The sequence below is a fragment of the Ruminococcus sp. zg-924 genome (assembly GCF_024433635.1).
GTDB lineage: Bacteria > Bacillota > Clostridia > Oscillospirales > Acutalibacteraceae > UBA7067.
The window spans coordinates 57,672-115,342 of the sequence record NZ_WNJZ01000002.1 but is presented as its reverse complement, the minus strand read 5'-3'; the positions used below and the strand labels follow the sequence as shown (position 1 = coordinate 115,342).

General features: G+C 36.7%; 49 protein-coding genes and 2 pseudogenes (1 of these 51 only partly in view). 15 read left to right on the top strand and 36 right to left on the bottom strand.

Annotated features, from left to right (window positions below):
* The 5 genes from GMA13_RS01705 to GMA13_RS01685 form a co-directional block, all read left to right on the top strand.
* Positions 1-2,373 carry the final stretch of an AAA family ATPase gene (locus GMA13_RS01705; RefSeq protein ID WP_255882465.1) on the top strand. It extends 4,920 nt beyond the left edge of the window, so only the last 2,373 of its 7,293 coding nucleotides appear in the window; the start codon falls outside the window, past its left edge; the stop codon is at positions 2,371-2,373.
* A gap of 182 nt (positions 2,374-2,555) precedes the next feature.
* Entirely contained in the window at positions 2,556-3,029 is a 474-nt protein-coding gene (locus GMA13_RS01700; RefSeq protein ID WP_255882464.1) for a hypothetical protein, read from the top strand.
* A 2-nt stretch (positions 3,030-3,031) separates the two neighbouring features.
* Positions 3,032-3,835, top strand: a complete 804-nt coding sequence (locus GMA13_RS01695; RefSeq protein ID WP_255882463.1) for a hypothetical protein — start codon at positions 3,032-3,034, stop codon at positions 3,833-3,835.
* 341 nt (positions 3,836-4,176) lie between these two features.
* Positions 4,177-4,617 carry a hypothetical protein gene (locus tag GMA13_RS01690; RefSeq protein ID WP_255882462.1) on the top strand — a complete coding sequence of 147 codons (441 nt, stop codon included), beginning with the start codon at positions 4,177-4,179 and terminating at the stop codon, positions 4,615-4,617.
* A gap of 2 nt (positions 4,618-4,619) precedes the next feature.
* Positions 4,620-5,474 (top strand): nucleotidyl transferase AbiEii/AbiGii toxin family protein, encoded by an 855-nt coding sequence (locus tag GMA13_RS01685; protein ID WP_255882461.1) that lies wholly within the window; start codon positions 4,620-4,622, stop codon positions 5,472-5,474.
* A 45-nt stretch (positions 5,475-5,519) separates the two neighbouring features.
* Here GMA13_RS01685 and GMA13_RS01680 read toward each other — a convergent pair whose 3' ends face one another.
* The 12 genes and pseudogenes from GMA13_RS01680 to GMA13_RS01625 all read right to left on the bottom strand — a co-directional run bounded on the left by GMA13_RS01680 (position 5,520) and on the right by GMA13_RS01625 (position 12,173).
* On the bottom strand, positions 5,520-6,053 hold the full coding sequence (locus tag GMA13_RS01680) for a hypothetical protein (RefSeq protein ID WP_255882459.1): 534 nt from the start codon (positions 6,051-6,053) through the stop codon (positions 5,520-5,522).
* A gap of 335 nt (positions 6,054-6,388) precedes the next feature.
* Complete coding sequence (locus GMA13_RS01675; protein WP_255882458.1) at positions 6,389-6,517, bottom strand: hypothetical protein; 129 nt, start codon at positions 6,515-6,517, stop codon at positions 6,389-6,391.
* Between the two features lie 383 nt (positions 6,518-6,900).
* Positions 6,901-7,164: a hypothetical protein gene (locus tag GMA13_RS01670; protein WP_255882457.1), complete on the bottom strand. Its 264-nt coding sequence runs from the start codon at positions 7,162-7,164 to the stop codon at positions 6,901-6,903.
* Between the two features lie 14 nt (positions 7,165-7,178).
* Complete coding sequence (locus GMA13_RS01665) at positions 7,179-7,493, bottom strand: hypothetical protein (protein WP_255882456.1); 315 nt, start codon at positions 7,491-7,493, stop codon at positions 7,179-7,181.
* A gap of 69 nt (positions 7,494-7,562) precedes the next feature.
* Positions 7,563-7,769, bottom strand: coding sequence for a hypothetical protein (locus GMA13_RS01660; RefSeq protein ID WP_255910288.1), 207 nt, complete (start codon positions 7,767-7,769; stop codon positions 7,563-7,565).
* A gap of 140 nt (positions 7,770-7,909) precedes the next feature.
* A complete protein-coding gene (locus tag GMA13_RS01655) occupies positions 7,910-8,377 on the bottom strand; it encodes a hypothetical protein (protein WP_255882454.1) in 468 nt (155 codons plus the stop codon).
* On the bottom strand, positions 8,374-9,102 hold the full coding sequence (locus GMA13_RS01650) for a hypothetical protein (protein WP_255882453.1): 729 nt from the start codon (positions 9,100-9,102) through the stop codon (positions 8,374-8,376). Before GMA13_RS01650 ends, GMA13_RS01655 begins: the two co-directional genes overlap by 4 nt.
* Before the next feature lie 2 nt (positions 9,103-9,104).
* Positions 9,105-10,067 carry a ParB N-terminal domain-containing protein gene (locus tag GMA13_RS01645; protein ID WP_255882452.1) on the bottom strand — a complete coding sequence of 321 codons (963 nt, stop codon included), beginning with the start codon at positions 10,065-10,067 and terminating at the stop codon, positions 9,105-9,107.
* 20 nt (positions 10,068-10,087) lie between these two features.
* Positions 10,088-10,870 carry a ParA family protein gene (locus GMA13_RS01640; RefSeq protein WP_255882451.1) on the bottom strand — a complete coding sequence of 261 codons (783 nt, stop codon included), beginning with the start codon at positions 10,868-10,870 and terminating at the stop codon, positions 10,088-10,090.
* Positions 10,871-10,887: 17 nt separating this feature from the next.
* Positions 10,888-11,325, bottom strand: a pseudogene (gene vapD / locus GMA13_RS01635) (VapD family protein); the annotation flags it as partial.
* Positions 11,326-11,363: 38 nt separating this feature from the next.
* Positions 11,364-11,705: a hypothetical protein gene (locus GMA13_RS01630; protein ID WP_255882449.1), complete on the bottom strand. Its 342-nt coding sequence runs from the start codon at positions 11,703-11,705 to the stop codon at positions 11,364-11,366.
* Between the two features lie 33 nt (positions 11,706-11,738).
* Positions 11,739-12,173, bottom strand: a complete 435-nt coding sequence (locus tag GMA13_RS01625; protein WP_255882448.1) for a single-stranded DNA-binding protein — start codon at positions 12,171-12,173, stop codon at positions 11,739-11,741.
* Between the two features lie 219 nt (positions 12,174-12,392).
* Here GMA13_RS01625 and GMA13_RS01620 point away from each other — a divergent pair, with 219 nt between their 5' ends.
* Positions 12,393-12,863: a hypothetical protein gene (locus tag GMA13_RS01620; protein ID WP_255910284.1), complete on the top strand. Its 471-nt coding sequence runs from the start codon at positions 12,393-12,395 to the stop codon at positions 12,861-12,863.
* Here GMA13_RS01620 and GMA13_RS01615 read toward each other — a convergent pair.
* Positions 12,860-14,227, bottom strand: coding sequence for a relaxase/mobilization nuclease domain-containing protein (locus GMA13_RS01615; protein ID WP_255882446.1), 1,368 nt, complete (start codon positions 14,225-14,227; stop codon positions 12,860-12,862). The genes GMA13_RS01620 and GMA13_RS01615 overlap by 4 nt on opposite strands.
* Positions 14,176-14,511 (bottom strand): plasmid mobilization relaxosome protein MobC, encoded by a 336-nt coding sequence (mobC, locus tag GMA13_RS01610; protein WP_255882445.1) that lies wholly within the window; start codon positions 14,509-14,511, stop codon positions 14,176-14,178. The genes GMA13_RS01615 and mobC overlap by 52 nt, the downstream gene beginning before the upstream one ends.
* Positions 14,512-14,816: 305 nt before the next feature.
* Here mobC and GMA13_RS01605 point away from each other — a divergent pair, with 305 nt between their 5' ends.
* Together GMA13_RS01605 and GMA13_RS01600 are read left to right on the top strand one after the other, a co-directional pair.
* Positions 14,817-15,224, top strand: a complete 408-nt coding sequence (locus GMA13_RS01605) for a hypothetical protein (protein ID WP_255882444.1) — start codon at positions 14,817-14,819, stop codon at positions 15,222-15,224.
* A gap of 202 nt (positions 15,225-15,426) precedes the next feature.
* A complete protein-coding gene (locus GMA13_RS01600) occupies positions 15,427-17,019 on the top strand; it encodes a recombinase family protein (RefSeq protein WP_255882443.1) in 1,593 nt (530 codons plus the stop codon).
* Positions 17,020-17,039: 20 nt separating this feature from the next.
* Here the strand turns inward: GMA13_RS01600 and GMA13_RS01595 are convergent, their stop codons facing one another.
* Positions 17,040-17,930: a leucine-rich repeat domain-containing protein gene (locus GMA13_RS01595; RefSeq protein ID WP_255882442.1), complete on the bottom strand. Its 891-nt coding sequence runs from the start codon at positions 17,928-17,930 to the stop codon at positions 17,040-17,042.
* A 321-nt stretch (positions 17,931-18,251) separates the two neighbouring features.
* On the opposite strand from GMA13_RS01595, the gene GMA13_RS01590 reads away from it, so the two are divergent.
* Positions 18,252-18,776: a GNAT family N-acetyltransferase gene (locus GMA13_RS01590; protein WP_255882441.1), complete on the top strand. Its 525-nt coding sequence runs from the start codon at positions 18,252-18,254 to the stop codon at positions 18,774-18,776.
* 917 nt (positions 18,777-19,693) lie between these two features.
* Here GMA13_RS01590 and GMA13_RS01585 read toward each other — a convergent pair.
* From GMA13_RS01585 to GMA13_RS01560, 6 genes are all read right to left on the bottom strand, one after another.
* Positions 19,694-20,719, bottom strand: coding sequence for a class C sortase (locus tag GMA13_RS01585; protein WP_255882440.1), 1,026 nt, complete (start codon positions 20,717-20,719; stop codon positions 19,694-19,696).
* A complete protein-coding gene (locus tag GMA13_RS01580; RefSeq protein ID WP_255882439.1) occupies positions 20,712-21,572 on the bottom strand; it encodes a class C sortase in 861 nt (286 codons plus the stop codon). Before GMA13_RS01580 ends, GMA13_RS01585 begins: the two co-directional genes overlap by 8 nt.
* Positions 21,573-21,606: 34 nt before the next feature.
* Positions 21,607-22,470: a class C sortase gene (locus GMA13_RS01575; protein ID WP_255882438.1), complete on the bottom strand. Its 864-nt coding sequence runs from the start codon at positions 22,468-22,470 to the stop codon at positions 21,607-21,609.
* A 141-nt stretch (positions 22,471-22,611) separates the two neighbouring features.
* Entirely contained in the window at positions 22,612-24,408 is a 1,797-nt protein-coding gene (locus GMA13_RS01570) for a SpaH/EbpB family LPXTG-anchored major pilin (protein ID WP_255882437.1), read from the bottom strand.
* Between the two features lie 82 nt (positions 24,409-24,490).
* Positions 24,491-32,263, bottom strand: coding sequence for a SpaA isopeptide-forming pilin-related protein (locus GMA13_RS01565; RefSeq protein ID WP_255882436.1), 7,773 nt, complete (start codon positions 32,261-32,263; stop codon positions 24,491-24,493).
* A 453-nt stretch (positions 32,264-32,716) separates the two neighbouring features.
* On the bottom strand, positions 32,717-34,180 hold the full coding sequence (locus tag GMA13_RS01560) for a LuxR C-terminal-related transcriptional regulator (RefSeq protein ID WP_255882435.1): 1,464 nt from the start codon (positions 34,178-34,180) through the stop codon (positions 32,717-32,719).
* A 300-nt stretch (positions 34,181-34,480) separates the two neighbouring features.
* Between GMA13_RS01560 and GMA13_RS01555 the strand changes: the two genes are divergently transcribed.
* Both GMA13_RS01555 and tnpA read left to right on the top strand, forming a co-directional pair.
* Positions 34,481-34,843 carry a helix-turn-helix domain-containing protein gene (locus tag GMA13_RS01555; protein ID WP_255882434.1) on the top strand — a complete coding sequence of 121 codons (363 nt, stop codon included), beginning with the start codon at positions 34,481-34,483 and terminating at the stop codon, positions 34,841-34,843.
* A 652-nt stretch (positions 34,844-35,495) separates the two neighbouring features.
* Positions 35,496-35,923 (top strand): annotated as a pseudogene (tnpA, locus tag GMA13_RS01550) (IS200/IS605 family transposase).
* 240 nt (positions 35,924-36,163) lie between these two features.
* On the opposite strand, the gene GMA13_RS01545 reads toward tnpA, so the two are convergent.
* From GMA13_RS01545 to GMA13_RS01485, 13 genes are all read right to left on the bottom strand, one after another.
* Positions 36,164-36,457: a hypothetical protein gene (locus GMA13_RS01545; RefSeq protein WP_255910277.1), complete on the bottom strand. Its 294-nt coding sequence runs from the start codon at positions 36,455-36,457 to the stop codon at positions 36,164-36,166.
* Positions 36,408-36,650, bottom strand: a complete 243-nt coding sequence (locus GMA13_RS01540) for an RHS repeat-associated core domain-containing protein (RefSeq protein WP_255882432.1) — start codon at positions 36,648-36,650, stop codon at positions 36,408-36,410. Before GMA13_RS01540 ends, GMA13_RS01545 begins: the two co-directional genes overlap by 50 nt.
* Positions 36,651-36,655: 5 nt before the next feature.
* On the bottom strand, positions 36,656-37,171 hold the full coding sequence (locus tag GMA13_RS01535) for a hypothetical protein (RefSeq protein ID WP_255882431.1): 516 nt from the start codon (positions 37,169-37,171) through the stop codon (positions 36,656-36,658).
* Positions 37,161-37,829: an RHS repeat-associated core domain-containing protein gene (locus tag GMA13_RS01530; RefSeq protein WP_255882430.1), complete on the bottom strand. Its 669-nt coding sequence runs from the start codon at positions 37,827-37,829 to the stop codon at positions 37,161-37,163. Before GMA13_RS01530 ends, GMA13_RS01535 begins: the two co-directional genes overlap by 11 nt.
* A 48-nt stretch (positions 37,830-37,877) precedes the next feature.
* Positions 37,878-38,267 carry a DUF5071 domain-containing protein gene (locus tag GMA13_RS01525; RefSeq protein ID WP_255882429.1) on the bottom strand — a complete coding sequence of 130 codons (390 nt, stop codon included), beginning with the start codon at positions 38,265-38,267 and terminating at the stop codon, positions 37,878-37,880.
* 159 nt (positions 38,268-38,426) lie between these two features.
* Positions 38,427-39,308 carry an RHS repeat-associated core domain-containing protein gene (locus GMA13_RS01520; RefSeq protein WP_255882428.1) on the bottom strand — a complete coding sequence of 294 codons (882 nt, stop codon included), beginning with the start codon at positions 39,306-39,308 and terminating at the stop codon, positions 38,427-38,429.
* Positions 39,292-40,566 carry a pitrilysin family protein gene (locus GMA13_RS01515; protein ID WP_255882427.1) on the bottom strand — a complete coding sequence of 425 codons (1,275 nt, stop codon included), beginning with the start codon at positions 40,564-40,566 and terminating at the stop codon, positions 39,292-39,294. Before GMA13_RS01515 ends, GMA13_RS01520 begins: the two co-directional genes overlap by 17 nt.
* A gap of 37 nt (positions 40,567-40,603) precedes the next feature.
* Positions 40,604-41,266 (bottom strand): RHS repeat-associated core domain-containing protein, encoded by a 663-nt coding sequence (locus tag GMA13_RS01510; RefSeq protein WP_255882426.1) that lies wholly within the window; start codon positions 41,264-41,266, stop codon positions 40,604-40,606.
* Positions 41,235-41,867, bottom strand: a complete 633-nt coding sequence (locus tag GMA13_RS01505) for a hypothetical protein (protein WP_255882425.1) — start codon at positions 41,865-41,867, stop codon at positions 41,235-41,237. Before GMA13_RS01505 ends, GMA13_RS01510 begins: the two co-directional genes overlap by 32 nt.
* 20 nt (positions 41,868-41,887) lie before the next feature.
* Positions 41,888-42,862, bottom strand: coding sequence for an RHS repeat-associated core domain-containing protein (locus GMA13_RS01500; RefSeq protein ID WP_255882424.1), 975 nt, complete (start codon positions 42,860-42,862; stop codon positions 41,888-41,890).
* Positions 42,828-43,325 (bottom strand): hypothetical protein, encoded by a 498-nt coding sequence (locus tag GMA13_RS01495; RefSeq protein WP_255882423.1) that lies wholly within the window; start codon positions 43,323-43,325, stop codon positions 42,828-42,830. The genes GMA13_RS01500 and GMA13_RS01495 overlap by 35 nt, the downstream gene beginning before the upstream one ends.
* A 72-nt stretch (positions 43,326-43,397) precedes the next feature.
* Positions 43,398-43,631 carry a hypothetical protein gene (locus GMA13_RS01490; protein ID WP_255882422.1) on the bottom strand — a complete coding sequence of 78 codons (234 nt, stop codon included), beginning with the start codon at positions 43,629-43,631 and terminating at the stop codon, positions 43,398-43,400.
* A gap of 82 nt (positions 43,632-43,713) precedes the next feature.
* Positions 43,714-44,190, bottom strand: a complete 477-nt coding sequence (locus tag GMA13_RS01485) for a hypothetical protein (RefSeq protein WP_255882421.1) — start codon at positions 44,188-44,190, stop codon at positions 43,714-43,716.
* Positions 44,191-44,867: 677 nt separating this feature from the next.
* Here GMA13_RS01485 and GMA13_RS01480 point away from each other — a divergent pair.
* The 4 genes from GMA13_RS01480 to GMA13_RS01465 are packed head-to-tail and all read left to right on the top strand — an operon-like array spanning position 44,868 to position 55,618.
* On the top strand, positions 44,868-46,823 hold the full coding sequence (locus tag GMA13_RS01480) for a SpoIIE family protein phosphatase (RefSeq protein ID WP_255882420.1): 1,956 nt from the start codon (positions 44,868-44,870) through the stop codon (positions 46,821-46,823).
* A gap of 2 nt (positions 46,824-46,825) precedes the next feature.
* Positions 46,826-47,128 (top strand): STAS domain-containing protein, encoded by a 303-nt coding sequence (locus GMA13_RS01475; protein WP_255882419.1) that lies wholly within the window; start codon positions 46,826-46,828, stop codon positions 47,126-47,128.
* A gap of 24 nt (positions 47,129-47,152) precedes the next feature.
* On the top strand, positions 47,153-53,836 hold the full coding sequence (locus tag GMA13_RS01470) for a non-ribosomal peptide synthetase (protein ID WP_255882418.1): 6,684 nt from the start codon (positions 47,153-47,155) through the stop codon (positions 53,834-53,836).
* Between the two features lie 36 nt (positions 53,837-53,872).
* Positions 53,873-55,618, top strand: a complete 1,746-nt coding sequence (locus tag GMA13_RS01465) for an MATE family efflux transporter (RefSeq protein WP_255882417.1) — start codon at positions 53,873-53,875, stop codon at positions 55,616-55,618.
* Between the two features lie 291 nt (positions 55,619-55,909).
* On the opposite strand, the gene GMA13_RS01460 is transcribed toward GMA13_RS01465, so the two are convergent.
* The gene (locus tag GMA13_RS01460) at positions 55,910-56,320 is read right to left on the bottom strand and encodes a peptide deformylase (RefSeq protein WP_255882416.1); all 411 of its coding nucleotides are present in this window, start codon (positions 56,318-56,320) and stop codon (positions 55,910-55,912) included.
* 195 nt (positions 56,321-56,515) lie between these two features.
* Positions 56,516-57,589 carry a S66 peptidase family protein gene (locus tag GMA13_RS01455; RefSeq protein ID WP_255882415.1) on the bottom strand — a complete coding sequence of 358 codons (1,074 nt, stop codon included), beginning with the start codon at positions 57,587-57,589 and terminating at the stop codon, positions 56,516-56,518.
* Between the last annotated feature and the right edge of the window lie 82 nt (positions 57,590-57,671).

Below are 57,671 nucleotides of genomic sequence, written 5' to 3'. Positions count from 1 at the left end.
TTTACAAAGGCTAACAGAAAGCAATTAATGTCAAAAATTGCAACGGGCAATTACGATGCAGTCATTATCGGTCATTCTCAGCTTAAGAATCTTCCGTTATCTCCTGAAATACAAAAGAAAATCTATCAAGAGCAGATTGACGATATTATTGCCGGAATAGCTGAACTGAAAGAGAGTAACGGCAGTAGCTTTCAGGTCAAGGCGATGGAAAGGACAAGGAAATCTCTTCAAAGCAAGCTTGACAGCCTTGATACACAGAACCGTGACAATACGGTTTACTTTGATGAATTGGGTATAGACAAGCTGTTCGTTGATGAGGCTCACGAGTTTAAAAATCTCTTTTCTGCTACAAAGCTTCAAAACATCTCAGGTATTTCCTCCAGAGCTTCACAACGAGCTACTGACCTTTTCGCAAAATGCCGTTATCTTGACGAGAAAACCGGCGGTAAAGGCGTGGTATTTGCCACAGGCACTCCGGTATCGAACAGCATTACCGAAATGCATACTATGATGAGATATTTGCAATATGATTTTCTTGCTTCACATAACAATATGCAAAACTTTGATAATTGGGTTTCTACCTTCGGAAAAATCAAGGTTGATTATGAGCTGGCTCCTGCCGGCAATAAATTTAAGGAACGCTCCCGTGTAGCTGAATACTCTAATATGCCTGAGCTTATGTCAATATTCAAGCAGATTGCCGACATAAGACCGGCTGACACCTTGCATTTGGCTGTGCCGGAGTGCAGCTTACACATTGTCAATACCAAGCCGACAGAATTACAGCAATCGCTTGTCGCCGAGCTGTCTGCTCGTGCTGATGATATCAACGCAGGAAAGGTTGACCCAAGCGTTGACAATATGCTCAAAATCACCGGCGATGGCAGGAAGGTAGGATTGGATCCTCGTCTTATCAACCCTGACTTTGAGGACAATCCCGAAACAAAGCTTAATAGATGCGTAGCAAATGTATTGGATATTTACAATGAAACAGCTCCGAGTAAGCTTACTCAGCTTATCTTTTGTGATTTAGGCGTTCCGAAGAAGGATAAATTTCTTTCTGATTCGGATTCTGCTGATGATACTCTGAGCGTTTCAGAAATTGATTCTCTTGAGGAGTCAGGTGCTTTTTCTGTGTATCAGGATATTAAGGATAAGCTAATCGCTTCGGGCGTTCCGGAAAAAGAAATTGCCTTTATCCACGATGCACACACGGAGGCTCAGAAAGCCGAGCTGTTTTACAAGGTGCGAAACGGCGATGTGAGAATACTTTTAGGCTCAACCGCTAAAATGGGAACAGGAACAAATGTCCAAAACAGACTTGTTGCTCTACACGATTTGGATGTTCCGTGGCGGCCGTCAGACCTTGAGCAGCGCAGAGGACGAATGGTCAGACAGGGCAATATCAACAAGCACGTTGACCTTTACCGTTATGTTACGGAAGGAACCTTTGACGCATATTCGTATCAGCTTCTTGAAAAAAAGCAGAGATTCATCGGTCAGATTATGACATCTAAGACACCGGCACGAAGATGCACGGACATAGACCAAGAGGCGTTGACTTATTCTGAAATTAAGGCGCTGTGTACCGGTGATGAGAGAATAAAGGAAAAACTGACTCTTGAAAACAGAGTTAAGGAGCTTGAGGTATATCGAAAGGATTATATCAATAACAAGTATGAGCTTGAGGATAAGGTAGCTGCGTATCCGGCTGAAAGTAAAAAGATAAAAACTAAGATTGAGCATATCTGTCGGGATATAGAAATGCTCAAAAATGTTCCCCGTGATAAAGACAATTCAATTATTTTCAGCATTAAGATAGGCGATAAAACTTATACCGAGCGTACCGATGCAGCTAAGGCGTTGGCAGTTGCCTGTAAATGTGTTAAAGGTGACAGCAACCGAGGCAAGACGTTCAGAATTGGCGAAATGTACGGCTTTCCGATTGAGCTTAAGCTTTATAAGTTTTTTGATTCAATTTCAGCGACCTTAGTTGGTAACGAACGCTATACAGTGACATTCTCCGACACGATGCTCGGTAATCTGAGAAAGCTTGAAAACGGTTTAGCACACCTGCCAAAGCTTCTTGAAGAGGAAAAATTTGAGCTTAACAAGCTTAATTTTGATTTTAAATCTGCGCAGGAGCTGCTCAAAAAGCCTTTTGAGTTTGAAGAAGAATATCAGGAAAAAACGCTCCACCTTGAGCGTGTTACCGAGGAACTAAATACCGAGGCAAGAGAGCTTATAAAAAGCGGCGTTCCAAAGGAACGGACAAAACTGTTTGGAAAAAAGTCAATCTTATCTCAAAGCAAGTCCGCTTCAAAGGACACTCAGAATAAGTGCTTAAATAATTCAAAAAAAAGAAGGTTATAGCCTCTGATTAAGCTCTGCAAGCGGCGTGAAGCGCATTTTGTAGTTGGACGAAAAGTTACTCGTCATTAATTAAAAATGCGTTTCTGCCGCAATCTGAGCAAAATTTGAGGCAAAAGGGCGAAACATATGATAAGTGTAAAAAGAAACAAAGACATAGTATTAAATTGAAAAGGAGTATTTCGATGAAATACAGATATATTTATGATTATTTATTTATTCCAAGTGAAGAAATCACAGTCGGTGATAAGGTAATAACGGACTTGATGATATATGTTAAGTTCAAAGTGTATCACAACGGTGAAGAAGTTTTCTTTGTTAATGACAAGGGTATGTCCCTTGTAATTGACGGTCATAGTGACAGAGAACATCGAAAAATCAGTATAGAACATATTATTCGCTGTGTATATAACAGGGAGTCTATGTTTGAATTTCTACCAACTTCTACTTTGAGGTATGCCGAGAGCAATGGTTACAAAATTTCGTATGAAATTGATAGCTACGGCTGGAGAGTTAAGGTTAATGATTGTGTTTCAGACTGCGAGGATATTTCAAAGGAGCAGTTTGAAGAGATATTCAGAAAACATATTGATTTGTTTGACAACTCCAATAACTACCCTGCGCAATTCACTAGTTATGGTACTGAGGAGGTGAAGTAAATATGGATTCTATGTTTCATAACAACAGGACTATTGACGACAGATATGAAGATTTAGAACATTGTCTTGATGTTGTACATAAAAAAGACATCGAGGCAATTTCAGAAATGTACGGTCTTAGCGAAAAGGAAATGAGAGATAAGTATATTCTTTATCTTGATTTCGAGTATTTATATCCGTTTTATTGTGATTTAGTTTCGGCAGAGCTGACATTAACATTAAATGACGGCAGCAAGTACACTTTACCGGCATATAAAGTGCGCCGACCTTTTCCTAATAAAAATTGGAATATTTTAAGTATGAGAAATAAAAGGAAAATTTCAAGCAGAGCTATTCCTCTTGTTTTCGACAGCTTTGATGAGCTGAACAGAATATCCCATATCAGTTGCGTGTGGAATTTTTCTGCACGGGGGTTATTTGAGTTTGCTTCCATTATTTCTTATGACACTGTATTTCTTCCCAAAACTAAGGAGTCGGATAATATTTATTGCATCGTAAGTTACGATATACCTGTTCTTTACAGATTGCGTGAGACTGATGGCAATAACGCAGATGATGAAAAAGCCACTCTGATGTGTAACTATGACACGGTAGCGTGTATAACTAACGCAGGTGAAGTACAAACTTCATCAGCTGATGTATCTGATTTATTGCGGATATGCACAAGACTTCTTCAGCTATCGGAAACATCAGAGGCTATTGCCGAATTAACTCAAAATAACATTTGCGCTTACGATTTTTGCGATGCGAAAATTGATGTCAAACCTGTTTCGGAATCGTGGCTGTTGAGAATTTATTATAACTAATAAAGCACCAAATTAAAATCACATTAAAAGCCTTTCAGAGCAGTTCTGAGAGGCTTTTACCTCGTGCCAATACAGAGTTATGCTATTCAATACAACGCTCTTTTATGCTGTATTTAAAGCAATTTTGCTTGACAGATAAATTTTCGGCGTTATGGTTGACATAATTTGCACTCGTTTGTATAATATAAATAGAGATAAGCTTAGTCTTATCATATAGGAGCTTTCGCTTCTGTAAAAAGCGGTGTACCCTACCATTAAGTGGGAACTAAAAAAGTTGGGGGTTGGGCTATTCTCAACCCCCTTGTTGTATAAGGCAAATTCTGGTAAAGGAGGACGACTTAATGCAATCGAAAACAAGTAGCGAGTATATTTCAAACAGAGCTTGGCTTAGAGATATTATCGGCGGCGAAAACCTGATTTTGCGTGGTGTGTCCGCCTTAGAGTATTTGGAGATGTTTGTCGGCTATGTAGGCGAAAAGGATATCGAAGTTTATGCGCTGAAAAAAGGCACATATGACAATATAGATTATTGCATTGTAGATTCCTTTGAAAGTATAGATTTTATAAGATATGGTAACACAATGTGCACTTCGTTGAATCAAACAATCAATGATATGCTTAAGAACTATGAGGATACTGATGAGTTAGCACTTACTGAAGCCTTGAGTAATTATTATTATGCTAATGATGAGAGCTTTGACGGATTAGTAATAACTTCTGAAAATGAAGAACACTTTGAAGCGTTAAAATTGTCAGCTGTTGGATATTACTGTGGAGGATAAAAATGACGGAACACGAAAAACTAATGTATACTATTTTAGGACAACTTTCCAAAATAGATATTCCTATTGTTTTTAAGGGTGGCTTAATTACAAGCTTAATATTAGAGGAACAAGGATTTACGGATATTCAAAGAGCAACAAAAGATATAGATGCAAACTGGATATCCACTCCGCCATCAATGTCAGCTTTGGTCGATACAATTAATAATGCATTAGGAGAATTACGGGAATATTATATTGCTGAATCAAGCAGAGAATATGGTGATGGCAAATCTGCAGGAATAAGCATAAGGGAAAAGGACAGTGGCGATAAAATAATCACTATGGATATAGATATAAAGCCATTAATCGGAAGCAAAATATACTATTTAGGCGAAACAAGCATAAAAGGGGTTTTACCTAGCGAAATTCTTGCAGATAAAATATGTGCTATTTCAACTGATGCAGTATTCAAACATAGAGCAAAAGATATTATTGATATTTATTCCCTCTCTCATTGCACTAAAGTTAGCACCAAAGAAATATATGAAATATGCGATAAAGCCAATCGCAAGATAAAATCCTTTGATGCTTTTTTTAGCAGAAAAGCTGATATTGAACACGCATACAATAAGCTTCGTGGAATTGGCGGAAAACCTCCATTTTCAGATGTTTACGCATATCTGAGTGTTTTTGTAGAGCCTTTTGTAAGTAAAGACACTTCAGATAGGCTTTGGGATGTGTCAAGTTCATCTTGGGAAAAACAATCTTGCAGTTTTTTATCCCGAAATATGATAAAAGATAACGCTAAGAAGATCAGCGAGAAGTCGGCAGCTTCGCAGCCGCCGCAGCATAAGAAAAAAGAACACGATTTATAAAACATCGCCCACGGAATTAAAATCCCGTGGGTGTTTAATAATAGGTTAGTGTTTTATTATTATTCTTACTTTGCACTTTTTTCTTGAATCATTCACAGCTTTCTCAGCTTCTTTTTGCCTTTCATCTATTACTTCCGAAATATACTTAATTTTAAGGTTATAGTAAAAACGTTTCGTGTTTTTAATAGATATATCGGATTCTTTGTGAAAATATGTATATAATACTACTATAATAAATACAATCGTACATAATGTTGCAATATTTATCAACATATCCAGTCCGTATTCGACAGATAATACATCAGCAGAAATTAATGTTGAGATAGTTGAAAAAAATAATGCAATTAATGAAAGAAATATACTAAGCACTTTACTTGATGCTTCGTAAATTAAACTTTGTTCTTTTAATCTTTCAATTTTATATTTTAGATATAATAGTTCATTGTCTAATGCTTCCGATGAATAAGCTCTGTACTTTTCTAACAGCTTTTTCTTTAGTCTAACATATGTTTCTTCTTCAAGGTTGTCTGTAATATCACCACCAATGACTTTAATTAGTTTTCTATCCAGTTTATACACTATATAAAACCTCATTTCTTCTTTTTTAATATGAATGTCGGAACAGCAAAACAGATTACGACAACTGCAACAGCGATAACGCACAGCACAATGAGTGAAACATTATTTGCAAATTACAGTCGGTTTACTGTCATCAAATTCAATGACCGCACCGCAGCTTTTACATTTTAATTCAAGCAAAGGCATAATTATCGCACCTTTCTACAAATTCCAATTCCATTTTAATATATATAAATAATATTGTCAAACAATATTTACAGTTATTAAAGTGGCGCTTATTCTCATAATATAAAAACCTGCGTACTCTGTTTTTCAGTGATACGCAGGTTTATTCTTTATGTAGCAATTTTTTCTATGCGTTTAGCAATAATATTCAAATACTCGTCAAGCTCAATTGCGGAGTCAGTCTGATTGACTATTGCTTGTAAGCAGTCTTTATAACCACATTTATCGCCGAGGCGCATCGTAATATACTCCGCCTTGCTTAGCTTTGCCTTGAATGTGCGTGAATAGTTTTTTGCGTTTTTTATAAAGCTGACATGTTCATTTCATTCCCTCGTTTCATTGATTTTCTAAATTAATAGCCGGAATTGTGAGTCTTTGCTTGAATGAGATTTCTCAAAACACTAAAATAAAAACAGTGATAAGCATTCAAAAGCAATACCTAATACAAAGCATACAAAGAAATAAATTCTATAGCACCTAGCTGCCCTTCTGCAATTATAAATACCAATGGCATCACCAATCTCATCTGCAGCATAATACATTTCCATCCAATTAAGTAATTTATGTAATAACCAAAGCGATAACGCAAAGAATATAAGACTAATAATTCCGAATAATATTCTCATATCCCATTTCTCCTCTTTTCGTTTGATGGGGTGTCCCGGCAAGCTGTGCATTTGGCATTGCCGTTATGCTCAAGATTAGGGCATTCACAACAAATCCTGTTATCGCAGTCGCCGTGCAAGCTGCGGTAATAATCACAGCTCGTTTGTAACTCTTCGCCAAAGAGTGTGCATATAGAGTTTTCACAACCGTCCAACGCATTAAATTGACAGTTCTCGCAGTAGTCGCCGTCTGGGATATTAACGGTTATTTGTATTTTCATTTCTGCTCACACTCCTAAAACAAGCTGACAAGCTGATAATGATAAATTGTTTTCGTATCTCCTTCTTTGCTATAAAGCTGTTGTCCTTTTTCTGCTTTTTCTGCGTTCTTTTTTGTGACATAATTAATAGCTTCTTCTTCAGTGTCGCATACAGCGATATATACCGGTTCAACAGTTGTAACTGACCGCAACTCGCAGACATCAAAATCATATTCAGAAGATATTATGACATTCTGCAGCTGGCACTCCGTGAAGAAAATCAAGTATTTCCCATCAAAGTCCTTAAAGTTAATTCTGTAAACACTTATGTTGTTTAATTCCTTTATCATTTTGATTCGCCCCCATTAAATAAAATAACAGCCATAAAAATTCTCTCTTCACCGTCATATAATCGATTTTCAGTCACCCGGCATAAAACTCCCGTCAACACCGTACTCGGTATATTCTATGGCTTGTCTGCCTTCTGTTTTAATAATTTTCTTTTCTTGTTCTCTTATGTAATTGAGCATATTTCCGTCTAAAACATCTAGATTTGTATTTGATATTCCGTCTTTAAAAGTTCTTATAAATGAAAGCCGATAGCTTTCGTCCATAAGCTTATTCATTACTATGTCGCTTTTTATTATTACACACGGCATCCTGAGTACCGGACAACGGATGGGAAATTTGTGATGTAATTTCAGTTTTGTCGATACACAGCCGATACATTTATTTGTGTGTTTTTGCATTTGAACTACCTCTTTATTCACACATAAAGCATTACCGGGAAGATTTCCTCCTGTGCGGCACTCTGCAAACCGGCAAGGAGCTTTCTGTATTTTATTTGGTCATTGTTTTTGATTGTGAGCTGAACATCATTGTTTTTTTCTGCCCAAAGAGCAGTCTGAGCATCAACAGCCGTATTTGCTTTACGGAGAAGAGTGCGAACATTCTTATATAATGTTCCTGAATTGAGCATATCTTGCAGCAAATCTGTTCGGTTGCGCATCAGATGATTAACATATAAGCTCTCATCAGATGTAAATGTTCTCATCGAAAATGCCCCTGTTCTTTCGTTGAAGTGAAAATAGTGGTACATTTTCTCGGAATCATTGAGGACTTCAACAACAGCATATCTCGGAATATTTATATTATTATTTGAATCGTAAATCATCTCGTAGCTAGTGACATTTGAATGATTTGTAATACATTCTAAAACCTGAAGCGTTGTCATTTTATATTCTTCCTTTCTTGTCTTTTTATTACAACAATTGCTATAACTCCGGCGACTATAAGCAATCCTACGATTAACAGTATTACTGTCTGTGTTATGTTGTCGCCGTTATTCTCTTGAATTGTTAATTGTGTTTCTTCCGGTAATGTTTCAGTCGGATTTGAATAATTTCCGCTTGTATTGCTTGTGATACTCGCCGATGAACTGCTGGTTGACGGAGCGCTGACATTTTTATCGTTTTCCGGGAAGTAGCGGTCGTACATTTTTTCAATCTTTCCGTTATCGTCTTTACAGATATACACCTTACGTGTTTCGTCATAGGTGTATTTGAGTTTTTCGTCTGGATTATCCGTATTGTATTCAACATAGCCGTCCTCAGTTGGTTCTATTCTGATTTCGCTGTATTTCTGCTTTCCGTATTCATCAAAATCACTCATAACATCGCTTATGCTTGTATCATTATTTAAAGGCTCATAGTCCTTAAGGTAATCTACAAGCTCACTGCGAACGATTGACATCATAAGAGGGTCGCCACGATTAGCAAAGGTTGACCAGTAGTATTCGTACCACACCTCGTTAAATATTTCTTCGTCTGACATATATGCAACCTTGTCAGAGGAGTAATATCCATAATGCCCAGCTTCAACAGCCGTAACCGACATAGCTGACAATGTCACAATCGCACACATTATATTTGCCGATATAATCAATCTGAACCTTTTCATTTTTAGTCCTCACTTTCATTTTGTTGTCTGAAGTACATCTGTAACGCCGTTTCGATAATGTCCGATATTTCCTCCGCAGACTTCTGTGTGAAATACCGTTCAAAGGTATCTGTATTAATTTTTATACTCTTTTCTGAGCTTTTCTTCTTTTCTTTGCCCTTAAGTATATTCACAATTATTTGTCTTGTGTTGGGATGATTCGGCTCAGCTCCTTCAAGAGCCGCTCTTAATTGCTTTGCCTGTGCTTCGCTGATTTTGTAAATTATTTCGCAAGTATCAGGTGCAGGATTAAATGTGTTGAGCTTATATAGGGTTTCTTGTACTCCCTCGTCAAGATAAGAAATCTCAACTGCCGCTCTGATTGAGACAGCCTTTTTATCCACCAAATCCTGTAGTGGCTTCACAAGCTTGCTTATCCTTATCAGACGAGCAACTGTATTACGGCTGAGTCCGTATTCCTCACCGAGTTGTTCCCTTGAGTTTGACTTTTGCCCCTGTGGTGCAGAAGTGTCCTTTTCACCTGATAATACACGAAGCTCGTTGATTATATCGTTTCTTTTGCCCTGTGAAAACATTTCGCTGTAGCGAATTGCTATAACTTTAGCTTGTTCGGAAATTTTTAAATCATTGAAGCCACGCTGAATCAGATTGCTCTCTGTTACATATATCTCAGCTTCTTCATTAGTGAGATTTTCTTTAATGATTGCCGGAATATATTCAAGTCCTGCAATTTTTGAGCAGTTCCAACGATTATGACCGATAAGTATTTCGTATTTATCTCCAAACGGTCTGCACATTATCGGAGTGATCACACCGTTCTGCTTAATGCTCTCTACCATATCATCTCTGCGCTCGCCGTCATAGAGTGTAAATTGATGATTTTGGTAAGGGACAAGCATATCCAATGGGATTTGTTTTACCTGATTTTCCTGCGATAGCATTGCCCAAAAGTTGAATTCTGACATTTCTGCTCACTCCTCTTATTTTATATGTAAGATTGTATAAGCTCGTTTGCCAACGCCTTGTATTCATCGCCGAGCTTGCTCTTACTGAACAAGCATAGGCTTTTGTGTTTGTTGGTGCTTTCAACTGCCTGTGTAGCACGGTGGATGACAGTTGTAAAGAGCTTATTGCCGTATTCTTTTTTGAGGTCTTCTATGACACGCTTGCTGACATTGGTATTATCGACCATTGTTGCAAGGACACCGATTGTTTCAAGCTCTGAATTGATTGTTGACTGTATTTGCGCAATTATGTTTGTAAGAGCTGTCAGTCCGTCAAAGGCAAAGTCCTGAGTCTGAACCGGGATTATTACGCCATCACTCGCAGTCAGAGCGTTCATCAGCAGTACTCCGAGAGACGGATTACAGTCAATAATCACATAATCGTAGCTTTTGATAGTGTCATTATTGAGAATACGCTTAAGCAGAGTTTCACGGGATAACACTCCGGCGAGGTATAAATCTGCATTTGCAAGATTGATATCAGACGGTATGTATTCAATATTGTTTATATGGCTGTATCTGATGCAGCCCTCAATATTTATACGCTCACCCATACCTATCTGTCCCTTAATCAAGTCGCTCATTGTCGGGAGCATTTTCTCGGTATCCCATATTCCTGCGTACTCTGTGAGATTTGCCTGTGGGTCAAGGTCGATTAGTAAAACTGATTTTCCCTGTAATTTAAGAGCAACGCCTAAGTTAAGCGCTGTAGTTGTTTTACCAACACCGCCCTTTTGGTTAGCTATTGATATTATTTTGCACATTTCTTTTCCTCCTCATATTATCTGCTCTTATCGTTGTCGCGTTCGGGTTTACGGTCGGTACGCTGTTTGTCTGCGACAATTTTTGCGTTTACTTTAATGCTACTTCGTGAGATTATTCCTCGCCTTTCAAAACGCTTTTCCTTAGTAATCTGATATTCAGGAGCCTTTTCGTTGAGTATTGGCTCAGTTGTTTTTTCAAATATGTACATAAGGTCGTGTTGTTCTCCTATATCGGTAACATCGAACCTATTTACACACTCTTTCAGCCAAGGAAAAGCGTTAATTAATCTTTCTACAAGCTTGTTTATTAGAAGATTCGACATTGCTGTTTTAGATACATATCCTGACCACTGCCTGTGTTCAAAGCCGTTTACCTCTAAAAACTTACATATATCACGGTATCCATCTCTATAATTTTTGCCGGGATATACCTCTTTTAACATTTGTGTGTCTAAGTCAAAATTAAATGCTTACTTGTATTTTTTAGCCATATTCAAATTTCCTTAACCTCAAATTCATCAAGCTCTTTGAATATTTCCTCTTCATAAAATTCTTCGTTTTTGTTTTCTCTTTCGTACCAAAGAAATTTTTCGGCATACCGTCTGAACCAGTCGGAATTATATAAGTCCATAACAGCAGCACCTAAACCTCCTAAATCCTTTTTCCCACCTTTGTCGGTGAAAATGAAATGATTAGACTTATCCGTCTTAATCTCTGGCAGATCAAAGCGTTTGAACATTTTTCTGATGCAGTCATACATTTCCTGTGGTTCGTATTTATCATCCTTGATAACCTTTTCTTCATCAATAAGAATTTCAACCTTGAATCTATACATTAACAATCACTCCTTTATTTGAATGCTCCTTTATCAGAATGGAAGGTCGTCATCCGGCGGATTTTCCGTAATATCACGGTTCATCTGGTCAGCGATAAGCCTCCATTCATCCATTGAATAGTTCTCCGGGTTAAGCTTGTTTTTATCGGTTTGGTCAAGCTTTGGATTGGATTCTGCAAAAACAATGCGATTTGCAATAATCTCAATCTTGCGGCGCAGGTCGCCGTCTTTATTTACCCACGAATGAGTGCCGAGCTTGCCCAATACAACAATTTTGTCGCCTTTATGCATATACGTTGTCAATGCTTCGGCATTCTTTCCCCACGCAATAACATCGAAAAAGTTCACCTTTTCATTTTCATTGACAGCGAGAGTAAAGGTGCATACAAACTTCGGCTCAGCTCCGTTTGTCTTTCTGAGTTCCGGGTCAGCAGTCAGGCGACCCATTTCAACTACAACATTAATCATTTTAGATTCCTCCATAAATTTTGATTTTTAAATTTTACTTCTGCCCCAATGGGGCAAAAGTTTTAACCGATTTTTAATTTGTTGCATTATCTCACCAATATTATAATCCACAATAATATTATTGTCAACTATAAACTGTATTATTTTTTTGTTTTCTTTGTTAATATTTTCGTAACATTATTGTTATTGACATAAAAAACACCTCGAATTATAATTGAAATGCAACACAATAATATTATTGAAAACTATAAAGGTGTGGTTTTTATAAAAAAGTTCACTTGTCAAATGTGCGGAAACGAGTTTGAATCGCCTGCGAACAGGGCAAGTTATTGTCCTGAATGTCGCAAGCAAAGACAACGTGACAGCACAAAAAGATATATTGACCGTCTTAAAAACAATGATGTCCGCCGTATTGGCGAACCTCAGATATGCATTGAATGTGGTAAACCGTACATTTTATTAAGCGGCAGCCAAAAGGTTTGCGATGCTTGCAGGAAGAAGCACGAAAATAAAATGAAAATCAAAGCAAACTCTGAACATAGAGCTAAAACATATGATTCCTGCATCGTCTATGTAAAAAAAGGCGGGGAAAAGCAACGCTTGATTGAATATGCCAAAGCCAAAAATATCAGCCTGAATGAACTTTTTGTAACCGCTGTTAATGAGTACATTACAAAACATCCGATTTAGAGTTCGTGACCATTTTTTCGGCTTCCGTCAATTCCTTTGACATATTCTCGAATTGACTGCTGTGCATATTCAATTTCTTTCAGTTCATTGACAATCTTTCTATATTCTTCATTCATTGCTTTGACATCAGCTATAAGCTCTGAGCGTTCCCGTTCAAGGCGTTCAAGGTTTGGCAGTACATTATTTGGGTAATACATTTTAAGCTCGGCGACAATGCTGCGGTACTTTTCGAGTTCTGCGGCATTGTCTTTTTCATACCTTTTTTTATAATCTGATTTCTTGTATGAATCATAATACGGTTTATATTTCCTGTATGTTCTGAGTATCTTTATCTCATCGTTAAGCTGCTGAATTTTGTTCTGCATCTTATTAAGATTTTCGACTAAAACCATTCGTTTATTGTAGGTTTCGGTTGCTGTATTATTAAGCTCTGTTTCGCTTTGCAAATTATGTGTTGTGAGAAAGTTGATAAGCCGTGAAGTCTCTTTCATATTTTCAATTTCAGCCCAATGCAAAAGTCCCTTTTCGGTCTGAAATACTTCTGTATTTGTGTTGATAATTTTTGTTCTTGTTGTTCTTCCGCTTACTCCGGTTTTTATAAACTGATACTGCTCAATTCGCTTTCTGATTTGCGGCTCGTCATAATACCAGCCTAATGTTTTTCCTCGGGAAAACCTTTCCTGACCCGGCATTCTGAATTTTATTTTGATTACATTGTCCGAGCGATAGACGCACTCAATATTTTTAGTCTTAATATTTCTTAAAAAATCTTCAAAGGATGAGGATTCCATTATAGTCTGGTCTATCGCATATCTGAGCTTTGACTTCCAACTCTTCCCCAAACAATCCTGCTGCCATTCGTAATAACATTTTCCTTTTCCCATTTGCGGATTTTCAATCAAGGTTAAGCCGTTTTCCTTGCATATTTCATCGCTGATTTTCCGCAGATTATCATACGATTTTTTTCCTCGGTTTTCGTTGTATTCAAAGCTTTTATAATTATCAAAACTAACATTGTTAAAGATGATATGATTGTGTATATTATTTGTGTTGACGTGAGTTGCAATAACATATTGATACTTTCCTTTAAGCAGCTTGTCTGCAAGCTCAATCCCAAGTTTTAACGCTTGCTCCGGCGTAACTTCATAGCCGTTAAAGCTCTGCCTGATGTGCTGAGCCAAAATATTTCCTCTGCCTGTTCCACGCTTTCGGACAGAAAGAAATTCTTCCGCCGCCTGCGCTGCATCAAGGGCGCAGCAATATGAATCAGTATAAAGACCGTCTTTTGTTTTTTCAGGGTCAAGAATATAGTTTATTGACAGATTGAGTGTAGACTTGACTGAATTGATTCGAGTTGTTGCCATATATCCTTCATCACCTTTTTAAGATATTTGAAATCCTCGTCATAGACACGGTTTGTTGAATTTACTCTCATTGCAATCTGATTAACATTCGTCTGAATGCCTCGCATACCTTTCATCAGATTAAGCAAGCCTTGGTTTTCGTAATTCACGATAATACCTTTTACAGCTATTCTACGGAGATAAGAACTAATGCTTTTTACTCCGGCTTTTTTTGCTTTAATTTCAATTATTTTCTTTTCGTTTTCTGTAACACGAAAAGTTATTTTTATGTATTTTTTATCCATTGTAATTCTCCTATTATTTGATTTTTTCGGGGTCTTAGGGGTATCCCCTAACAAGCAGCTTCATAAAATGAACATTTTATGAAGTTTTGCGAATTGTCCGACAATTCGCAGTGCTTGCTACTTTTGAAAGGCGGATTAAAAACCCCTCTATATATATCCCGTAAAAAAAGCAAAAATGTAAGTATTTTTCGACAACTTTTTTGAAAAAAATAAATTTTTTATTGCCGACAGATAAAAGGTATGATAATATATAAGTAATCAATTAAATAGTTTGCCTGTTCATTCTTGGCAAGGAGTGCATAAGAATGAACGGCAGCAAGAAGCTTCTCTGTAATCCTGACAGCAACGAGCCTTTAATTTTAAGAGCGTACAAACAAAAAGTAGCGCGTTCTGAGCGGTACTACTTTTACGAAAAGGATAAGGGTCGCCTTATACATTTGAACGAGAATTATTATGCCGATGAATCGGCAGATGTTGTTCAAACAATCAAAAAACAGCATCTGCAAAGAGCGTTGAGATTGGCACTCAGCGAGCTTGATGATTTGGAAAAACAAATAATTGACGAATGTTTTTTTGACGAAAACTGCGAAAAAGTTACTTTTACTGAACTTGCAAAGCATCACGGTATATCACGACCCGGATATCTATACAAACTCCGCCGTATTCTCGAAAAATTAAAGAAATCAGTTGAAATGTTGTACGAAGAATTTTGATTAAATTTGTGCAATGTTACAAAAATCAACGATATTCAAAATTTTTTCTTAAAAAAGGGTTACGAAATGTCCGATTTTACGGACTATAAGTAGAGGGGGTTTTATTTTCTCCTCAAATTACTTGTTTCAGGATTTGAACTGTGGTATTATGGTTATCCTTTCAATTATGCCTGTTTGCTGACTAAGGAGGTATTGAGAATAAATGGCAACAGGGCAAGCGGATAAAATAACATCATTATATTGCAGACTGTCAGCTGATGATGAGCTAAAGGGTGAATCAAACAGCATCAGCAATCAGAAGCAAATCCTCAAAACATTTGCCTTTAAAAAAGGGTTCACGAATATCAGATACTATGTTGATGACGGAATAAGCGGAACAACATTTAACCGTCCCGACTTTCTCCGATTAATGGATGACATTGAAAAGGATTTAGTATCTACGGTTATCGTTAAAGACCTTTCCCGTTTTGGCAGAAACTATCTTATGGTCGGCTATTACACCGAAGTAGTTTTTCCCGAGAAAAATATCAGATTTATTTCTGTTTCCGACAACATAGATTCGTCCGATGATGAGTTCGGAATGAATGAATTTGTTCCGATTAAAAATCTGATGAATGACTGGTATGCTAAAGATATCAGCCGTAAACAAAGAGCTGTAATTAATCTCAAGGGCAACGCTGGCAAACGCTTAACTACCCGAGCGATATACGGGTATAAGAAAGACGAAAACAAAGAATGGATAATTGATGAACCTGCCGCTGAAGTTGTGCGAAAAATTTTTCAGCTTTGTATTGATGGCTACGGAATACAAATGATTGCAAATTATCTTTTCGCAAAGCAAATTAAAAATCCATCTGCTCACTCCGGCAAGCTCAGTGCTGACCGCAATCCTTATGTGTGGTCAGTTCAAACGGTAGCCGGAATTCTATCTCGCCAAGAGTATTGCGGCGATACTGTGAATTTCAAATCTCACCGATTGAGCTGTATGAGTAAACAGATTGTCAAGTATGACCCGGACGAATATAAAATCTTTCCGAATACACACGAAGCTATCATCAGCCGAGATGTTTTTGAAAAGGTTCAACAGATTCGCAGTCAACGAAAGAGAATTACTCCGATAGAAGAAAAACCGATTTTTGCTGACAAGGTTTTTTGTTCTTCCTGCGGAAGCAAAATGTACATTATGCGCTCCCGTAATTGGAAGAGAACAAAACCTGATTGTTATGTTTGTTCAAAGTCAAGAAAGCATCCCTCAGAGTGTACATCTCATTACATAAATGAGAGCAACCTGATTAAGTATGTTATTAACCAAATTAATAGGTTAGTATTGTATGATAGGGATAGCGTAATTGAAAAAATAAACAACGGCATCAACAAGCGAACCACAAGAATTAAAAATGAAAATAAAAAAAGCCTTACCAATGCAAAGGTAAGACTCAACGAGCTTGATAATATTATTAGAACTTTATATGAAGATAAGGTAAAAGGTGATATTTCGCTTGAGTTATTTCATACGCTTGTGTCGGGTTATCAGCAGGAGCAAGCTCAACTCAATGACTTTATTATCAGCAACAAGAAAATTATTTTTGAAGCCGATAATGATAAAAATGCAATCCGAGAATTTCTATCAGTATTGGATAAGTACGATAATGTAATCTCGGAACTCACTCCGGAAATAGTTGATGATTTTATTGATAAAATCGTTATATACGATTCGGAAAAGGTCAATGGCAACCAGCAGCAACAAATTGATATTCATTTCAAAGGGATTGGACTTTTGGAGTATGAACTATAATCGAAAATGTCTTCCTAAAATCAATTACAAGTACTTGTCACACTGTCAGGGATTGTTATGCTTTTTAATGATTTGCAAAACCTAAAAGCTCTCTTTCCAATACTTGTCACACTATTAGGAACTGAGATGCTTTCTAATAAATCACAACCCACAAAGGCATCCCCACCAATACTTGTTACGCTATTAGGAATTGTTACATTACCTGAGCAGTTTGTTCCATCAACCAATATATTATTTATTATAACAAGAGGATTTTCAAGTTGCTTATTTTTTAGCCATGGTGTATTCAAAAAGGCAGAACTCCCAATGTTCGTTACACTGTCAGGGATTACTATGCTTTTTAATGAACTGCACTTATAAAAAGTACAAATTCCAATACTTGTGACACTGTCTGGGATTGTTATGCTTTCAAGTGAACTACATTCCCAAAAAGCATAGCTTCCAATGTTTGTCACGCTATCGGGGATTGTTATATTACCAGAGCAGTTCGTTCCATCAACCAATATATTATTTATTATAACAAGAGGATTATTAAGTTGTTTGTTTTTTAACCATGGTGTATCAGAAAAAGCAGAAGCACCAATGTTCGTTACACTGTCAGGGATTACTATGCTTTTTAATGAACTGCACTTATAAAAAGTACAAATTCCAATACTTGTGACACTGTCTGGGATTGTTATGCTTTCAAGTGAACTGCATTTTTCAAAAGCAGAGCGTCCAATGCTTGTCACACTATTTGGGATTGTTATTCTCTTAAGTGAACTGCAATTTGCAAAAGCTTCTCCTCCAATACCTGTTACACCATCAGGAATTACTACATTTTCTGATTCACCCTTGTATTTTACAAGCACGCCGTCTTTAATTTCAAAATCATTATCAATCTTATGTTCACTTTTCATTTCAAATTTCATAAAAGTATCCTCCTAATCTTTTATAAGTCTATTATATAACAAAGCATGTGACAAATAAAGTCCATATATTTTAATTTGCCCTTCATTATCAAAAAACATCTTATAACATCACCCCATACGCTAATTCTAACAAAGATTATGGGTTATTTTTAGTACATAAAATTTATATAATTAATACACCGAAGTGTTGTAATCATCAGGTCCATGTGAAAGCAATTTCATGCAGGTTCAAGTCCTGTTATCCGCACCAAAAGCCTTTTGCAGGTTAGCATAACCTACGAAAGGCTTAATTTATATTATAAACAAGAAGGAGGAATTTCAATGAGTACATTAACAACAGACAGACTGATTTTACACCCTTTTAGAGAAGGTGACGCTGAAATGATGTATCGCAACTGGACAAGTGATGAAGATGTTGCAAAATACTGTCATTGGCACAAACACGAAAATTTAGATACCACAGCTTGGCTTTTGAATATGTATCTTAACGAAGCCGCATCCGGTTTTGAATATCGCTGGGCAATAACCGAAAAGAATAATGACGAACCGATAGGCGCAATTGATGTTGTAGCTATTACCGACGATAACAAAACTGCTGAAATCGGTTATGTACTTTCAAAACAGCATTGGAATAAAGGTTATATTACTGAAGCATTCAAAGCTGTGATTGATGAGTTGTTTAGTAATGGATTTACAAAAATTACTGCGGCACACCACGTTGATAACCCTGCTTCCGGCAGAGTTATGGAGAAATGCGGACTACGATTTGTCGGTTATGATAAATCAATCGCAAAATGGGGTTCTGATGAACTTTGTGATGTAAAACTTTATGAACTGGTAAAATAAACGTGGCAGACGAACTAAATTTAGGTTATGATTTTGAGAGGAGTGCAGGTTTAATTCCTGTCACCCGCACCACTAAAAACTCGATTTTATCGGGCTTTTTTTCATTCTAATTTTCTTATGCTCTGAAGTATGAGATTATGTATACTTCCATTTGTGCAGGGGATTGCAAAGTGCTTAGTAAAATCAGCTTTGAGGTTTATCTCTATTCTTAACTTCTTATTATATTCACTTAATAATTCGCATATTACCTTTAAAATTGATTTTTCGTGATTATTCTCCGGTTGCTTTAAATCTATTGATTTCTAAAGGTATTATATATTTCATTTAAAGTCATAATATTTTGATTATAGTATTTTACACCAAATTTGTGTAATCACCTGTTTATTCTAATTCAATTGTCGTATTCATACTCGCAGAACCCGCACTATAATACGTTTCTGGCTCATAACCAAAACCTTTAAGTTGTACAATTTCACCTTTTTGTATTTCAGAGTTTAGCGTTACAGATTTAACATATTCTCCCGGTTTAATAGCACCTGTTGCTCCGATAGTATTATTACTATTATCTTACACCTGCAGTTTGACCCAAACAGAATTATTAAAATCGGAAGTAAAATATACATCTACATTATCATCTTTTAGTTTTAATATCCCAAGCACATATATATTATACTTAATTGATATAGCTTGATGATATCATCTTCTAAGCACAGTTTCATAGTAGATATTTTCTGATAACCGCTTATTCATCTTGTTAGTTCTTGGAATTTGCTTTTTCTTCATTCTTTGTAGTGCATTGTTATAGTATTGCATTGAAATTTACTGTTGTTGTGCGTTCTTATATGATTTCTAAAAAACAAAAGATCGCAAGCTCTATACTTGCGACCTTTTGCCATTTTGTTAAGAATAATAACCGCTTATTCTCTATTCATCTTTACCCGCCTATGTAGAATTATCACCAATGTCATAACAAGTAAAAAAATCGGCACCATTATATAGGAGATTCTTTCAATTAAAATAGTACTTTCTGAACTTTTGTATTTTTCCGAATTATCACTCTCTTCTGTCGCATACAGATTTTCCTCTTGCTGAATTTTCTCATTCTCTTTATTATCAGCAGTTGACTCTGTTTGCAGCTTTGAATTATTATCATAACTTACTCTGCTGCAAAAAACAGCGTATCTATAGGTACTCGCCCAATACGGGTGACAAGTTATAAGTGTAACCATATCCTTATTCTTTTGAATTAAAATTTCATCTATATCATCCGGCTGTATTATTTTAATATCGCATACTTCATATGAAAGCGTAGTCCAGAGATTGTCAATATACACCATATCCCCTATCTGCATTTGTTCGATATCCAGAAAGTATCTTGCTCCGTTCCAGCCCCTGTGACCTGCGATAACGCAGTTTGTGTTATTGCCTCCTATCGGCATTGAGGTTTCTCCAAGCTGAGCTGCTCCCTTTGACATATTATTTCCTGAAGCTCCCAGATAAATCGGCATATTTAAATCGTTCATTCTCGGCACTCTCAAAACGCCAACTGCACTGTCATATAACCCAAACTCAGACAGGTCAACGCTTGCTTGCTCGTATGACCAAGCATCACACAATCCTTTCTGTCCGTTCTTATAAATATCGTAATTATACTCCTGCATCTCCTTATACAGTTCATTGTACTTCTCGCTATCGGTTGTATCAACAGCAGTATTACTTTTTCTCTCTTCTTCAGACAATTCTGTGTTGCCGGAATTGTTGTCATCTGCCTGCGCATCACTCTGTACGGATTTCCTTATATTTTCAAAATTTTCTATTACTATTGCAGAATTTTTCTCCGATATATACCCCGAAATGATCGGATATAAATATATAATCAATCCGAACATAAAAACTAACGCTACAAGAACATATGAACAAATTTTAATTATATTTTTATTCATTATTTTTTCTCTTTCTGCATATGCGTAAAACAATCTTTATTAAAACGTAAATGAATAATATTCCTGTCATTACTAAACCGCCGATAATAATGGCCGACATATATTCCTCGTTGTATGTGCTCTTTTCCACCCGTGAAGGCTGAGCCTCTTTTTTAGATTCAACATACGGTATACGAGTACCTCTTACCAGCAAGCGGTGAGTATTAAGTCCGTAAGGTGTACAGGTAACAAGGGTTACATAATCATTTTCGTCATCAATTTTTAAATCAGATGTATCAGACGGTTCAACAACTTTAATTTGATCAATGCTGTAAGCAAGGGTCTGATTCATAACATATATATAAAACACATCTTCCTCTTCAAGCTTATCAATATCAGTAAATAGCTTTGCATTTGAAAGTCCCGTATGTCCCGTTAAAACAGTATGAGTACCCTTTCCGCCTATCGGCAAAGATGTATTTCTCATATGACCGATACCTTTATTTAAAACATCATCACTTGTACCATGATAAATTGGATATTTGATTTTCAGTGCAGGAATTTCAATACAAGCCATAACAGAAGTCCCGTCAATATTCAGTAAATCATAATATTCATCGTCAGTTTCAATCTCTTTACCAAACGGGTCGCCTATATTATAATTCCCCTTAAGACTGTCATTATATTCTTGTGCAAGAGCAAGCTGTTTGTCATATTCCTCAGAGTCTAAATTTGATGCAGCACTTAAATATGTCTGTACTTCGCTGTCCGAATTCATACTCATTAAAAAGTTACTCGCCAGAGGATAACCGATAATACCGATTCCTATCGCCATCAAAACAATAAAGATAATAACTGTTATAACTTTTTTCATATTATCTGCCTCTCATAAACCCTTATAATCACCCTTAATCTTCTTTATGTTTTCTGCGTTTGGAAAGTAATTGCTTAATAATGATAAAAATTATAATAATTAATACAAGCGCCACAGCTCCTGCAATAAGTGCTTTTTTATATTCAAGCATCCATGTACTTTCTACAGGGGCTGTATTTTCAACAATAGTCTTAGCTTCTTCATAGGGTATTCTTGTACCTCTTACCAACAGTCTGTGGGAATTTACGCCGTAGGGAGTACAGGTTATGAGAGTTACATAATCCTCCTCGGAATTTATTTTCAAATCATTTGTATCCGTGGGTTCAACCACCTTGACTTGGTCAATTTTGTAGGCAAGAGTTCTGTTAAGCACATAAATATAAAACACATCACCCTTTTCCAACTTATTTAAGTCAGTAAACAGTCTTGCAGAAGACAGTCCTGTATGTCCTGTAAGAACAGAATGAGTACCCTCTCCACCGATTGGAAGTGATGTTTTTTGCAGATGACCTACGCCATTTAAAAGCGTATCCTGGCTTGTACCGTGATAAATCGGAAGCTTAACATTAATTCGCGGTATCTCAATACTTGCCATAATTGAATCATTATTTAAATTGAGCAGACCTTCATACTCAACATTTCTCTCCTGCTGAAATCCCGGATCAAACGGGTCAGTAAGCACAACATTCCCCAATAAACCTTTATTGTATTTTTCCGCCCGTGCAAATGCTTCATCCAAAGTGTTGTCGTCAGCTCTTTCCACTGCAGCCTCCTGCTCTGCAATTTCACTGTTATGGTTCTGACTCATAAGATAATTGCTTATAAAAGGATAGCAAATCAAGGTTAATCCGGCAAGCAGTACAATAGCCCCGACTATACCGATTAATATTTTTCTCATTTTGCATCCCCTTTCAGCCACGCAATACGGAAATACACAATAAAAGTTTATTTATAGATATGAACCTGGGAGAACAGATTTCTCTGTTCTCCCAAATCACTGAAAATTATAAAATTAAAAATGAAAACACAATAATTTCAATTACTTATCAGTTGCTTTCTTCTTGCGAAGCTGTGAAAATATAATGATAGCAACTGCCATCACAATGCCACCGCCGATTGTGAACAGGAGAAGACCTGTACCACCTGTGAGCGGAAGATCAAACTGCTTTGATACGTTGTTTACTGTAAAGAGGAATTTACCAAGGTTAGTCTCTGAAACATTGAGTGTTGTATCTCCTACAGTTGCAATTACTTTACCTGTGATTTTGCCGTCAGTTTTCTCTTCTGATACAACAATTGTAACATCACTTGCAAGCTTGCTGAAGCCTTCAATGCTGTTTTCCTCGACAAGTGTGTATGTGCCAACATCAAGACCATCAACAGCAAGAGAACCTGTCTTTGTAGGATTAAGTGCCTGAGTAATTGTATATTTAACCCCGTCAATTGTAACTTTTGTACCTTCAGCAGGCTCGGTTGATTCATCATCAGCAGTTGCAGGATTATCTGTCATCTTTGCATCGTAAGCAATATACTTGCCTGACTCGCTTGTAATGAACCAGAGCTTTTCGCCACCGTTTGAAAGGCTGAATTCAACTCCGCTTGCGTCAATATCTGTGCCGTCAGCAGCTGCGCCGTTGAATGTCTTTGTAAGATCCATACCGTATGTGTAAACAGTTGTTTCATCAGGCTCTGTATCAACATCATCAGACTCAACCTGAGGGTCGTTATCATATGTAATTTTAACGCTGTTCTTGTTGCCGTTAGGACCTACAACAGCATCCTCGTTAACAGTTGCAGAATATGTAAATTTGATCTTCTTACCCTGATACTGGTTAATATTTGCCCACTTAAAATCAACTGTTATTACTGTATTATCTGAAGCATCAGTTGTTGTTGTAAGTGTGTAATCAGTATCTTTTGTAAGTGTTACGGGTGTACCACCATTGTCAATTACAACTGCAAGGTCATTATTAAATGTAAGTCCCTTTGACATTGTATCGGTAAGGGCATATTTTATGCCTGCTACAGTTGTATCAAACTTCTCTTGAGTTGGATATAAAACTGTTGCCTCTGTCCATGATGTCGGAAGTGAATCGCCGTAGAATGGAAGATTAGCAGTTACCTGATAAGGAACATTGTCGCCGATTGCTACTGTATCCTCATCAAGAAGTGTAGGATTAGTTTCTCCTTCAGCAGTAGGACCTACAATAGCCTTGTCAGGACTTACAGGAGCATCCTTAGGGCTTGCAGTAATATCGTAGTTCCATGTTTTGGTTGTTTCGTCCCATTCAGGAATAGAAACCAAGAAGCTCTGTGAAACAACTGTGTATCCCTTTGGTACTTTTGTTTCTGCAACAAGATAAACACCGATTGGCATATCGCCGAATGTGTATGTACCAGCTGGATTTTCTGTTGAAGTAAGGCCTGTCTGCGGAGCAGTTTCATTCTGAGCAACAGCCTGCAAAGCAGGAATCATCTTTTCAAAAATGTCTGTGCTTGTAAAAGTAAGACCGCCTGTTGTTTTGTCTGTTGAGTAGTCGTCCTGCTGCATAAGCTTGTCAAGAGTCCATGCTGTTTCGCCTACTGTTACACTAACGTCTTTGTAAGCGTCAAGAGCCTTAAAAGTACCGTCAGATGTAAGCTGTGCAACCTGATATGCAGTAAACTCTGCACCTGTTACAGCCTTACTCTTGTCGCTATCAGACTCATACTTTGTGAGGGTTAGCGTACCTGTTGTTTTCGTTGGGTCAAGCACTGATGCTGCTGAAGCTACTGTGCTGAACATCATAGCCCCAACTAATAGCATGCTAATAAAAATTGCTGCAAATTTTTTCATAAAATTATTCCTCCTTATTTTTTTATTTTATGATTTAACGGGCATTTGCAAGCCCCATTAAACAAAATTAACTACAGCAGAATTATGCTGAATGTTTAGGGGATTTTTTCTTCTTTTTTGATACAAAGAAGAAAATTCCCACTCCTGCTAATACCAATACAACACCTGCAATAATCAGCCAATTAAATTCGTTTACACCTGTAAGCGGAAGCAAATCATTTAGATTTGTAGTATTAGTGATTGTAAATGTTATATCTCGATAGTAGTTATAACCGTTTTCCGTATAGGATGGCTCTGATGGCGTAGATATAATGCTGTTGTTATCAACACCTACTGCAAGCTTGTAGGGCAACTCAACCTCAATAGAGCTTGCCAGCAAATTGTAACCCTCAACAGTGCTTATCTCAGTAATACGGTATTTACCCTCAGGAAGATTAGGCAATACTATTATTCCGTCAGACTTTGAACCGTCCGGCATTGTGCCACCTGTTGTAAATGAACTCATACCCTCTCCCTCTTCAGAAGAGTCCTTGATTATATATCCGTTTTCATCATAGCTTACGAGAATCCATTTACCTGTATCAGTATCAAAATGCTCAAGCTTGAATATAACTCCGTTAAGCGGGTTGCCGTCCTCACCAAGCTTGTTCAAGGTGATTGAACACTTGCTGGCACTGTCTATAATACCGAAATTCAAATAGCTCTTAGCATACTTGAAGCCATCACATACAGCGTTAATTTTGTTTGTATAGCTTCCACGGTAAATTTCTGCTGCACTTGGCATAATAGTGCTGACATTATATGATGTAATATTTTCTTTATCATCTTTATCAGCAGACGCCAGATTTCGTGAGCCTACAACCGTTTCGGTTCTTGCCTCAAGCAATTTTTTTGTTGGCTCATAGTCTTCAAACCGTTTGTCGTTTATTTTTTCATTCTTTTCCTTTAGAATTACAACCTTATAGGTACCCGAAGACAGCTTGTCAAAGCTGTAATAGCCGCTATCATCGGTAATTGTTGTTAAGCCCGTATCAGCATAATTATCCGTGCCTTCTTCAAGAAGATAAAGTGACATTGTAACATTCTTTAAACGCTCCTCAGCTTCATCAACAAAACCGTCAATATCCTTATCAAGCCATACATAACCGTTAAGACTTCTTCCGACAATTGTCGTAGTTACAGGCTTTGAATAACCGTTCATACCTATATTCTGGTCAGTATCTCTTGCATAGAAGAAAGTGTTGTTAACATAAACATCGTTCGCCTTACCATTATATTCAAGCGTAACTGAAACTGTAATGCTTTCAGCCACAGCAAGCTGTACGCCCGATACGCTTATTGCAGTAACATTATTTGCATTTGTAGGAGTATATGTACCTCCGCCACCGACATCTGCTCTGATTATATTTTTCCAGGAAGAACCGGTCGGATTAATCAATCCCTCTCCGTCAACATTCAGATTTTCCGCTGCGTTAGTCGCCGCCCCTGAACTGCCGGTAAGATAATTTCTCACATTTTTGTCCTGCGAGTAATACACTCCTCTAATAGTAGCAGCACCGCTTTGAGTGATTTTTAAAGATTTAAGATTAAAGCTTACATCACTGCCTGTTGTTCCCGAAACAGACTCATCACCATATCCTATACGAGTATCTCCAAGATACGGAAGAACATCAAGAATTGCAAAGGTAACAGGAGATGAAAAATCGGAGTTTGTATAAGTAACATTATAGGTCAGAGTATTACCGTCGCCTGCATCATCATAAACTACATCAACCTTCTTTGTAATACCCGGCTGCAATACATTTATAGTTACTAGCTTACTGTCTGATAAATATCTGCCGTCGGATAAAGCCCAATAAAATACAACATTGTATAAACCCCTGTCATCGGCAGTAAATTTCGTCTGACCTGTCCATTTTTGATAGTTTATGTACTCGGCTGAATTTTCGTTTGCAGAAGCACTCATATTTATTTTTGAATTAACGCCTTCGTCATTTACCCTGTATATTTTTACAATTGTCTGTCCGTATTGCCTGTTTTCTGCATCAGGATTTGTATCAGAATTATAGTCATATGAGCTTCCGATTACAGATTGTTTTACAAGTGAATCTGCAATTAATCCCATATTTTCTGAAGCGGTATCAACATAAGAAGAACATTCGGTAAATGCCGATGTCATAGCATAGTATGTGCCATATGTACGCTCATCAGTAGTATCCTGTTCTCTTTCAAACGTGTTATTAAACTTTTTGATACCATAATTGCCCGATGTTCTTCCCTGATTTATGTAGTTATCATAAATGCCAAGTCCGATTTTATCGGTTATTGCATATCCGGCTGTAAAAGCAAAATTATAATATGAAAAGCCGTTATCCTTAATATTGGTAAAATTAACATCAGGTGAAGAATTTTCGTCATACCTTACGATATTCTTTGAATTTGCCTCAGCTTCACTGCCGCTGTTCTCATAAACAGACACCTCGGCATCATTGCCTGCTTCAAGATAAACAGTAGGAATCAAGCGCAGGTTACGAGAACCGACCACACTCTGATCCGTTACTGTCGGTGATACACCCGGATCGCTTACAGGGGACTCAATAATCTGGTAATATGCAAGTATGTCGCCATAGTCGTTCACAAGATCATTATAGTAGCTTACCTTTTCAGGGTCACCACTGTCCCTTAAATACTTCATATACGCTATAAGCGTTGACTGATCATTTATAGAAGCACCGTTAAATGTACTGCCGCTGAGAACCTTGTAGTAAATTTCAGCTGATTCCTCAAATTTCTCTAAATTATCAAGATAAGCCATATAAGCCAAATAGTTTGACTTCCAGTCATTATATTGCTGACTGTAGCCGTAGCCCAAGGCTGAAATTGATAGCCACTGCTTGCCCGGCATAAAGCTGTCAACATAATAATGCGCAATGTTATCATCCGGTCTTGCACCTATATATTCATCTTTAAGAACATCAACCAACAAATCTACAACCGGCGTATTAAATGTTCCGGTAGAATTATTGCCGTCAACCGTGTAATCAAGACTAAAGCCCGTACCGTTTCCAAGTTTGCTGTAAAACTCACTGATACTGTTGCGTTCAGAATTTATCTGCCATGTAACTCCACGCTCACCGCTGTTCTTACCCGAGGTGAATTCAAAACCCGAAGTAATGTCACGAACTGTATCATAAACAGTAGTAGGTGCTTTAAAGCTGTCAAAGGATACCAGCTGATAATCGCCTACGACATACCAAGTAAACTTGCTGTCGTCAATATCTGTAAGGTTACAATCCGCAGGAGATGTTTCAACAGTAATCTTACCTGTACTCGGATCAAAATTTATAGTAACATCACACACGCTGACATTAGACATATCTCCGTTTAAAAGAAGGTAATAGTTATCGCCAGTTCCGTCACCGTAGGAAATGCCTGAATCCCAGTTTCCGTTTGCTGCTATCTTAAATGGATAGCTTAATGTCTCACCGTTCCTGCCAACCTTAATGTCAGTGTACACCTTGGTATATGTTCCGTCCGGATTTTGGGTCATTGCGCCCGCCTCAGAAGCCGCAATCTCATCGGCTTTTTCACCGGGCTTACCATTGTCCAAAAGTCCCAGCCAATTGTAGCCTGTAAGCCCCTTATCACCCAAAACAGAGTAAGAAGTTATTTGTACTTCCTTTATAACACTATCCGAAACGTCCGTGCCATCTTCTGTGTCGAGTGCGTAAAACAAGGTAATATCATTTTTAGGATTATAGGTAAACCTTATATCATACTCACTTTTATCGCCGCCGAGATAAAATGAAATGTTATCTCCGCTGTCGTTGCCATATTCAATAACCTTAAAAGCGTAATTATCGCCTGATTTTACACCCCTCTTTATATATTCATATACACCGTCCTCCTCGTTATAGGTCATAACGGCATTTTCAGTATTCCAGGTTTCACCCATAAGATTTTCCGTACCCGTAACAACATATACCTTTGTGTCGAGAGATTCGGCAGGGTCGGTAGAAACAGAAATCATACCCTTCGCCTGGTTAAATGTAATTGTTACATCAGCACTATCCTTAAGCTCGAATTTATAATTTTCGGTACTGTCATTTTCGCCCCAGCTTAAATCAAGCGAGCCGTCAGCAGCAACCTTAAATTCATATGTACCCGCAGGAATATTTTGAAAGGTTTTGCGGTAAAGCGATGTACCCGGAACAACGTCCATTCTTCCGTTTCTGATTGCTGAAAGACGATACTGCTCTTTTGACTCTTCGGATTGGTCTTTAGGGTGATCCTGATCGCCAAGCCAATGATAGCCTGTTAGAGTCTCAGAGCCTAAAACAGTATAATAAGTAGCCTGAAGAGACTGCATAGCAAACTCTTCATCCGGCAAATCGGCTGTTTTAGCACTGACTGTAGTTTCACCCGTCATAGAATTATAAGTAAAGGTTACACTGCACACTGCATTTTCGTTTTCAGTATGAGGATTAATATAAAAATAGCTGTTTGAGCCCTCATCAACTGCATCTTTAATGACCTTGTAAGCATAGTTTTGGTTCATTTTGACATTATCAAATGTAACCTTATATATGCCCGAACCTGTAGCGGTTTCGGTCATTCTGCCTTTTTCTGCAGCAGCTAACTCGCTTCCCGCCTGAAGCCAGTTATATCCTGTCAAGGACTGCTGACCGATTACAGAATATCCTTTAAAATCAAATGAAACTTTTTCTTCGGTCGAAATATCAGTAATACAATCAGGATTATCAGCCGTTACTGTGGTTATATGCGTTTTGCTGTTAAACTTAAAGGTAACGCTGCAAGGCTTTGTAAGCGTAAATCCCATATTATCAGATTTTCCGCTTACACCATAGCTTTCGTCCCATTTATGGTCTTTTGCAATTTTAAACTGATATGTTGTAGGAACAAAATTGCCGTCGGAATCCTTGTCAGGCTCAATATAATGGGTATGCGTGTAAACATCAGACTCACCGCTTAATTGCATATCCCAATCGGTATTAGTAACATTCCAACCGTTGTATGGAAAACTTCCGGCAATTGTCCAGACCTCCGAAACAACTTGAGTTTCTGTTCCGCCAAGTAAAATTAACTTTTCAGTATCAGTAGTATTGCCGTTCTCATCAATCCAGTTACCTTCGGAATTTTTCATTACAGCGTAAATTTGATAATCATTTGAACGAAGTCCATTGTACTTAAATTTAATTGTTACATCACAGTCTTCGGAAGGAACATTAAGTACACAGTTTTTACCGTCAAACTTATCAGCACCGTAATTATATGCCATTGAGTTGTTTGCCTGAATTTTAAACTCATACTCACCTGCGGCAAGGCTATTATATGTGGTTTCAAAATAACCTGTTGCTTCATTATAGGTAAGCTTATTATCCTCAACTGCACAAGCCCAGTCATTATCGGTTGAAAGTCCACCACTGGCAGTGTTCATTCGGTAGTCCCAGTGATTAAGCAAAACAGTCGCTGTGGAGGCCTGGGAATAACGATATGCAGTTATAATCTCACTTTTGCTGTCAAAACCTGCAACCTCATGCGATTCGGAACCGTCAGTTGTGCTTTCGGTTTCGGGTATGTAAAACGGAGAGGTACTAAGAGGAATTGCCTTGTTGTCAAGGGTCGCAAGGTTTCCGCTGCCATCCAAATCAAACAACATAAATATCTTTAACTGAGGATAATAATCTGTTACATAATTCCACACAGCGCTGTTTGAACCGTCTTTATCCATAGCATAACCGTTAGGACCGCTTGGAAAGTCGGTAAGGCCGTCCATCCTTTTTATTTCTGAGGCTTCGGTATAAATACCTGTTATCCCTGTTAGCGAGAAAGTATCTTTATTCTCAACATTTTTATCTTTGAACGCCTTAACATTGCGCATACCCACAGCCATTTCGTGCATTGCTGTGGTCTGCATATCATAGAAACAGTTTTCAAAATATCCGAAGTTATAATTTTTTATTTCCTCCGGCAAAACAGAAGCATATGTAATATCTTTATAAATATTTACGCCGTTGAATTGCAGCATATTGCCGTATGTTTTTTCGTACCAATACACATCGGGACTTATTACCCCAATAAAACCGCCTGTCGGATAATAATCAAGTATATCGTCGCTGGTGTCTCTTCCCTCATCATTGCTCAGATAAGATGTTTCCAAAGTTTCAGCTCTATCCTTATTAGTAACAGTAAGAATGTTGCCTACCTCACCTGCAGCGTAACAATTTATATAGAAAGAACCGTTAGCAGTTACATTTTCACCGTTTATATTTACGGTTGTACCTAATGTATAGTTTTCATCCAAACCAATAAATCCGCCAATATATTTACCTGCATAGTCCATACCTACCATAGCTGTTGAATAGCAGTTTTTATAGACTGTTGAGCCTGCCTCGGTACTGTTATGAATACTTCTTGTACTACCTTCAGTACTTCCGTATTTAAACCACGTCAATGAATTTGCACTGTAAACCTTTGTTGGATCAGCATAAATATTTTGTAATGCTCTGTATGTATTATCAAGTCCGGTAAAGCCTCCCATTGCACTTTTACCCTCAACAATACCGGTACTATAACAATTTTCAAAGTAGTTGCCTATACTCCGCTGTCCTGCGTCATCATACATTTTTGCAGGTCGAGAATCTCCAGGATAGGCACATCGTCCTATAAAACCGCCCGTATTATATCCGGCGTAAATCGTATTGTTAGTAAAGCAGTTACGAACAATCAATGACTGACCGCAAGAAATAAAAGACCCTGAGTCAGAACCTGTTGAAAACAACTCGCAGTCAACAGAATAAGAATTTTCAATAACAACAGGATAAACAGGAGTTGTTGTTTCAGGCTGATAAACAAATGCCTCAGGGGTTGACGGCATCTCTGCATTATACTTTACCGACGGAAATACAGATGACGCATCTGCAAGCTGTGTATATGCCGCAATTCCGGCAATATGATCTAATCCGTATATATAATAATTTTGGGTTGAACAGTTTTCTATGAACATATTGCCGGCAGCAGAATTTTCACCGACAAGTCCTCCTATTTTTCCGTTATCACTTTGCATATATGCACTATCGGAATGAACATTGTAAATATATGTCATTCCATGATTTCTGTTTGGAGAGGCATAACCAAAATAACCATAAATTAATCCGCAGTTACCTTTTCCCAAAACCATGGACGAACGAAATCCCATATTTTTAACAATAAGTCTTTTGTTCAAGTTGCCAAACAAACCGACTGCACCTGAAGCAGAATAAATTTTTAAATTATAAAGAGTGTGTCCGTTTCCTTCAATATATATTGAGTTAGTCGCACTATTGCCACCACTCCTATTAAGAGGGGTCCATTGTTTATTACCCTGGCCGTTAAAATCAAGGTCATTTTTAATATTTATTTTTATATTGGTTGTATTATCAGTTGTAGATACACACTGCTCCATAGCCCAGCGAAACTGCTGTGGTGTGCTTACATCATATACTTTATATGTTACTGAGGATTCCTGATTTTTTTTAACCCCCTCAGCAGAAGTAGAATAATCAGTATATACATCTTTGTAGTTGTAAACTTGGTTATATGATGATGTTACAGCTGTACTGTTTCCGTTCCACTTGGTTAAATTAGTCGAAGTCCAATTAAAAAAATTATTATTGTCTAAAACATTTTGATTAACCAAATTGGCTGCTGTTTCTTCCAAAGATGTAACACCAAAAACCTTGTTTTCAATTTCTGCCCATCTTGCTTTCTGAAATTCAGAAATATTTTCATACGCAGTCTGACTGTTATTTGAAGCCGCATTTATATTTATGGGTGGAAGTAATGTGAAAATCATAATAATTACGAAAATGGAAGCAATTACTCTTTTCCCTGCATTAGAAAACTTGTTATGCATTTTACTTTGTAAATATTTATAATTGACTTTTTTAATATTTACAAATATTTCTCTGGGAGTCTTCATTATCGTTTTCACATCCTTTAAGAAAATTTATCCCTATTATATTAAACCATTAATTTAATTTTATTATAGCAAAACATCATTTAATAAATAACTGTGTGAATTATCTGTTTTACAGCTCTAATAATTTTATAATTTTTAAAAGTTCCATATGATTTCTTATTTAACATTCTAAAAATGGTAAACAAAAAAACTAATAAAATGCCAGAAACTATTAGTTTTCTTGGATAACCCGCTGTAGATATATTCTGTAGTTTTATTTTTAAAAGTCCTGTTTTCACTTACAAAAATTGTTAGTCAGCACATATTTGTCGTCAGTACGACATATTTTTATTGGTTGTCGTTTTTATCATTGAAAAATAATAGCTTTATCATCATTGAGCGTCTGTTAACTCCAAATTTACTAAAGATATTTTGTATATGATAATTAACCGTACTTTTTGAAATATACAGTTGCTCTGCTATTTCTGCATTAGACCTTCCTTCGGCAACCAAGTTCGCAATCTCTTTTTCTCGGTCTGTCAAGCCTTCCATCAATTCGGGCTCTTTTAGTGAAGATTTAAGTGATACAAGGTTCTCGCTGTATTTCATTTTTAATTTGAGAATGTTGTTATATACATCTTGTTCATTTTCTTTCAAATATTTTTCACTGGCTTCGCCAAGAAGCTCGAAATATTCCACAAAAGGCATTAATAAATCGTCATGTTTTGCTATTTCAATTGCTTTTTTCAAATAATCAATACATTTATCCTCCATATAAAGTTTGTTATAACAAACCGCCATAAGTATATATAAATAAAGGAAACTGTAGTACGAAACATAATGCTGCCCACTTGCAGCCTCTATAAGAACATCAGCAAAGGCTATTGCTCTTGCGTATTCCTTCCTTTTCACTAAATAGCTAAGATGAACAAAAAGAGCATTGTACCTGGAGGTTACAGTAAGCCTGCTGTCATTAAAATCTGCTCGCTTCAGCCATTCAGGTATACGTTCAGTAAAATCACAGATCAAAAAAAGCTCAGACTTTGCAATTTCAACCGATGCCTTTGTTACTTCGCTATCAATATGAATTTTATTAATCATTTCTATTGCACGCTTCCAGCCCTCAGCATCTCCTTTATAAATTGCGTTATGTGCAAGTATATGGGCAATACCAAGCTTAACATCTGGCGCACTGTCCTGTGTAAACATGGCCTTATAAACTAACAGCTCAGATTCTGTATTATTGCCCTGATGAAAAGCAAGCTCAGCCATAAACAATAAATCCAAACCACTCTTATATCCTGTTATAAATTCAAAAAGCGGCAGCTTTTCGGAAATTATTTTACTGATTTCATTAGCATCACCGGGTGTTCGCAAAAATATTCCAAGTGTAAAATGACCACCCATACTTAAAGAAATTTCAGGAATTTTTAAGTCAGTTCCATTCAAATATTCTTTAGCTTTCTCCCAGTAGACCGCCATTTTATCAATTTGAGGAAAATATTTATATGATTCAACCGCAGAGTAATAGGCTTTAATGATTGGAGATTTACATAAATTATTCTTACTGAAGAAGTTATTAAATTTATTATAATCTTCTGACACAAAAGCATTATATGCATCAACAATTTCTTCTTTAGTAATACTACAATTTGACTTTCTGTCTGACTTTGGCTTTGCAGTTTCCGGAATCATCCAAACATTTGAAATTTTTTCAGCTCCTTCAATTTTACCTGAGGCACACATTCTCTGAACTGTTCTTAATCCGATTTCCCACTCTCTGCTTGCTTCTTCTGCTGTAATGAACTTCATATATGATACCTCCAAACATCCAAATATAAATTATATTATTATCGTTCATTTATTTTCATATTAGTTATTACGAAAAATTCATTTACTTAAATAATTATTTATTATATGGCATGCTAAATAATATCAAACATATAATTGCTAACTGAAATAATTTTTTATTTCTCTAAACAAAACATAATCCAAATTTTTGTATGCAGTACTGATTTCTTAATCAAGTTTTCGATTTTAAAACTATTGTGCTGTAAAATGTTTTTAATAAAAAAACTCATTGTATTACTGTATTGCAAAGGAGAACAAAGAATGTTTGATTTCGGTCTGCGTATCAGAGAACTTAGGGAAAATCATAAACTTTCTCAGGATGAATTAGGGAGAAAAGTTGGAAGAAGTAAGTCTGTAATAAGCAGCTATGAGAATAATCTGAAAATTCCTCCTTTAGAAATTTTTACAAATATTGCAGTTGTATTTAATGTTTCACTTGATTACCTTGTAGGTATTGATAAAGAAGAAATGGTATCGGTAGAGGGCCTTTCAGAAGATGAAAAAAGAATTATAAACATTATCCTTTTAGAATTTAATAAAAAATCCGCTTGTTCTAATGGTCTGTCCGACAGACAGCAATTAATTTTATCCCTTCTTATGAAAAAATTTTTACAAGCCAAGTAATTACTTCTTTATTATGTAAGTATTAAACTGACTAAATACTTTTTATAAACTTGAGAATTTAACTATTTCTTTATACATCGGTTATAACATTTTCTTATGTAATTAAAAAAAACTTATTAATACTCCAAATTCCTGCATTTATATTATATCAAATTTTATATTTTTAACACCTATTCATATTACCAGTCTTTTGACATTCTATTTTATCACACTTACGCAAATAAAAATGCACCATATTTTTATAAACATCATTATTATATATACTCATTTTGCTAAAACACTTGGAAAAAATGATTAAAACCTATTGCCATTTTTTAAATTATTCCAATTCAAAAATTGCTTCTTAATTTTTAGCTATCTTCAATAAAAGAATAAATTGTCGTTTTAGTGACATTTAATTTAGTTTTCCACGACGCGACACATATTCGATGTTGGCAGGCGACAGCTTTATGTCGTCTGCTATTGTTTTAATGGGTTTAACCAGTTCAACGCCGTGCGTTGAACAAACAACCACCCACTATGCGGGTGTGCATAAAAAGTTATACAAAAAAATCACCAATCGATATACAATAAGATTGTTCAAGTCTATTGTAAATAAAGAAAGGTGATTTTATTGGCTAATCAAACAAACAGTTTGTCACATACAAAATGGATGTGCAAATACCACATAGTAATAGTACCGAAATACAGAAGAAAGATGATATACGCACAATTAGAAAAAGCTTGCAAGATATAATCCGACAACTGTGTAAATATAAGGGAGTAGAAATACTTGAAGGGCATATGATGCTATATCACGTTCATTTGCTTTTATGTATACCACCAAAGATAAGTGTTTCAAGTTTTATGGGATACCTAAAAGGAAAAAGCGCATTAATGATGTTCGACAAACACGTAAATCTGAAATACAAGTTTGGCAACAGACATTTTGTGGCAGAAGGATATTTTGTGGATACAGTAGACAAGAACAAAACTGCAATTGCAAAATACATACGAAATCAACTTGAAGATGATTACACAAGCGACCAACTGCACTTTAAAGAATTTACAGACCCGTTTACGGGTAGCAAGAATAAGTAAGCAAAAAAAGGCAGCTGCTTGAAGCGGCTGCCCGTAATAGTGATGCGTTTCTAAACCTTCAGTACCCCTTACAGGGGTATGCCGGCATTAAACCCTTCTAGGGATTGTGCAAACCACCAGTTTACTCGTGGTTATGATTCTAATTTTCTTATGCTCTGAAGTATGAGATTATGTATACTTCCATTTGCGCCGTAGATTTCAAAATACTTTGTAAAATCAGCTTTGAGGTTTTTTCAACTCTTAACTTCTTATTATATTCTTATATTCATATATTTTAATCTCATCAATCAGCAATCTTAAGTTAGCATCACTGATAGCACTGTCTTTAATAACATTGTCAATCAGGTCAACTGTTTTCTTGAGTTCCGATTTGCGTTTTTTGATTGTAGTGTTATAGTCTTTGATGGATTCAATTTTTTCAATTATCTTTTGAATATCATTTTCACAGGCTTCAAGCATTTCCGTATAAACATCTGCGTGTTCCCTATCCTTGGGTTGATAGATTATTTTTACAATAATTATGCATATTGACATCTGTTATGCTGGTACCCGTCTGGAAGTAACCATCGGCATTAAGAAACCTATGGGTTACCGGGTCATAATAACGGCTCATCAGGTAATACATACCTGTTTCGTTATCCATATAATACCCACGATAACGGAATGGGTTGAGGTTGCCGACGTGGTTCGGGTCTGTTATAGCGTTGCCGTTGCCGTAACAAGGCAAACAAATTATAAATCTTCAACCTGAATTGAAGCTATCACATCGTTATCATCAAAGATTATTTTTACAACGAACCCATCACTCGTATAATGCCTTGAATGTTTCGGCACATCGGGAAACAAATTATCTATATATATATAATCTCCGTTCGGATCAAACGCTTTAACATCATCTAACGTTTGCCCCACTGAAAAAAATTGAAAATCTAAACTTGTCCTATTATCTCGAAAGAAAAGTGGGGACTCATTTTTACGTAATTTATGAATCATTTTGACATCTATTTCTGTGTAACCGCTATTCAGCATAAATTCATCTACATTTTTTACGCTGTCATCAAAACTCAAACGGCGCAACAATACATATGTTTCAAGTCGAAAATATGCAGTATTTGCCGAATATTGAGGGTCTATCTGATCATCTGTAAGCACGTTATCAAGAAGTTCAACAGAATCAGATAAATATACATCTGTGATATACCCTAAACATTTGTTTCTAACATTTTTCTTTATTATATCATCCCGCAACTGCTTTTACCCCCTCACATAACGAACCGAACAGTATTGGTATTGCCGTATCATCCATTATTCCTATTACTGTAACATCATCCACAGCAATTAAAACTATGCCAACACTTGAAGCAATAATTAATGTTGCTCCTAAAATCACATTTCTTATTGAATAAGACTCAGGACTATCCAACTCATATTTCCTAATATGACAATTTGGATCATAATTTATTATAGGATTATTATTACAATATGCAAATACATTACTTCCTAATATACCAGTACTACCGTCTATCCTATCGTCCGCATTTACGAACCTATGCGTTACAGGGTCATAATAGCGGCTCATCAGGTAATACATACCTGTTTCTGTATCCATATAATAACCACGATAGCGGAACGGGTTGAGGTTGCCGACGTGGTTCGGGTCTGTTATAGCGTTGCCGTTGCCGTCCTTTATTGATGTAACATTGCCCCAACTGTCATAGGTGTATTTCGCTTTTAGGTCGCCGTTGCCATTGTATATGCCGACTATGTCGCCTCGCCAGTTGTGAGTGTAGTAATATACATATTCCGTGCCGTTCGGGGTCAGGCGGTAGTTCACCGCACAGAGAGTTCCGTTTGAGTCATAATAATAATGGAAGTATTTTTCGCCTCTTGTTTCATAGAGCAACATTCCGTTTTGCCACCAAAAGGTGATGCTTGATGGTATAATTCGCAAATATCAGCTGTCTGCTTTCAGCATTCTCAAATTGCTTTCCCAAACATCATCGTCTAACGCTTGTGCATATTTTAAACAAATTGTATATGAATGCTGAAATAATTGTTCATTCACCATTCCTTTAAGCCTGTTAAGTATGCAAAATGCTCCTGGCCAATTCATATCCTGCAACCATTCCATTAATTCGATCAAATATGGAGATAATTCTTCATTCGACCTTGCAGATAGAATTTTTGCACAATTGTCCCAAACATTTTTTCCATAATAACGGTTGCCAGGTTGTAGAAAAACATTAATGCATTTTACATTTTTGGCCAACTTAACGCCTTGCTCTTGCTTTTCTATGCTGTTATTCCAATCAAGCAAATCCATTATATAATCAATATTAACCATTCAACTAACACCATCCCATTTTATTGTAACTAATTTTACTGCTTGCGTCCAAATTGAACTTGAGCCAGCGCTGACCCAATCTGACATGGTTCCATCAACTGGATATACACTAACATGTGTTGCTCCGTCTCGAACAGCATAAACAATACCCGTAGCATTTTAAGCTTCGATTGTTGTCATTGAACAACCAGGCGCTGGAACAGTTGAAAAGGACAATCCCCTGCCATCTCTTAAATCTTTTGCCTTCGGGGTCAGATTTCCAGGGTTAGTACCGCCATACCTATAAATAACAGTAGGTAAGGGCTGTGAAACTGTAGTATCCTTTTCTTTTTCTTCAACTTTTGGAATAGATATTGAAGAAGATTGTGTTGCTTGATAAATTCCGTATACAACAGCGCCAACTGTTAGTAATGCTGCTCCAGCAGCTCCGATTATATCCCCAATCGGGAGAGGACCGTCAGCTACCGCAGCACCTCCACAGCCAGCATAAGCAGGCGATAATACTCCTATTGCTTTTCCAATTTCATTTACAGCCGTCTTGGCGAATTCCCAAATTGCACTCCAGAAATGTCCCGTAGGATCAACCCGATTTATAGGATTATTCCCACAATATGCATTCATGTTAGTATCCAGAACACCCAAACCCGTCTGGAAGTAACCGTCCGCATTTACGAACCTATGCGTTACCGGGTCATAATAGCGGCTCATCAGGTAATACATACCTGTTTCTGTGTCCATATAATACCCACGATAGTGGAATGGGTTGAGGTTGCCGACGTGGTTCGGGTCTGTTATAGCATTGCCGTTGCCGTCGGTAATAGACGTAACATTGCCCCAGCTGTCATATGTGTATTTCGCTTTGAGGTCGCCGTTGCCGTTGTATATGCCGACTATATCTCCTCGCCAGTTGTGAGTGTAGTAATATACATATTCCGTGCCGTTCGGGGTCAGGCGGTAGTTCACCGCACAGAGAGTGCCGTTTGAACATATGCTGAAACGTATACAGTTTACTAAATTTATGTTTTCACATGAGTAGAGCAATCAATTTTTCTAAAACACACATGACATTTTTTTGTGGGATAGATGTTTCAATTAAGAATGAAAGATTTGTTGGAACAAACAATGCTTTCGCTGTTTCTGATAGTATTACTTTATCAATATTTTCGTATTTGGCTTTGCGATACAGAGGGGCAGATACTTTGCTGTTTAAGACAAAATACGAAAAAAGATAATTCCGATTAAGAGCAACAGGGTCATCTAAATCTATAAGCTGATTTTTAGTAAAAAAAGTAATAGACGAAAGAAATTCCATCTCACTAACAGAATTCTTCAGTGAGCCTATGCTCTGAATTGCAGTCTTTAGACATTCAGAAAAATCAGAATTATTAACACTGAACGAAACCGAAAGTCTGTTAAAACCGCAAAACGAAAACAGTTCAGTATATACTTCATCAGTAAAAGCTGATTTTTCACGAAGCTCAATTCCCAGCTTACTTCCACAACCTTCACCAAGAACTGAGGACAAAACTCTTACTGCTTCATAATCCAATATTGGAGGCACGTCAAAAAACAGGGTTATATCGCTTTCTTCTTCATCACACGATATTACTTTGCAGTCACGTTTTAGACTCCTGTGTGCAAAATTCTTAGGAAAACATATAACAGGTTCACAGACAACTCCAACTTTGGGGAGGCTTTCAAGCTTGCTTTTTGCGTAGTATAACATATCATTGTCAGCACATCCTGTTATTACAACGCAAGAATTCGCAGGGGTAAGATATGTTTTCTGCCATTTGAGGACATCTTGAATATTTATTCTTTCTAAAGTTTCAACATCACCCATAATAGACTGAGAATAAGCAGTATCATCAAAATAATTTTCGTCAAGCCACTCATTGTAGCTTTGGCTTTTGTTCTCTATTTGCTTGATAACCACGCTTAGCTCTTTATTAAACTCCTCACTTGTCCAACTTGTCTCCAAAAAGTGCCTTAACATTAAATCAAATGCTTGAGTGAAATATTCACTAACCACCGTAATTTCAAAGCTCAAGAGGTCATGATATGTTTTTCCGAGGATCTCGGCACCCAATACCTGCATCTTAAAATAAAGCTCGTTTTGGCTTAAGTCGTATAAGTGCCTGAAATGCAGATGCTCTAAAAGGTGTGTAATGCCTCTGTTGTTATCGTTTTCATACAGAGAGCCTATTCTGAACCCCACACCTATTGTTACACTGTGCAAATGACATAATTGATGAGTAATCAGTGTTATCCCATTATCAATCTTTTTAATACTATACATACATCATAATCTCCTCACACTAAACAAGCTAATTTATTTAGTTAAAGATACGAGTTATATCATCCCAAATTTTTTCGTATATAGGCTTATCTCCTGTATTAATTACATATTTATACATATTTTCAAATGTATTTTCATTCTTAAATAGTGGTAAATCATACAATATGTCCTGTCTTAATTGATTATTGGCAAAATATTCGGAAATTGGCACAGCAGTATCAGAGGGAAGTGTTATTTGTTCGTTTCTTTTTATTTTAGTTCCTTTCGCTTTTCTGCTATGTTCTTCCCCATTTATATGTCCTTGGTTACGTTCTCTAAGTCCTAACGGCTGCCTATTTTCACTCCCTTTTTTCTTGTCCTTACGTTGGACCTTTTCTTTCGTTCTCATAACCGCATTACTATTATTACAAACGTGATCTCCACGCACTCTTTGATGTAAACAAATGCAATCTGTACCATTTGGATCAAAGCAATTCACCGGATTATTCCCACAATACGCATTCATGTTAGCATCCAGAATACCTGTACCCGTCTGGAAATAGCCGTCCGCATTAAGGAACATATGCGTTACGGGGTCGTAATAGCGGCTCATCAGGTAATACATACCTGTTTCCGTATCCATATAATAACCACGATAGCGGAATGGGTTGAGGTTGCCGTTATAAGCTCTATTGCCAGTTAATTTGCATTTCTTTACCATTTACCATCAAGCAATAGGGTTCGTTTGGAAAATTCTGTGCATAGGAGTAAAAACTATATTCAAATGTATCAGGATCACCTGCACAATTATTTATCGCAACATAAGGCTGCGAACCAAAATTGTCAGACAGTATAATATTGCTACTATCAGAAAGACCTACTCCGGTAATATAGTAATCATTTGTTCCGTTTACATTATACACTTTAAGTGAAGTAACATTATCTTTGTCTTTAGCAAACCCATTACTATATACTGAAGTAGTAAATAAATTTGGAATTTTATATCCGCCAGTTGATTTTGGAATAAGATGAATCTCTTCATCTTCTCCGATTAAGGATACAGCACAACACGATTCATTACCGTTAATCACCTTAACCACTTCACCCTGACTATAATAATCTAATAAAGCCTCCGGAGAATCAAAAGTGATAAACATATTTTCTATTGGTTGAGATATAGTAACGATTGCTATTAAAAAAAGCGCTGCAATACATATCTTAAATGGTTTTTTCTTCTTTTTAAACACTCTCAAAAGCAATACAGCACATATAATTATTAATAAAATATATACTGAATATCTAATCATATAATAGGCAGACATTACCTACTCCTCCATATACATTATGCATAGCACGGCTGTGATGTTGGCGACGATATTGGAAAACTATTAATCCCGTAATAAGTCATAACAATACCAACAACCGATAATCCGCTAATGCTAATTTTATCATAATTTATTACAGCTTTATTTTTATCCCATTCAATTGTATGACCTAACTCAACGCAAAAAGATAGCGATGACGGATCAAAATATATAGATAATGCATCTATACAATCCGATTGCTCATTCGAAAACTTTAACCCTATTTCATCTCCACCAATGTTTGCACCAACTGAAAAATCAACAATATTTAATGAGCAATTAGCAGATGAAAGCAAGTAATTATCAGTTCTTCCTGTTGCAGAAAATGTTATTGGTTTTTTCGAATCATTTCCTATTGGATTTGAACTATATTCATTATACACACCAGACTCAACCGTGCCTACAATAATATTAGTGGATGACTTAATTTTTTTAGACTTATTCGTTGCTTTTGCTGACGCACCACTAACAGGATTATCAGGAATAACTATGGCGCTTATTAACGAAGCTACAAAGATCGCAGCAAAAGAAACTAAAGCAACTATGCCCCAAAACTCACCATTTGGATCTGCACAATTCACTGGATTATTCTTGCAATACGCATTCATATTGCTATCCAGAACACCCAATCCCGTCTGGAAATAACCATCGGCATTAAGGAACCTATGCGTTACAGGGTCGTAATAGCGGCTCATCAGGTAATACATACCTGTTTCAGTATCCATATAGTACCCACGATAACGGAACGGGTTGAGGTTGCCGACGTGGTTCGGGTCTGTTATAGCGTTGCCGTTGCCGTCCTTTATAGACGTAACGTTGCCCCAGCTGTCATAGGTGTATTTCGCTTTGAGGTCGCCGTTGCCGTTGTATATACCTACTATATCACCTCGCCAATTGTGAGTGTAATAATAGACTTTTTCACTTATTGTAATATTTTTTTGCTTGTTTGTCATAGGTCAAAAGAAATTTCCAATTGCATGTCCAATAGCCTTTTTTCCTTAATGTATTTACGGACCTATAATTCCACAAAGTAAAAATTGATAAAGGTATTTCAACTAAGCACTCCTTCAGAAAAAGATATGGCCGAAATAACTGAACAAAATCATTTGTAAACAAGGAGGCAAAACAAATAACAACCAATAAAAGTAACCAAAAATACGCAATATAATTACAAGCAATAAAAAATTTTTGATAGCCAAGACAAACCTTTGTATTTTCAAGATACCCTTTTTTTAATAATCTGTCAATGAATGAAAATGACTTTATTAATTTTTTATAATTGCTTTTGCTCCGCCCTGCTTTTAATACCGCTTTAGGGGCTGGTATAATGAAAAACCAAACTACAAATGTTATGCCAGCGAAACCTACCAATCCATCATATATCTTTCTAAACAGTTCTTCTATAATTTTTACCACCTCTTGTTCCGGGAAATTAACAATTATAATAATGCAAGGTGCATTTCTCTACGTTTATAGTTTTGCTCACTCTTATACCGTCTGAATCATAGCTATATTGTATATTATTTGTGCCTTTTTGTAAAGAGGCAAGTTGACGTCCGTTAACTCTTCTTCATGCTGAACATATACGTTGAGCGTCACCTTGCCGTCGCCGGCTGCGGTGTTTACTTCTTTGATCTTATCAATTGCTTCATCGGCGCCGCTTGTTTTGCTTTCAAGTATTATTTCAGCTACAAGCCTGCCGACATTAATTTCATCAGCCATATGTTTTACCTCCGTTTAAATTATTACAATATAAAAAAGCACCTACAACGTAGATGCTTTTTTATATTAAGTCTTACCGATTCTATGTTGATGTAATCATAATGCCCATTCCTTCGGATAGGTTGCAGGCATATATTTTCCAGTTCTCTATTTCATATGTTTTGTAATCCAATCCCCATTCTGTAAAATTCTCGTTTGGTTTAGCTCCAATAATAAGATTTTCTGTGTCGTTGTTATCCCACGAAAAAACAATATTAGGCATTATCGCAGTTAGTATATTTTTTGTTTCATCTATATTTATCAGATTTTGAAGAAGAAAAAAATCATCTTCTCCGTCTAAGAATTCACTTGATAATTCGTCTTCACGGAAGAACAGAACATCGTGAACTTTTGCATATGGTTCCAATCCAATATGCGCTTTAGGAAACTCGTCTTTAATATTTTCTAATATTTTTGTTAAAGTTAACTCAGGCGCTTTACTGCACCCCGCAAAACAACACCCAACCACCAGAACCGCACACAGAATAGCCGAAATAACTTTTATTGATACTTTTGTCATAACAATCCCTCCTGAGTACATAATAGCAGATTGTTCACAAAAATACAATATTTTCCTCTAATATTTTGTTGAGGGTATGCGGTATCGTGATTGTTGTTCACAATACCGCACTTTTCTTTAATCCAGCTCGTCGGCGTAGACTTCCTCGTCGCCACCATGCTTATCTTTGTCGAGCGAGTGCATATCGTTGTATGCATCCATCATGGTGATAAACTCATCATAATAGTAACTGTTAAGCAGCTCGCTCTTCGGTAGGTTTATGCTTTGGGCAATGGCGAGCCACCGTTGGAGCCAGTATTCTCCGCCCGATTCGTCTGTGCGGTCAGCATCAACAGCTTCCGCACGTTCCCGAAAAAATCGTTGTAGTTGTTAACCTCAACAAACTTAACGACGATCTCCATCAGCTCATTAAGGGCAAGGGGATTGTAATTTTATAATCATATTCTTTGAATTTGTCACCCTCCCTAAATTAATGAACGGTGTAATTGTATTCAAAGAGTGTTTTCATCAGCAAAATGTACAGAATTATATATACTTCAACAAATTTTCCTTTCAAATAATATGTGTGGCATATGTGGATTTAACACAAATTTTAAAAATATTATACTAAAATGTACCTATTTTGTAAGATTATATGTTATAATATACAGTGAAATGTGTTACATTGGAGGCACGTGATGCGTAATTCAATATCGTTTAAAATACTTGTAATAATTGCATTAGTTCTCATTTTAACAGACGTATGCTTGCTTATACTTGGTTTTCATTCGGTTTATACAAGCGTACATAATAACTACATTTCATACGCAAAATCATCTGCTACCCTTGCCTCCGATATTCTTGAAGGTGCAGATATGCAAAGGCTTCTAACAGATGAAGCTTATGCTAAACCTTATTCCAACACTCTAAGTGACTTGTGCGAAGCGAATGACCTCGAATATCTTTATGTTTATATTCCGGATACTGAAAAGAATACTATTACTTATGTTATATTAATATGCAATGATTATAGCAGTTCCTTGGCAACTACCGAACGCTCAGCCGGAACTACTATTGAACACAGTCTGAATCCTGCTGAGCTTTCTGCACTTAACGGCGACACAAGCAATAACATAACTGAAACTAATAATAGATATGGAAGTGTAATTACTTATAGCAGCGCTGTGTGCGACCTAAACGGTAACGTTACAGCGCTCGTTGGAGCTGATGTATCAGCAGACAAAACATTAAATGTTTTTATTGAGCGATACAGCATATTGTTTATTGTAATTTTAATTTCTTTTGTTTTCGTTATCATCATAATTGCGGTTATACTAAAAACCAAATTATTAAAACCGGCTGAAATAATAAGCAACAGAATGAAATGTTATGTAACTGACAGGCAGTCAGGATTTAAAAAGCTTGAAGTCAAGGGTAAAGATGAATTTGCAAATATGGCTGACTCATTTAATTATATGGCTGATGAAATTGACAATTACATAAAAAATATCAATGCTCTTACAGAAGAAAAGCACCTAAGAGATGCAGAAATGAGTATAGCCAAGGATATTCAATGCGGGCTTCTTCCTGATAATAGTTACAAAAATAAAAACATAACTATTTCAGCTGTAATGATACCGGCAAAAGAAGTAGGTGGGGATTTTTATGACTACTTCAACCTTAAAGAAGACAAAATCTGTACTGTAATCGCAGATGTTTCCGGCAAAGGAATCAGTGCCGCTATATTTATGTCCAGAGCAATTACCGTAATCAGACAATACGCACAAATGGGTTATTCTCCGTCAGAAATTCTATTTCGTACAAACAACTGTCTTTCACTAAATAATCCTGAACAGATGTTTATAACTGCTTTTGTAGGTGTTTATGACGCAAAAACTCAAATTTTCACTTATGCCAATGCCGGTCATACTATTCCGTACCTAATTTCCAATACTATTAAAACACTGGATAATCCGGACGGAATGGCGGCAGGAATTTTTGAAAACGAAAAATATGAAGAGTCCTCAATAAGACTTAAGACCGGTGATACGGTGTTTATGTTCACCGACGGAATCAGCGAGGCTGTTAATAAAGATAAAGAATTTTTCGGTACAAAACGTATAGAAAACATATTAAAAAATTATACAACGAAGAAAAACAACAGCTGTATTGATCTTGTATTAGGCGAAGTTAAAGCCTATGCAACAGGTACCGCACAAAGCGATGATATAACAATGCTCTCTTTTTCTCCGTGCAAAACTTCAGAAATAATACTGAAAGCGGAAACTGAAAACCTTCTGGATATTCGCAGCCTGATTATGGACACACAAGATATTCCGAATTATTTAAAAAACAAACTTTATCTTGCTGCAGAAGAAATCTTTGTCAACATATGCTCTTATGCGAATGACAATAACAGTGGCTCAGTAAAATTTTCACTTGAAGTATCAGATAAAATCATTATGAGTTTTTATGATGATGGAAAAAAATTTAATCCTATTCATAACAATGCAGATATTAACAGCTATGACATTGATTCACAAATTGGAGGACTCGGCATATATCTTGCATTAAGCATTGCCGATGAAGCCAACTATGAATATAAAAACAATAAAAACATTCTCACACTAATAAAATATTTTCAGGAGGAGTAAGTATGAAAATCACAAAAAAAGCAGAAAATAACACAACAATACTTTTTATTGAGGGCTGGCTCGACACACAGTCTTCGCCTGAACTTCACGCTGAAATTGATTCTCTTGAAGAAATCAATAACCTGGTTCTTGATTTTGAAAAACTTGAATACATATCGTCATCCGGCTTGAGAGAGGTTGTTTCCGCCTACAAAAAAGCAACAAATGCAGGAGGAAAGTTTTCTATTATAAATGTCAGTGAAGAAGTTATGGATGTATTCAGACTTACTAACTTTGACAAAAAACTGGAAATATCCGCAAAATAGATTTTTATATAAATGAGGTGCATTATGGATAGCATAAATACTGATTTTACATATTACAGAAATATTATAACTAACTCTGAACTTGATTCTTCCCCACTTGCAGATTCCAACACAAGCGGATTTGAAGAAGCAGATTATTCTCACTCCATAGCAAAGGATATTATCCCGAATATAACCGCATTTTGCTGCAAAAACGATATTGATATTATTGATTTTTTAAAGGCGGCACTTTTGATTCTGTTTGCAAAATATACTAACAATACATCTACGTTATGTGCAGTATCTGTTGACGGCAACCCCGTTCCTGTATTTTGCGACATTGTAAAAACGCCATCGCCCTTACAATACATTCTCTCGCTCACATCACAGCTTGAAGAAAGCAAAAATCATACTCATATTAGTTTTGCTGAGTTATCATCGGAATTTGAGCTTTGTTCCCTCCCGTTCATTACAAGTGAAGAGAAATTTTACAACTCGTTTTCGCTTTCAGATTACAAGGATATTGAAGCAAAAATCTGTGTATTTTTCTCTGCCGACCACAATAATTTTACTGCAAAAGTAAAATACAACAAAGCTATTTACAGTATAGACACTATCGAAAGATTTTTTATATCCTATGACGAGGTGCTAACGAAAATTTCATCCGGAGTTACAAGCATATCAGATATCTCTCTGCTGTCAGAAAAACTAACAGAAGAGCTTGACTCATTTAACAATACCGAAACACCTTATGATGACACTGTTTCTGTTGTTGATATGATAAATGCGGCTGTAAACCAACATAAAGACAGAGTAGCAGTTGTATATAATGACAAAAAAATCACATACAAACAGTTTGGTAAAATTACTGACAAAATTGCAAATTATATTAAATCTTTGGGCATTGGCAAAGAAGATATAGTATCTATACTTATACCAAGATGCGAATATATGCCAATAGCCGCTACCGGAGTTATAAAGTCAGGCGCTGCATATCAGCCGCTTGATCCAAGCTATCCTGCTGACAGATTAAAATTTATGATGGAAGATGCTGATGCAAAGCTTTTGATATCAGATTCTGCTCTGCTTTCTCTTGTACCTGATTATAATGGGAAAGTACTTACGCTTGACGAAATTCCAAATCTTCCTGACTGTACTGAAAAACTTGAGTGTCCCGATAAAAATGATTTATTCATACTTCTTTATACATCGGGTTCAACCGGAACGCCAAAGGGCGTTATGCTTGAGCATAAAAACCTTGTTGCTTTTTGCAACTGGTATAAAACGTACTATAACTTAAATGAAGAAAGCCGTGTGGCAGCATACGCCTCATTTGGATTTGACGCTAATATGATGGATACCTACCCTGCCCTGGTAAGTGGTGCGCAAATCCATATTATTGACGAAAGTATAAGGCTTGAGCTTTTAACTCTTAAGGATTATTTTGAAAACAACAAAATTACTCATAGCTTTATTACAACTCAAGTTGGCAGACAATATGCCGATATGTTCCCCGACAGCAAATATCCCGAACACCTTTCAGTAGGCGGCGAAGCGCTTGTTCCAATTAATCCGCCGGAATATAATTTTTATAATGGCTACGGTCCAACCGAGTGTACAATTTTTACAACAATTTTCCTTGTTGACAGGCTGTATAAAATCGTACCCATTGGCAAGCCTCTTTCTAACATAAAGCTTTATATTACAGATAAATTCGGCAATCGTGTTCCCGTAGGTGTTCCCGGTGAGCTTTGCGTATCAGGTCCACAGGTTTCAAGAGGTTATTTAAACCGTCCGGAACAAACAGAAAAGGTTTTTATAAAAAACAATTTTTGCAATAACGAAAAATACAGCCGCATTTACCGCACGGGAGATATTGTACGTTATCTGCCTGACGGATGTGTGGAATTTATTGGCAGACGTGATTCACAGGTAAAAATCAGAGGCTTTAGAATTGAACTTACTGAAGTTGAGAGTATAATCAGAGAATTTGACGGAGTTCGGGATGCAACTGTTGCAGCATTTGACGAGCCGAGCGGAGGAAAATACATAGCCGCTTATGTTGTGTCAGATAAAGAAATAGATATTAATAAGCTAAATGAGTTTATTCTCAAAAACAAGCCGCCTTATATGGTGCCTGCTGCTACGATGCAAATTGACAAAATTCCTCTGAATCAAAATCAGAAAGTCAATAAACGTGCCTTACCCAAACCGGAAAGAAAAACGGATGATATTATACCTGCGCAAAATGAAATACAACAAAAAATTTGTGACTGTCTTGCAAGCGTTGTTGGACATAATGAATTTGGCATTACAACAGAATTTTACAACACAGGGCTTACATCTGTCGGTTCAATCAAATTTATCGTACTGCTTTCAAAGGAGTTAAGTGTAACTGTAAGTACAAAAAATCTTTCTGAATTTAATACTCCTCAAAAGCTCGAAGAATTTATTTCTAATGCTGATACAGGTTTTCAAACAGAAAAACGTGATAAGTATCCCCTTACACAAACTCAAATGGGAATTTATATTGAATGTATGATGAATCCTGACTCAGTATTCTACAATCTCCCCGGCGTATTCGCATTTAATAAAACTATAAATATTGCAAAACTTTGTGACAGCATTAAAAAAGTTTTAAACGCTCATTCCTCGGTAAAATGCTGCATTAAACCCGACAGCGACGGAAATATATATATGTATCCTAACGACGAACGGGAAGTTAATATTGATATTCTCAGCGGCTCTGAGGAAGAATATCAGGTATTCTTTAAAAACTTTGCCAAGCCTTTTGATTTGCAAAACGGACCGCTTTTCAGAATTTCAGTATTCACTACCGATGAGCATATCTACTTAGTTACTGATTTTCACCATATTATAAGCGACGGCACATCGATAGCTGTTTTTGCCGATGAGCTTAACAGAGTGATGAATGATGAAGAACCCATTGGAGAAATCTTCACGCAGTTTGATCTTGCAATAAGCGAACAGAATGCAATTAACAGCGATGAGCACGAAAAAGCCAAGCAATACTATGATTCAGTTTTTTCTACGGTGTCAGAGTGTACTGTTCCCGACAGAGATACGTTTGGCGAAACCGAAAAATGTGGCTTTTACAAGCAATATAATAAAAAACTATCTCGTGAAAGAATAGAAAACTTCTGCATTAAAAATAAGATTACTCCAAATGTATTCTTTACATCTGTAATGGGTTTTGTACTTGGAAAGTATGCAAATTCCGATGAAGTCTGCTTTACAACCATATATAACGGCAGAAATGATGCTCATACCGCAAATATGATGGGTATGCTGGTAAAGACTTTGCCTGTATTCTGCGCACTTGATGATAAAACCGCAGTTCCCACCTATCTTTCAACCATGCAGGAACAACTGATTTCTTCAATGGCAAATGATATATATTCTTTTGCAGAAATAAGAAGAACGTACAACATAAAGCCTGACATTATGTTTGTATATCAAGGCGATGATTTTGTAAACTTTGAAATCGGAGGCCAGAAGACAGTATTTGAAGAAGGTCTTTCCGACAAAGCAAAGGCAGCAATTTCGATCAATATTTTTCTTGAAAACGGTGTTTACAGATACGAATTTGAATACCGTAGAGATATGTTCACCGAAAAATTCATTGAAAGAATGTATGATATTATAACTGAAGCAGCCAACAGCTTTATTACAGCAAAAAACCTTGCAGATATAAATATAACATCTGCTAAACAGGCAGCTCTTATAGAAAGCTTTAACAATACCGACTACCCGGTAGAACTTGTCAGTGTAAACAGGCTTTTAGAAAATATGGTACTCAAGAATCCTGAAATGACAGCTGTAATATCAAACGGAAAAAAGATAACATATGACAAGCTTAACAGACTTGCAAACCGACTTGCACATTCTCTGATAAACCTCGGCGTAAAAACAAACTCTATCATCGGACTTGTACTTGAAAGAGACGAATATGTCTATATAACCCGTCAAGGTATCATTAAAGCCGGCGGAGCTTTTCTGCCAATGGTGCCTGAATACCCTGATGACCGAATAGACTTCTGCCTTACTGACGCAGAATGTCCGTTTGTAATTACTACGGAAAAAATCAAAAACAAAAGAGAATCATTATGGGAAGGCAAGCCGTACAAGGTTTTGACTGTTCAAGAGCTTCTTGAATGTGAGAATGAGGATAATCCTGAACTCGACATTCCTGTTTCCTCTCTTGCCTACTGTCTGTACACCTCAGGTTCGACCGGAAAACCAAAGGGTGTTTTGATTGAACATAGAAATCTTTGCAATTTTGTAAATTCAAACCCAATTAACACTGAAATCACCAACTATACTGATAACGGTATTGTATCGCTTGCGCTGGCCGCAATTACATTTGACGTGTCTGTTATGGAGGAGTTTATTCCTCTGTGCAACGGTATGACTATCTGTATGGCGAATGAAGAGGAAATTCACAATCCGCTTGCCTTATCAGAGCTGCTTATAAAAAACAAGGTTGACATTATGAAATGCACTCCTTCATATATGACAAATATTATTGAAGTACCGCAGATGCATCCTGCTCTTGCACAGATTAAAGCTTTTGACATTGGCGCAGAAGCATTCCCATCAACACTTTACGGTAAAATGCGCAAGGTAAATAAAACCGCAAAAATTGTGAACAGCTACGGTCCAACAGAATGTACCGTAAGCTGTACAACAAAAGTTCTTAAGGACGGTGACAAAATCACCATTGGTGATCCGCTTACAAATATGAAGCTCTATGTTGTAAACCGTAAAAACAAAGTGCTTCCTGTTGGCATAAGCGGTGAGCTTATTATATGCGGAAACGGCGTTGGCAGAGGATATGTAAATCTTCCGGAGAAGAACAAGGAAGCGTTCTTCAAGTATAAGGGCTTGAACGCTTATCACAGCGGCGACCTTGTAAGATGGACTGAAAACGGCGAAATTGACTTTCTCGGCAGACTCGACAATCAGGTTAAGCTCAGAGGACTTAGAGTAGAGCTTGACGAAATTGAAAATGCAATAAATACTTTTGATGGCGTAAAAACAAGCAAGGTTGTTGTAAAAAACAACGGCAGTGAAGAGTATCTTGCCGGATATTTCACAGCAGAAAAAGAAATCAACATTGAACAGCTCACATCTCATCTTAAATCAAAGCTTACATATTATATGGTTCCGGGCGCACTTATGCAGCTTGATAAAATGCCCCTTACCGTAAACGGAAAAATTGATAAAAAACAGCTTCCTGAAATAGGATATTCTTCTGCAAAACGTGAATATGTTGCCCCGACAACCCCATTGGAAGAGGAACTTTGTAACAAATTTTCAGAAATATTGAATATTGAAAAAGTTGGAACAACCGACAATTTCTTTGAAATTGGTGGTACATCTCTCAGTGCAACAAAAATTGCAATGTATGCAATTACAAAGGGCTATCCAATTGTATATAAAGATGTTTTTGCGAATCCAACTCCTTCACAGCTTGCAAGTTTCATAATGAACAGCAGTGAAAATGCTGATGATAAATCTAACATAAAGGATTACGATTACTCTGCCATTAACCTGCTGCTTTCAAAAAACTGTATTGAAAATATTGAATACACTCAAAAGGGTGAACTTGGAAACATTCTCCTTACAGGCACCACAGGTTTCTTAGGTATTCACGTTCTCAAAGAATTTTTAATAAGCTGTACCGGCAAAGCTTATTGCCTTGTAAGAAAAGGAAGATATTCTTCCTGTGAAAAGCGTCTTATGAATATGATGATGTATTATTTTGACAGACCTTTTTCGGACGCATTTGAAAATAGAATTGTGTGTATTGACGGCGATATAACCGACAAGGAAATGATGATGAAGCTTGCTTCTCTTGATTGTTCGGTCGTTATAAACTGCGCTGCCTGTGTAAAGCACTTTGTAAATGACGATACACTTGACAAAATCAATGTTGAGGGTGTAAAGAACATAATTGAAATGTGCAAAAATTCCGGTAAACGACTTGTGCAAATTTCAACCACATCGGTTGCAGGAGAAGGAAACGAGCTTACAGTCCCCTATACAAAGCTAATGAATGAAAACGAGCTGTATTTCGGACAAATTATCGAAAATGATTATATACGTACAAAATTTCTCGCAGAGCGTTCTATACTTGAAGCCTGTGCAGCCAATGAGTTGGATGCAAAAATTATCAGGGTAGGAAATCTTATGAGCAGGAAGTCCGACGGCGAATTCCAAATAAATTTTGTAACCAACGGCTTTATGCGTGCGTTAAACGGCTATAAAACTCTTGGCAAATTTCCAATATCTGCAATGCATTCGCCTGCTGAGTTTTCCCCTATTGATTCAACCGCTGCTGCTGTTATCGCTCTTGCTTCAAGCAAAAACGATTTTACGGTTTTCCACGCATACAACAGCCACAAAATCTATATGTCTGACGTTATTTATGCAATGAAGTCCTATGGCTTTAACATTGAAATTGTATCTGATAAGGAATTTGACAGTGCCTTGCGCTCTGCCGCAAAACAGGAGGATTTAAGCCAAGCTGTTCTTGGTCTTATAGCATATGCAACTGATGACGAAAACAGACGCTATGAAATTATGGCAGATAACAGATTCACGTCTGAGGTGCTTTACCGTCTTGATTATAAGTGGCCGATAACAGATGACGCATATCTTGAAAATGCAATTAAGGCTCTTGATACACTCGAATTTTTTGGTTAATCCTATATCAAACAACATAAAAAGGAATCATTCTATATGCTGCAAAGAAATGAAAAACTAATTAAAACAAAGCTTTGGCAATATCTTTTTCCAAGCATTATGCTAACCGCCGCATTGCAAATTGGCAACATTGTTGATACAATGCTTGTCGGTAATATTCTGGGAACAGACGCTATGTCAGCAGTTAAAATCGGAATGACGATTGACAATATAATGGAAATTCCAGGATATGTGCTTGGAGTTGGCGGCAGCGTGGCCGCAGGCATACTATTAGGAAAGCGTGAAAGAGAAAAAGCAAACAAAGTTTTTTCAGTAACTCTTATAATAAGTTTGATTTGCGGATTCATTTTTGCTCTTTCATCTCCGCTTTCTCCATTGCTTGCTTCAATACTTACCGGAGGGAATTCACTTACAAACGATGCCGGCTCATTTATATTTGTTACACTTTTGGGAGCACCGGTATTAAGTTTGGCATTGCAATTTATAAATTATGTTGCCGTTGATAATAACCCTACTGTCGCTTCAGCCTATGTTATCACAGCAAACGTTATAAATCTTCTGTGCGACTATTTAATATTAAAATTCACGCCGATTGGTACAGCCGGAGCCGCATTGTCAACAGTTCTTGGATATGGACTTGCAATGCTTGTGCTTATTATATATCTACGTTCATCTAAGCGAATGTTGAAATTTACAAATCCGTTTAAGGAAACAAAAAGTGCAATAAAGTTAGCTGTATCAACAGGAATTCCCACACTGCTGTATATGATTTTTCTTACAATCAAAGATTTGGGATTAAACACTATGATTGTGCAGGTAATCGGCAATGACGCTATGGCTGTGTATACGGTTTGCACCAATGTAATATTGCTTGTTGAACTTCTTGTAGGCGGAATTATAGGCACAATTGCTTCTATAGGTGGAGTAATCTATGGAGAAAAAGATTATTTTGGGATAAGGAGTCTTTCTAAAAATGTAATACTTTACTGCTATTCGGTTCTAACTGTATTGCTTTTAGTCCTTTATATTTTTACAAAATATATTGTAGCAATGTTTGGAATTACAAGCGGAGAGCTACTTGATATTTCAATAGCATCATTGAGAATCTTTGTTCTGTGCTTGCCGTTTTATCTGCTTAACAAATTTATGACCACCTATTATCAGAGCACTGAAAAAACTAAGCTTTCGGGAATCATAACATCCCTGCAAACCTGCGTTGCAATACTTCCGATAGCCTTTGTGCTTGTATTTTCTGCAAAGGCTGTTGGTTTAAATATGCTTAACGCACTTATGGTTTCATTCATCGCAAGCGAAATTATTACAATTTTCATTGCATTTATCTATCGAAAAATTAAATATAAAAATCAAGGCTTTCTGCTTTTACCTGACGATGAAAATAAAAACTGCCTTGATATTTCAATTAGCAAAAGCATAGACGAGGCTGAAAAAGTCCCGCATGAAATTGTTGACTTTTGTAAAAACAGATGTGTTGACAGTAATAAAACAAATCTTATTGCTGTTGCCGCAGAAGAAATGGTTATAAACATAATCAAATACGGAGGAAAAAAAGCTGATTCCATTGATGTAAATTTGCGCATAACAGATGATTCATTGATTTTATGCACTCGTGATAACGGTACTCCCTTTGATCCTACTGACTACACGGTAGACTCTGATGAGTTTGAGATTCACGGTATAGAAGTAATTAAAAGTATCACGGATATAATTCATTATATGCGTGTTCTTGATTTAAACAATACGGTAATTGAGGTTAAGCTGTAACCCCCTTATTCCTCACATATTATCACAAAGAAATACAAGCTTATCTTCACTCCGACAATGTTGTGGTTATCACTGTTGAAAACGCCTTTGATGGTATAATAAGGGAAAAAACGGAGTTTTTCAATCTTCTAAACGTCGAGATGATGGCGTAGGGATTCAATCTATCCGCCGCATAGCAGAAAAAACGGTGGGTATTGCCGTTTTACCCTCACAGACGGCGTGTTCTGCGCTAACGTTATGCTAAGATGAGAAAACAACAGTAAAATTGACAAACAGAAAATTAATCAAGATTTAAATCAATACTCCGTTGCAGTGGTCAATTTCGTGTTGTATAATTTGTGCTGTCCAGCCTGTAAAGGTCTTTTGGCAGGGCTTAAAGGAAAAGTCTTTATAACTCACTGTTATAGTCTTAAAACGTTTTGTGCTTCGTATTCCCGTAAGTGAAAGACACCCTTCCTCGGTTTCATATTCAGAAAACTTACTTATGATTTCAGGGTTGAACATTGTCATAAAAAAACCATCGTTATCAAAAACGATAATCCGCTTTTTCACACCTATCATATTAGCTGCCATTCCTACACAAGCATCTTTGTTTGCAATCAAGGTATCAACTAAATCTTTGGCAACCGACAAGTCTGCCTTTGTTGCCACATCGGATTTTTGCGCAAGAAAAAAAGGATCGTGGACAATTTCTTTTACCATACTCTAATCAACCTTTACAATTTAATTATAAAAATATGTGGATTTACCATATATGTTCTCCTTCATAAATTACTTTTGATTCACCGCCCATCATTCCCGACACAAAGTGTTGTAACAAACGGTGATGAATCTTTAGCACACTACTGCTCTTTTCTGCTTAGCATAATGTATTCCAAGATCTCCATATTATCATCTCTAATCAAAAGGATTTTCAAGTATTGTCAAGGTCTTATTATCAACATTTAGCTCCGCCATAATTCCATAAGGCAGAATACATCTTGGCGAGCAATGGCCAAAATTAAGATTATACATAACAGGAAGATTTCTGCCTTCAAATACCTCTTTATACACAAGTTTATATTCATCATAGTAAACTTCATCAATAGGTTTTCCTACTATCAAGCCGTTAACTTGATTAAAAATGCCTTGTTTCAAAAAGAATTCGAGCATTATCTTTAGGTCGTCTGGTGAAGGCTGTTCTTCGCTTGTTTCCAAAAACAGAATTTTCCCTTTCCAATCTTCAAGCGATGGCAATATATCATATTTATTTAATACATCAAATTCATCTTTATATCGACTGCCGCAATAAGCTTCATATATGCTTTCAACGCATCCGCCAAGCAACTGCCCTGTTACAATACCTCTTCCATTCAAAACCTCGTAACCGTGATTTTCTTTTTTATATTTTCGTGGCGTTCCGATTTCCTCTTTGCCGTAGCTTTCTCTTTCAAAGTAAACCGTATCTGAGGATTTTATTTCAAAAGCACCGGTACAATTAAAGAAAAGCTCAAAATATTCCTTTGTGTACGGAAGCATATCATTATCAAGCTCCGCAAGGTCACATAAAATATTCGGTCCGTAAAATGTGTTCATACCTATTTTTTGAAACATCAGGTGATTGATTGTAGTATCTGAAAACCCTGTAAATATCTTTGGATGATTTCTTACATTTTCAATAAATTTAATGTCACTCATAAGGAACGGCACAAGTCGGTAAGTATCATCGCCGCCTATTGCACAAATTATAGCTTTTATGTCATCATCAGCAAATGCGGATTTCAAATCTTCTGCTCGCTTTTCGGGATGACTTTGTAAATATTCAATTCCCTTTAAAGCACTGGGCATTATAGTGGGAATCAGCCCAAAGCCTTTTAATCTGTTAATTGCTAAATCTAATTCATGCTTGCAAAAATTTTCTCCCAAAACACCGCTTGATAAGGAAACTATTGCAACTTTATCACCTTTATATAATTTTTGCGGTTTTCTCATAATCTGTCATCCTACCCTCTTTTTTTAATTCTTGTCTAAATTCTAACACGAAAGCAGTAATATAGCAATTATAAGCCTGTAA

Coding starts and splice junctions, on each gene's coding strand:
- GMA13_RS01700 (WP_255882464.1), top strand. CDS start 2,556: ATGAAATACAGATATATTTATGATTATTTATTTATTCCAAGTGAAGAA.
- GMA13_RS01695 (WP_255882463.1), top strand. CDS start 3,032: ATGGATTCTATGTTTCATAACAACAGGACTATTGACGACAGATATGAA.
- GMA13_RS01690 (WP_255882462.1), top strand. CDS start 4,177: ATGCAATCGAAAACAAGTAGCGAGTATATTTCAAACAGAGCTTGGCTT.
- GMA13_RS01685 (WP_255882461.1), top strand. CDS start 4,620: ATGACGGAACACGAAAAACTAATGTATACTATTTTAGGACAACTTTCC.
- GMA13_RS01675 (WP_255882458.1), bottom strand. CDS start 6,517: ATGCGCCTCGGCGATAAATGTGGTTATAAAGACTGCTTACAAGCAATA.
- GMA13_RS01670 (WP_255882457.1), bottom strand. CDS start 7,164: ATGAAAATACAAATAACCGTTAATATCCCAGACGGCGACTACTGCGAG.
- GMA13_RS01665 (WP_255882456.1), bottom strand. CDS start 7,493: ATGATAAAGGAATTAAACAACATAAGTGTTTACAGAATTAACTTTAAG.
- GMA13_RS01660 (WP_255910288.1), bottom strand. CDS start 7,769: ATGAATAAGCTTATGGACGAAAGCTATCGGCTTTCATTTATAAGAACT.
- GMA13_RS01655 (WP_255882454.1), bottom strand. CDS start 8,377: ATGACAACGCTTCAGGTTTTAGAATGTATTACAAATCATTCAAATGTC.
- GMA13_RS01650 (WP_255882453.1), bottom strand. CDS start 9,102: ATGAAAAGGTTCAGATTGATTATATCGGCAAATATAATGTGTGCGATT.
- GMA13_RS01645 (WP_255882452.1), bottom strand. CDS start 10,067: ATGTCAGAATTCAACTTTTGGGCAATGCTATCGCAGGAAAATCAGGTA.
- GMA13_RS01640 (WP_255882451.1), bottom strand. CDS start 10,870: ATGTGCAAAATAATATCAATAGCTAACCAAAAGGGCGGTGTTGGTAAA.
- GMA13_RS01630 (WP_255882449.1), bottom strand. CDS start 11,705: ATGTATAGATTCAAGGTTGAAATTCTTATTGATGAAGAAAAGGTTATC.
- GMA13_RS01625 (WP_255882448.1), bottom strand. CDS start 12,173: ATGATTAATGTTGTAGTTGAAATGGGTCGCCTGACTGCTGACCCGGAA.
- GMA13_RS01620 (WP_255910284.1), top strand. CDS start 12,393: ATGCAACACAATAATATTATTGAAAACTATAAAGGTGTGGTTTTTATA.
- GMA13_RS01615 (WP_255882446.1), bottom strand. CDS start 14,227: ATGGCAACAACTCGAATCAATTCAGTCAAGTCTACACTCAATCTGTCA.
- mobC (WP_255882445.1), bottom strand. CDS start 14,511: ATGGATAAAAAATACATAAAAATAACTTTTCGTGTTACAGAAAACGAA.
- GMA13_RS01605 (WP_255882444.1), top strand. CDS start 14,817: ATGAACGGCAGCAAGAAGCTTCTCTGTAATCCTGACAGCAACGAGCCT.
- GMA13_RS01600 (WP_255882443.1), top strand. CDS start 15,427: ATGGCAACAGGGCAAGCGGATAAAATAACATCATTATATTGCAGACTG.
- GMA13_RS01595 (WP_255882442.1), bottom strand. CDS start 17,930: ATGAAATTTGAAATGAAAAGTGAACATAAGATTGATAATGATTTTGAA.
- GMA13_RS01590 (WP_255882441.1), top strand. CDS start 18,252: ATGAGTACATTAACAACAGACAGACTGATTTTACACCCTTTTAGAGAA.
- GMA13_RS01585 (WP_255882440.1), bottom strand. CDS start 20,719: ATGAATAAAAATATAATTAAAATTTGTTCATATGTTCTTGTAGCGTTA.
- GMA13_RS01580 (WP_255882439.1), bottom strand. CDS start 21,572: ATGAAAAAAGTTATAACAGTTATTATCTTTATTGTTTTGATGGCGATA.
- GMA13_RS01575 (WP_255882438.1), bottom strand. CDS start 22,470: ATGAGAAAAATATTAATCGGTATAGTCGGGGCTATTGTACTGCTTGCC.
- GMA13_RS01570 (WP_255882437.1), bottom strand. CDS start 24,408: ATGAAAAAATTTGCAGCAATTTTTATTAGCATGCTATTAGTTGGGGCT.
- GMA13_RS01565 (WP_255882436.1), bottom strand. CDS start 32,263: ATGATTTTCACATTACTTCCACCCATAAATATAAATGCGGCTTCAAAT.
- GMA13_RS01560 (WP_255882435.1), bottom strand. CDS start 34,180: ATGAAGTTCATTACAGCAGAAGAAGCAAGCAGAGAGTGGGAAATCGGA.
- GMA13_RS01555 (WP_255882434.1), top strand. CDS start 34,481: ATGTTTGATTTCGGTCTGCGTATCAGAGAACTTAGGGAAAATCATAAA.
- GMA13_RS01545 (WP_255910277.1), bottom strand. CDS start 36,457: ATGTCAATATGCATAATTATTGTAAAAATAATCTATCAACCCAAGGAT.
- GMA13_RS01530 (WP_255882430.1), bottom strand. CDS start 37,829: ATGTTGCTCTATGAAACAAGAGGCGAAAAATACTTCCATTATTATTAT.
- GMA13_RS01525 (WP_255882429.1), bottom strand. CDS start 38,267: ATGGTTAATATTGATTATATAATGGATTTGCTTGATTGGAATAACAGC.
- GMA13_RS01515 (WP_255882427.1), bottom strand. CDS start 40,566: ATGTATAGTATTAAAAAGATTGATAATGGGATAACACTGATTACTCAT.
- GMA13_RS01510 (WP_255882426.1), bottom strand. CDS start 41,266: ATGGTAAAGAAATGCAAATTAACTGGCAATAGAGCTTATAACGGCAAC.
- GMA13_RS01505 (WP_255882425.1), bottom strand. CDS start 41,867: ATGTCTGCCTATTATATGATTAGATATTCAGTATATATTTTATTAATA.
- GMA13_RS01500 (WP_255882424.1), bottom strand. CDS start 42,862: ATGACAAACAAGCAAAAAAATATTACAATAAGTGAAAAAGTCTATTAT.
- GMA13_RS01490 (WP_255882422.1), bottom strand. CDS start 43,631: ATGGCTGATGAAATTAATGTCGGCAGGCTTGTAGCTGAAATAATACTT.
- GMA13_RS01485 (WP_255882421.1), bottom strand. CDS start 44,190: ATGACAAAAGTATCAATAAAAGTTATTTCGGCTATTCTGTGTGCGGTT.
- GMA13_RS01480 (WP_255882420.1), top strand. CDS start 44,868: ATGCGTAATTCAATATCGTTTAAAATACTTGTAATAATTGCATTAGTT.
- GMA13_RS01475 (WP_255882419.1), top strand. CDS start 46,826: ATGAAAATCACAAAAAAAGCAGAAAATAACACAACAATACTTTTTATT.
- GMA13_RS01470 (WP_255882418.1), top strand. CDS start 47,153: ATGGATAGCATAAATACTGATTTTACATATTACAGAAATATTATAACT.
- GMA13_RS01465 (WP_255882417.1), top strand. CDS start 53,873: ATGCTGCAAAGAAATGAAAAACTAATTAAAACAAAGCTTTGGCAATAT.
- GMA13_RS01460 (WP_255882416.1), bottom strand. CDS start 56,320: ATGGTAAAAGAAATTGTCCACGATCCTTTTTTTCTTGCGCAAAAATCC.
- GMA13_RS01455 (WP_255882415.1), bottom strand. CDS start 57,589: ATGAGAAAACCGCAAAAATTATATAAAGGTGATAAAGTTGCAATAGTT.